This is a genomic window from Dactylosporangium sp. CS-033363, from assembly GCF_050942475.1.
Taxonomy (GTDB): Bacteria; Actinomycetota; Actinomycetes; order Mycobacteriales; family Micromonosporaceae; genus Dactylosporangium.
The window spans coordinates 510,197-565,702 of the sequence record NZ_CP192032.1; the positions used below are offsets into that span (position 1 = coordinate 510,197).

The 55,506-nt window shown below is 70.5% G+C and carries 54 protein-coding genes and 1 tRNA gene; 22 read left to right on the plus strand and 33 right to left on the minus strand.

All coding sequences use genetic code 11. The features are described from left to right. Positions 1-157: 157 nt before the first annotated feature. The gene (gene groL, locus ACQPZ4_RS02395) at positions 158-1,777 is read left to right on the plus strand and encodes a chaperonin GroEL (RefSeq protein WP_433055406.1); all 1,620 of its coding nucleotides are present in this window, start codon (positions 158-160) and stop codon (positions 1,775-1,777) included. A gap of 979 nt (positions 1,778-2,756) precedes the next feature. Continuing rightward, complete coding sequence (locus tag ACQPZ4_RS02400; protein ID WP_433055409.1) at positions 2,757-3,620, plus strand: GNAT family N-acetyltransferase; 864 nt, start codon at positions 2,757-2,759, stop codon at positions 3,618-3,620. 104 nt (positions 3,621-3,724) lie between these two features. Here the strand turns inward: ACQPZ4_RS02400 and ACQPZ4_RS02405 are convergent, their stop codons facing one another. Then, positions 3,725-3,970 carry a hypothetical protein gene (locus ACQPZ4_RS02405; protein ID WP_433055412.1) on the minus strand — a complete coding sequence of 82 codons (246 nt, stop codon included), beginning with the start codon at positions 3,968-3,970 and terminating at the stop codon, positions 3,725-3,727. A 107-nt stretch (positions 3,971-4,077) separates the two neighbouring features. On the opposite strand from ACQPZ4_RS02405, the gene ACQPZ4_RS02410 reads away from it, so the two are divergent. Then, positions 4,078-5,151, plus strand: a complete 1,074-nt coding sequence (locus ACQPZ4_RS02410; protein WP_433055415.1) for a dipeptidase — start codon at positions 4,078-4,080, stop codon at positions 5,149-5,151. Here the strand turns inward: ACQPZ4_RS02410 and ACQPZ4_RS02415 are convergent. Next, on the minus strand, positions 5,131-7,446 hold the full coding sequence (locus ACQPZ4_RS02415; RefSeq protein WP_433055418.1) for a S8 family serine peptidase: 2,316 nt from the start codon (positions 7,444-7,446) through the stop codon (positions 5,131-5,133). The genes ACQPZ4_RS02410 and ACQPZ4_RS02415 overlap by 21 nt on opposite strands. 62 nt (positions 7,447-7,508) lie before the next feature. Between ACQPZ4_RS02415 and ACQPZ4_RS02420 the strand changes: the two genes are divergently transcribed. After that, positions 7,509-9,080, plus strand: a complete 1,572-nt coding sequence (locus ACQPZ4_RS02420) for a phytoene desaturase family protein (protein WP_433055421.1) — start codon at positions 7,509-7,511, stop codon at positions 9,078-9,080. Here the strand turns inward: ACQPZ4_RS02420 and ACQPZ4_RS02425 are convergent. Next, positions 9,068-9,523 (minus strand): SRPBCC family protein, encoded by a 456-nt coding sequence (locus tag ACQPZ4_RS02425; protein ID WP_433055424.1) that lies wholly within the window; start codon positions 9,521-9,523, stop codon positions 9,068-9,070. The two genes, ACQPZ4_RS02420 and ACQPZ4_RS02425, sit on opposite strands and share 13 nt — an antisense overlap. A gap of 67 nt (positions 9,524-9,590) precedes the next feature. Here ACQPZ4_RS02425 and ACQPZ4_RS02430 point away from each other — a divergent pair, with 67 nt between their 5' ends. After that, positions 9,591-11,435 (plus strand): glycerol-3-phosphate dehydrogenase/oxidase, encoded by a 1,845-nt coding sequence (locus ACQPZ4_RS02430; RefSeq protein ID WP_433055427.1) that lies wholly within the window; start codon positions 9,591-9,593, stop codon positions 11,433-11,435. A 64-nt stretch (positions 11,436-11,499) separates the two neighbouring features. Here ACQPZ4_RS02430 and ACQPZ4_RS02435 read toward each other — a convergent pair whose 3' ends face one another. Both ACQPZ4_RS02435 and ACQPZ4_RS02440 read right to left on the minus strand, forming a co-directional pair. Then, positions 11,500-11,889 (minus strand): hypothetical protein, encoded by a 390-nt coding sequence (locus ACQPZ4_RS02435; protein ID WP_433055430.1) that lies wholly within the window; start codon positions 11,887-11,889, stop codon positions 11,500-11,502. An 88-nt stretch (positions 11,890-11,977) separates the two neighbouring features. Further along, complete coding sequence (locus tag ACQPZ4_RS02440) at positions 11,978-13,381, minus strand: FAD-binding oxidoreductase (RefSeq protein WP_433055433.1); 1,404 nt, start codon at positions 13,379-13,381, stop codon at positions 11,978-11,980. Positions 13,382-13,400: 19 nt separating this feature from the next. On the opposite strand from ACQPZ4_RS02440, the gene ACQPZ4_RS02445 reads away from it, so the two are divergent. Genes ACQPZ4_RS02445 through bfr form a run of 3 tightly spaced genes read left to right on the plus strand, consistent with a single transcriptional unit; the run spans position 13,401 to position 14,449 of the window. Continuing rightward, positions 13,401-13,712 (plus strand): DUF4031 domain-containing protein, encoded by a 312-nt coding sequence (locus tag ACQPZ4_RS02445; protein WP_433055436.1) that lies wholly within the window; start codon positions 13,401-13,403, stop codon positions 13,710-13,712. Between the two features lie 40 nt (positions 13,713-13,752). Then, entirely contained in the window at positions 13,753-13,938 is a 186-nt protein-coding gene (locus tag ACQPZ4_RS02450) for a (2Fe-2S)-binding protein (protein WP_433055439.1), read from the plus strand. 31 nt (positions 13,939-13,969) lie between these two features. After that, positions 13,970-14,449 (plus strand): bacterioferritin, encoded by a 480-nt coding sequence (bfr, locus tag ACQPZ4_RS02455; protein WP_433055443.1) that lies wholly within the window; start codon positions 13,970-13,972, stop codon positions 14,447-14,449. Here the strand turns inward: bfr and ACQPZ4_RS02460 are convergent. After that, complete coding sequence (locus ACQPZ4_RS02460) at positions 14,427-15,038, minus strand: HD domain-containing protein (RefSeq protein WP_433055446.1); 612 nt, start codon at positions 15,036-15,038, stop codon at positions 14,427-14,429. The two genes, bfr and ACQPZ4_RS02460, sit on opposite strands and share 23 nt — an antisense overlap. Beyond that, entirely contained in the window at positions 15,035-18,178 is a 3,144-nt protein-coding gene (locus ACQPZ4_RS02465) for a diguanylate cyclase (RefSeq protein ID WP_433055449.1), read from the minus strand. Before ACQPZ4_RS02465 ends, ACQPZ4_RS02460 begins: the two co-directional genes overlap by 4 nt. A gap of 366 nt (positions 18,179-18,544) precedes the next feature. On the opposite strand from ACQPZ4_RS02465, the gene ACQPZ4_RS02470 reads away from it, so the two are divergent. The 4 genes from ACQPZ4_RS02470 (at position 18,545) to ACQPZ4_RS02485 (ending at position 22,411) form a co-directional block, all read left to right on the plus strand. Next, a complete protein-coding gene (locus tag ACQPZ4_RS02470) occupies positions 18,545-20,173 on the plus strand; it encodes a GH25 family lysozyme (protein ID WP_433055453.1) in 1,629 nt (542 codons plus the stop codon). Between the two features lie 113 nt (positions 20,174-20,286). Continuing rightward, positions 20,287-20,799 carry a SigE family RNA polymerase sigma factor gene (locus ACQPZ4_RS02475; protein WP_433055456.1) on the plus strand — a complete coding sequence of 171 codons (513 nt, stop codon included), beginning with the start codon at positions 20,287-20,289 and terminating at the stop codon, positions 20,797-20,799. Continuing rightward, positions 20,796-21,923 carry a hypothetical protein gene (locus ACQPZ4_RS02480; protein WP_433055459.1) on the plus strand — a complete coding sequence of 376 codons (1,128 nt, stop codon included), beginning with the start codon at positions 20,796-20,798 and terminating at the stop codon, positions 21,921-21,923. The genes ACQPZ4_RS02475 and ACQPZ4_RS02480 overlap by 4 nt, the downstream gene beginning before the upstream one ends. 98 nt (positions 21,924-22,021) lie before the next feature. Continuing rightward, complete coding sequence (locus ACQPZ4_RS02485; RefSeq protein WP_433055462.1) at positions 22,022-22,411, plus strand: hypothetical protein; 390 nt, start codon at positions 22,022-22,024, stop codon at positions 22,409-22,411. A gap of 48 nt (positions 22,412-22,459) precedes the next feature. Here the strand turns inward: ACQPZ4_RS02485 and ACQPZ4_RS02490 are convergent, their stop codons facing one another. Both ACQPZ4_RS02490 and ACQPZ4_RS02495 read right to left on the minus strand, forming a co-directional pair. Beyond that, the gene (locus ACQPZ4_RS02490) at positions 22,460-23,317 is read right to left on the minus strand and encodes a dienelactone hydrolase family protein (RefSeq protein WP_433055465.1); all 858 of its coding nucleotides are present in this window, start codon (positions 23,315-23,317) and stop codon (positions 22,460-22,462) included. Positions 23,318-23,371: 54 nt separating this feature from the next. Further along, positions 23,372-23,581: a hypothetical protein gene (locus tag ACQPZ4_RS02495; protein ID WP_433055468.1), complete on the minus strand. Its 210-nt coding sequence runs from the start codon at positions 23,579-23,581 to the stop codon at positions 23,372-23,374. 65 nt (positions 23,582-23,646) lie between these two features. On the opposite strand from ACQPZ4_RS02495, the gene ACQPZ4_RS02500 reads away from it, so the two are divergent. Further along, complete coding sequence (locus ACQPZ4_RS02500) at positions 23,647-24,192, plus strand: DUF402 domain-containing protein (RefSeq protein WP_433055471.1); 546 nt, start codon at positions 23,647-23,649, stop codon at positions 24,190-24,192. Here ACQPZ4_RS02500 and ACQPZ4_RS02505 read toward each other — a convergent pair. From ACQPZ4_RS02505 to ACQPZ4_RS02525, 5 genes are all read right to left on the minus strand, one after another. Then, a complete protein-coding gene (locus ACQPZ4_RS02505) occupies positions 24,160-25,725 on the minus strand; it encodes a serine/threonine-protein kinase (protein ID WP_433055474.1) in 1,566 nt (521 codons plus the stop codon). The two genes, ACQPZ4_RS02500 and ACQPZ4_RS02505, sit on opposite strands and share 33 nt — an antisense overlap. A gap of 37 nt (positions 25,726-25,762) precedes the next feature. Beyond that, positions 25,763-29,299 carry an adenylate/guanylate cyclase domain-containing protein gene (locus tag ACQPZ4_RS02510; protein ID WP_433055477.1) on the minus strand — a complete coding sequence of 1,179 codons (3,537 nt, stop codon included), beginning with the start codon at positions 29,297-29,299 and terminating at the stop codon, positions 25,763-25,765. Continuing rightward, positions 29,296-30,081 (minus strand): MBL fold metallo-hydrolase, encoded by a 786-nt coding sequence (locus ACQPZ4_RS02515; protein ID WP_433055480.1) that lies wholly within the window; start codon positions 30,079-30,081, stop codon positions 29,296-29,298. The genes ACQPZ4_RS02510 and ACQPZ4_RS02515 overlap by 4 nt, the downstream gene beginning before the upstream one ends. 104 nt (positions 30,082-30,185) lie before the next feature. After that, on the minus strand, positions 30,186-30,644 hold the full coding sequence (locus ACQPZ4_RS02520) for a RidA family protein (RefSeq protein ID WP_433055483.1): 459 nt from the start codon (positions 30,642-30,644) through the stop codon (positions 30,186-30,188). A gap of 1 nt (position 30,645) precedes the next feature. Continuing rightward, on the minus strand, positions 30,646-30,804 hold the full coding sequence (locus tag ACQPZ4_RS02525) for a hypothetical protein (protein WP_433055486.1): 159 nt from the start codon (positions 30,802-30,804) through the stop codon (positions 30,646-30,648). Between the two features lie 211 nt (positions 30,805-31,015). On the opposite strand from ACQPZ4_RS02525, the gene ACQPZ4_RS02530 reads away from it, so the two are divergent. The 3 genes from ACQPZ4_RS02530 to ACQPZ4_RS02540 are packed head-to-tail and all read left to right on the plus strand — an operon-like array spanning position 31,016 to position 33,918. Beyond that, on the plus strand, positions 31,016-31,735 hold the full coding sequence (locus ACQPZ4_RS02530) for an Rv0361 family membrane protein (protein ID WP_433055489.1): 720 nt from the start codon (positions 31,016-31,018) through the stop codon (positions 31,733-31,735). Between the two features lie 31 nt (positions 31,736-31,766). Next, entirely contained in the window at positions 31,767-32,744 is a 978-nt protein-coding gene (locus ACQPZ4_RS02535) for an ArsA-related P-loop ATPase (RefSeq protein WP_433055492.1), read from the plus strand. Positions 32,745-32,772: 28 nt separating this feature from the next. Then, positions 32,773-33,918 carry an ArsA family ATPase gene (locus ACQPZ4_RS02540; protein ID WP_433055495.1) on the plus strand — a complete coding sequence of 382 codons (1,146 nt, stop codon included), beginning with the start codon at positions 32,773-32,775 and terminating at the stop codon, positions 33,916-33,918. A 15-nt stretch (positions 33,919-33,933) separates the two neighbouring features. Here the strand turns inward: ACQPZ4_RS02540 and ACQPZ4_RS02545 are convergent, their stop codons facing one another. After that, entirely contained in the window at positions 33,934-34,245 is a 312-nt protein-coding gene (locus tag ACQPZ4_RS02545; RefSeq protein ID WP_433055498.1) for a WhiB family transcriptional regulator, read from the minus strand. A 434-nt stretch (positions 34,246-34,679) separates the two neighbouring features. Here ACQPZ4_RS02545 and ACQPZ4_RS02550 point away from each other — a divergent pair, with 434 nt between their 5' ends. Next, the gene (locus tag ACQPZ4_RS02550) at positions 34,680-37,163 is read left to right on the plus strand and encodes a transglycosylase domain-containing protein (protein ID WP_433066167.1); all 2,484 of its coding nucleotides are present in this window, start codon (positions 34,680-34,682) and stop codon (positions 37,161-37,163) included. Positions 37,164-37,225: 62 nt separating this feature from the next. Here the strand turns inward: ACQPZ4_RS02550 and ACQPZ4_RS02555 are convergent, their stop codons facing one another. Next, on the minus strand, positions 37,226-37,678 hold the full coding sequence (locus ACQPZ4_RS02555; RefSeq protein ID WP_433055501.1) for a GatB/YqeY domain-containing protein: 453 nt from the start codon (positions 37,676-37,678) through the stop codon (positions 37,226-37,228). 64 nt (positions 37,679-37,742) lie between these two features. On the opposite strand from ACQPZ4_RS02555, the gene ACQPZ4_RS02560 reads away from it, so the two are divergent. From ACQPZ4_RS02560 to ACQPZ4_RS02570, 3 genes are all read left to right on the plus strand, one after another. Then, positions 37,743-38,636, plus strand: coding sequence for a metallophosphoesterase (locus tag ACQPZ4_RS02560; protein WP_433055504.1), 894 nt, complete (start codon positions 37,743-37,745; stop codon positions 38,634-38,636). Then, complete coding sequence (locus ACQPZ4_RS02565) at positions 38,633-39,793, plus strand: alpha/beta hydrolase family protein (protein ID WP_433055507.1); 1,161 nt, start codon at positions 38,633-38,635, stop codon at positions 39,791-39,793. The genes ACQPZ4_RS02560 and ACQPZ4_RS02565 overlap by 4 nt, the downstream gene beginning before the upstream one ends. Before the next feature lie 84 nt (positions 39,794-39,877). Further along, positions 39,878-39,951 (plus strand) — tRNA-Pro (locus tag ACQPZ4_RS02570). 32 nt (positions 39,952-39,983) lie between these two features. On the opposite strand, the gene ACQPZ4_RS02575 is transcribed toward ACQPZ4_RS02570, so the two are convergent. The 13 genes from ACQPZ4_RS02575 to ACQPZ4_RS02635 form a co-directional block, all read right to left on the minus strand. Continuing rightward, a complete protein-coding gene (locus ACQPZ4_RS02575; RefSeq protein WP_433055511.1) occupies positions 39,984-41,522 on the minus strand; it encodes a LacI family DNA-binding transcriptional regulator in 1,539 nt (512 codons plus the stop codon). Between the two features lie 13 nt (positions 41,523-41,535). After that, positions 41,536-41,790 carry a helix-turn-helix domain-containing protein gene (locus ACQPZ4_RS02580; protein ID WP_433055514.1) on the minus strand — a complete coding sequence of 85 codons (255 nt, stop codon included), beginning with the start codon at positions 41,788-41,790 and terminating at the stop codon, positions 41,536-41,538. Next, positions 41,771-43,411 (minus strand): replication initiator, encoded by a 1,641-nt coding sequence (locus ACQPZ4_RS02585; protein ID WP_433055517.1) that lies wholly within the window; start codon positions 43,409-43,411, stop codon positions 41,771-41,773. Before ACQPZ4_RS02585 ends, ACQPZ4_RS02580 begins: the two co-directional genes overlap by 20 nt. After that, positions 43,408-43,791 carry a hypothetical protein gene (locus tag ACQPZ4_RS02590; RefSeq protein ID WP_433055520.1) on the minus strand — a complete coding sequence of 128 codons (384 nt, stop codon included), beginning with the start codon at positions 43,789-43,791 and terminating at the stop codon, positions 43,408-43,410. Before ACQPZ4_RS02590 ends, ACQPZ4_RS02585 begins: the two co-directional genes overlap by 4 nt. Continuing rightward, the gene (locus ACQPZ4_RS02595) at positions 43,788-44,279 is read right to left on the minus strand and encodes a DUF2637 domain-containing protein (RefSeq protein ID WP_433055523.1); all 492 of its coding nucleotides are present in this window, start codon (positions 44,277-44,279) and stop codon (positions 43,788-43,790) included. The genes ACQPZ4_RS02590 and ACQPZ4_RS02595 overlap by 4 nt, the downstream gene beginning before the upstream one ends. Beyond that, positions 44,276-44,446: a hypothetical protein gene (locus ACQPZ4_RS02600; RefSeq protein ID WP_433055526.1), complete on the minus strand. Its 171-nt coding sequence runs from the start codon at positions 44,444-44,446 to the stop codon at positions 44,276-44,278. The genes ACQPZ4_RS02595 and ACQPZ4_RS02600 overlap by 4 nt, the downstream gene beginning before the upstream one ends. Positions 44,447-44,474: 28 nt before the next feature. Beyond that, positions 44,475-44,726 (minus strand): hypothetical protein, encoded by a 252-nt coding sequence (locus ACQPZ4_RS02605; protein ID WP_433055529.1) that lies wholly within the window; start codon positions 44,724-44,726, stop codon positions 44,475-44,477. Then, positions 44,723-46,288 carry an FtsK/SpoIIIE domain-containing protein gene (locus tag ACQPZ4_RS02610; RefSeq protein WP_433066170.1) on the minus strand — a complete coding sequence of 522 codons (1,566 nt, stop codon included), beginning with the start codon at positions 46,286-46,288 and terminating at the stop codon, positions 44,723-44,725. Before ACQPZ4_RS02610 ends, ACQPZ4_RS02605 begins: the two co-directional genes overlap by 4 nt. 360 nt (positions 46,289-46,648) lie before the next feature. Beyond that, entirely contained in the window at positions 46,649-46,831 is a 183-nt protein-coding gene (locus ACQPZ4_RS02615; RefSeq protein WP_433055532.1) for a hypothetical protein, read from the minus strand. A 23-nt stretch (positions 46,832-46,854) separates the two neighbouring features. Beyond that, positions 46,855-47,250, minus strand: coding sequence for a transcriptional regulator (locus tag ACQPZ4_RS02620; protein WP_433055535.1), 396 nt, complete (start codon positions 47,248-47,250; stop codon positions 46,855-46,857). Positions 47,251-47,401: 151 nt separating this feature from the next. Next, entirely contained in the window at positions 47,402-48,130 is a 729-nt protein-coding gene (locus tag ACQPZ4_RS02625; RefSeq protein ID WP_433055538.1) for a GntR family transcriptional regulator, read from the minus strand. A 102-nt stretch (positions 48,131-48,232) separates the two neighbouring features. Beyond that, complete coding sequence (locus ACQPZ4_RS02630) at positions 48,233-48,616, minus strand: hypothetical protein (RefSeq protein ID WP_433055541.1); 384 nt, start codon at positions 48,614-48,616, stop codon at positions 48,233-48,235. A gap of 100 nt (positions 48,617-48,716) precedes the next feature. After that, complete coding sequence (locus ACQPZ4_RS02635; protein ID WP_433055544.1) at positions 48,717-48,980, minus strand: hypothetical protein; 264 nt, start codon at positions 48,978-48,980, stop codon at positions 48,717-48,719. 312 nt (positions 48,981-49,292) lie between these two features. Here ACQPZ4_RS02635 and ACQPZ4_RS02640 point away from each other — a divergent pair, with 312 nt between their 5' ends. Then, the gene (locus ACQPZ4_RS02640; RefSeq protein ID WP_433055547.1) at positions 49,293-50,510 is read left to right on the plus strand and encodes a helix-turn-helix domain-containing protein; all 1,218 of its coding nucleotides are present in this window, start codon (positions 49,293-49,295) and stop codon (positions 50,508-50,510) included. 33 nt (positions 50,511-50,543) lie between these two features. Beyond that, positions 50,544-51,221, plus strand: coding sequence for a YdcF family protein (locus ACQPZ4_RS02645; protein ID WP_433055550.1), 678 nt, complete (start codon positions 50,544-50,546; stop codon positions 51,219-51,221). A 145-nt stretch (positions 51,222-51,366) separates the two neighbouring features. On the opposite strand, the gene ACQPZ4_RS02650 is transcribed toward ACQPZ4_RS02645, so the two are convergent. The 4 genes from ACQPZ4_RS02650 to ACQPZ4_RS02665 form a co-directional block, all read right to left on the minus strand. Next, positions 51,367-51,894 (minus strand): hypothetical protein, encoded by a 528-nt coding sequence (locus ACQPZ4_RS02650; protein ID WP_433055553.1) that lies wholly within the window; start codon positions 51,892-51,894, stop codon positions 51,367-51,369. Between the two features lie 179 nt (positions 51,895-52,073). Continuing rightward, positions 52,074-53,228, minus strand: coding sequence for an XRE family transcriptional regulator (locus tag ACQPZ4_RS02655; RefSeq protein ID WP_433055556.1), 1,155 nt, complete (start codon positions 53,226-53,228; stop codon positions 52,074-52,076). After that, the gene (locus ACQPZ4_RS02660; protein ID WP_433055559.1) at positions 53,225-53,839 is read right to left on the minus strand and encodes a hypothetical protein; all 615 of its coding nucleotides are present in this window, start codon (positions 53,837-53,839) and stop codon (positions 53,225-53,227) included. The genes ACQPZ4_RS02655 and ACQPZ4_RS02660 overlap by 4 nt, the downstream gene beginning before the upstream one ends. A 695-nt stretch (positions 53,840-54,534) precedes the next feature. Further along, on the minus strand, positions 54,535-55,101 hold the full coding sequence (locus tag ACQPZ4_RS02665; RefSeq protein ID WP_433055562.1) for a Uma2 family endonuclease: 567 nt from the start codon (positions 55,099-55,101) through the stop codon (positions 54,535-54,537). Positions 55,102-55,506 lie beyond the last annotated feature (405 nt).

Genomic DNA, 55,506 nt, shown 5'->3' on the forward strand with positions numbered 1-55,506 from the left:
TCCGGTGGGCAACCACCTGAGGCTGGTCGTCGCGGGCTCATCCGGCCCGACCGCCCGGAGCTGCCGACGTGGGGCTCCGAAGGTGCGAAAGCAGGCGGTGAGCCGCAGGCCCCACGGGGTCGAGGCGAATCGTGAGTGTCCAGGAGGACAACGCCGAATGGCCAAGATTATCGCGTTCGACGAAGAGGCGCGCCGCGGTCTCGAGCGGGGCATGAACCAGCTCGCCGACGCCGTCAAGGTGACGCTCGGGCCCAAGGGCCGCAACGTCGTCCTCGAGAAGAAGTGGGGCGCGCCCACCATCACCAACGATGGTGTGAGCATCGCCAAGGAGATCGAGCTCGAGGACCCGTACGAGAAGATCGGCGCCGAGCTGGTCAAGGAAGTCGCGAAGAAGACCGACGACGTCGCCGGTGACGGCACGACGACGGCCACCGTGCTCGCGCAGGCGCTGGTCCGTGAGGGCCTGCGCAACGTCGCGGCCGGCGCGAACCCGATGGCCCTCAAGCGCGGCATCGAGGCGGCTGTCGCCTCCGTCGCCGACGAGCTGGCCAACCTCGCCAAGGACGTGGAGACCAAGGAGCAGATCGCCTCCACCGCCTCCATCTCCGCCGGCGACTCCACGGTCGGCGAGATCATCGCCGAGGCGATGGACAAGGTCGGCAAGGAAGGCGTCATCACCGTCGAGGAGAGCAACACCTTCGGCCTCGAGCTCGAGCTCACCGAGGGCATGCGCTTCGACAAGGGCTACATCTCGCCGTACTTCGCGACCGACAGCGACCGGATGGAGGCCGTCCTCGACGACCCCTACATCCTCATCGTCGAGTCGAAGATCTCCGCGGTGAAGGACCTGCTCCCGGTGCTGGAGAAGGTCATGCAGGCGGGCAAGTCGCTCGCCATCATCGCCGAGGACGTCGAGGCCGAGGCCCTGGCGACCCTGGTCGTGAACAAGATCCGCGGCACGTTCAAGTCGGTCGCCGTCAAGGCCCCCGGCTTCGGCGACCGCCGCAAGGCCATGCTCGCCGACATCGCCATCCTGACGGGTGGCCAGGTCATCAGCGAGACCCTCGGCCTCAAGATCGAGAACGCTGACCTCTCCCTGCTGGGCCGCGCCCGCAAGGTCGTCGTCAGCCGGGACGAGACCACCATCGTCGACGGTTCGGGTGACGCCGAGGCGATCAACGGCCGGGTCGCCGAGATCCGCGCCGAGATCGAGAAGAGCGACTCGGACTACGACCGCGAGAAGCTGCAGGAGCGCCTGGCCAAGCTGGCCGGCGGCGTCGCGGTCATCAAGGTCGGCGCGGCCACCGAGGTCGAGCTCAAGGAGCGCAAGCACCGCATCGAGGACGCCGTGCGCAACGCGAAGGCGGCCGTCGAAGAGGGCATCGTCCCCGGCGGTGGCGTGGCCCTCGTGCAGGCCGGCAAGACCGCGTTCGACAAGATCGACCTGGTCGGCGACGAGGCGACCGGCGCGAACATCGTCAAGGTCGCGCTCGACGCCCCGCTGCGTCAGATCGCCGTGAACGCGGGCCTCGAGGGCGGCGTCGTCGTCGAGCGCGTCCGCAACCTGGAGCCGGGTCACGGCCTCAACGCCGCGACCGGCGAGTACGTCAACCTCCTGGCCGAGGGCATCATCGACCCGGCCAAGGTGACGCGCTCGGCGCTGCAGAACGCCGCTTCGATCGCGGCCCTGTTCCTCACCACGGAGGCCGTGGTGGCGGACAAGCCCGAGAAGGAGAAGGCCCCGGCCGCCCCCGGCGGCGGCGACATGGACTTCTGAGTCCAGCCTTCCGCAACACAGCTGCAAACAGAGCGGGCCGACCCTCCGGGGCCGGCCCGCTTTGCTGTGCGCCCGCGCTCTCCACGCCGGCCCGTTCTCGCCCACGCAGCGTTGGTGGTCTGCCTCGCGTCCCGGCCAACGCTCCCGCGCTCCGCCCCAACCCGACGCTCCCCGCAACCGCCGCGACCCGACCCTCCGCGGCCCGCGCGGTGGTGGTGGGTCTCGCGCGCCGGCTAACGCCCGTGCGGGTGGCGGTGGTGGTGGTTTCGCGTGGCGGTGAGTCTTGCGTCCCGGCTAACGCGCACCCGCGCGGCGGTGGCGGTGGTCTCTCGCGCGGCGGTGGGCCTCGCGTTTCCGGCCAACGCGGCCCCGCAGCGGTGGGCCTCGCGTTTCCGGCCAACGCGGCCCCGCAGCGGTGATGGCCCCGCGTGGGCGTTGCGGCGGTGCTCTCGGCGGTGGTCTCGCGCGGCGGTGGCGGTGGTCTCGCGCGGCGGTGGGCCTCGCGTTTCCGGCCAACGCGGCCCCGCAGCGGTGGGCCTCGCGTTTCCGGCCAACGCGGCCCCGCAGCGGTGATGGCCCCGCGTGGGCGTTGCGGCGGTGCTCTCGGCGGTGGTCTCGCGCGGCGGTGGCGGTGGTCTCGCGCGGCGGTGGGCCTCGCGTTTCCGGCCAACGCGGCCCCGCAGCGGTGATGGCCTCGCGTGGGCGTTGCGGCGGTGCTCTCGCGCGTGTTGGTTTCGACCTCGCGGCGGTGTCGGCGATCGCGGTGCCGACGGGAATCCGGCGGGTCGGCGAACGGGGTGCGGCCCCGAAAAGTCGGGCGCTGGCGCGCCGCGACTCTTCGGACTTATCGCCCGACAGGGTATCTGTGCCGTTAACGTGCTTTGCCTGAATCCCGCACCCGGCCGTGGCGCGATCACGCCAACCCGCCAGGGCGTGACCTGGGCGGACCCGTAGCGAAACAGTTAGGTATGTTAACCAAATGATCGTGGATCTCGACGACGTCGCCGGCGCTGGAGCGCTGCTTTCCCGCGCGCTCGATCTGCCGGAGGACGCCGTCGAGGGCGAGGTGCTCGCCGCCAGGCTCGCCACGCCGCCGGTAGGGCGGGCGGTGGTGAGGGTCGGAGCTTCAGACGGTACCGGCGCGGCGTTTGCTTCTATCAGTGACGCCGATCCGAGTCTGGGGCACGTCGAGCTGCTCGCCGTGCTGCCCGAAGCCCGCCGCCGCGGGGTTGGGTCGCGGCTGCTGCGCGCCGCTGAGGAGCGACTGCGCGCGCTGGGTGCGACGCGGGTGAGACTCGGTGGGAATCCGCCGTGTTATGCGTGGCCGGGGATCGATGTGCGGTACACGCCGGCCGTTTGTCTGGCGCGGCGGGCGGGCTACAAGGTCAGCGACACCGCCTGGAACATGACCGCCGATCTGACCCGGCGCGACGCCTTCCCGGAGCAGGCCGACGAGTCGCAGGATTTCAAGGTCGAGGCCGCGGGGCCGGACGTGCCGGAGTGGGTGCGCGGGATCTGGGGCGACGGCTGGGCCTGGGAGGTCGAGCAGTCCCTGGGCCGCGCCGGCGCCGGGTGCTACGTGGCGAGGCGGGGCGGCGAGGTGCTGGGCTTCGCGGCGTACGGCGCGAATCGGCCGAGCTGGTTCGGGCCCATGGGCACGGCTCCGGCCGCCGAGGGGCTGGGCGTCGGGCGCGTGCTGCTGCGGCGGTGCCTGGCCGACCAGCGCGCCATGGGACTGTCCGCAGCGCAGATCGGCTGGGCCGGGCCGATCGGGTTCTACTCCAAGGCCGTCGGCGCGCGGATCGAGCGGGTGTTCTGGATCTACACCAAGACGCTGGGCTGAGCGACGTATGCGGGGCAGGGCCGTGGGTTCGCCACGATCCTGCCCCGCACACGTGCCGCCGTCGCCCGTGATCCCCCGTCATGCCACGGGCGGCGGCGCGTCTGTCACATGTCAGGCTGGTTTCCGCGCTTGATCTGCAGCGAGGTCTGCTCCTGCTGCGTCTTCGTGCGGGCCCGCATGGTCGCCGTGTTCGCGTTGGTGGACTCGCCCGACATGATCGAGTCGGGCGTGATCGTCAAGTCGTCGGTGAGGTCCTGGTCCATATAGCCGAGGTCGTCTTCCGAGCGGTGCATGCCGCGCTCGATGCCCTGGCTGTCGAAGCTGCTGCTGTTCTTCTTGGACTTGCCCATGGGTCCCCCCTCATGTCGGCCAACTTCACCATATGAGGACCGTTCGTATGTCCGCGGCAAAACGCGCATTTCGCGACCTGCCCTTTGGCCGCCTTTATGGTCGGTACATGGACGTACTGGACGGCCACAACGACCTGCCGTGGCGCCTGCGCGTGCGCGACCCCGGCGAGACGCTGAACCTGCGCGACGACCTGTCCGGCCTGGGTCTGCACACCGACCTGCCAAGGCTGGCCAAGGGCGGCGTCGGAGCCCAGTTCTGGAGCGTGTACGTCCCGAACGACCGCCCCGAGCCGCAGGCCGCGATCCAGGTCGTCGAGCAGGTCGAACTCGTCCGCCGCATCGTCGACCGCTATCCGTCCGCGCTGGCCCTGGCGACCACGGCCGCGGAGGTCGAAGAAGCCCGATCGGCCGGCCGCATCGCCTGCCTGCTGGGTGCGGAGGGCGGCCACTGCCTGGACAACTCGCTGGTCGTGCTGGGCTCGCTGCACCGCCTGGGCATCCGGTACCTCACGCTGACCCACTCCCGCAACACCGACTGGGCCGACAGCGCGACCGACAAGCCCTCCAGCGGCGGCCTGTCCCCGTTCGGCCACGAGGTGGTCCGCGAGCTCAACCGCCTCGGCATGCTCTGCGACCTCGCCCACGTCGCCGACACCACCATGCACGCCGCGCTGGACACCTCGGTGCACCCGGCGTTCTTCTCGCACTCCTCGGCCCGCGCCCTGTGCGACCACCCCCGCAACGTCCCGGACGACGTCCTCCTCCGCGTCCGCGACTCCGAGGGCCTGGTGATGATCACGTTTGTACCGTTCTTCCTCACCAACGCCTGCCGCGAGTGGGGCGAGGAACTGGCCCGGGTCGAGGACGCGATCGCCGTACCGTGGGACACCCCCGACTTCCTCCGCGAGCGCCAGGCCTGGATCGACGCCAACCCCAGCCCGCCGACGACGGTCGCGGACGTGGCGGATCACGTCGAGCACGTGCGCGGGGTCGCCGGTGTCGACGCTGTCGGCCTCGGCGGCGACTTCGACGGCACCGAGATCGTCCCGACGGGCCTGCCGGACGTGTCGGCCTATCCGGCGCTGTTCGCCGAGCTCGCCGGCCGCGGCTGGTCCCAGCCCGAGCTGCGCAAACTGGCCTGGGACAACGCGATGCGCGTCCTACGCGCGACCTGCGGCTAGGGCCTCCTGCACCGCCGCGTAGGCGTTCACGAGCCCGGCGCCCTCGACGTTGGCCTGGCCGCCGCAGGTCGCGCCGCGCAGCTGGACCGGGCCGGCCGTGTCCTTCAGGATCGCGCGCGTCCGCGGGATGTCGCCGACCAGCGCCGGGTTCGCCGACCACATCAGCGCGACGACCCCAGCCACGTGGGGCGTGGCCATGGAGGTGCCGCTCAGCACGTCGTACCCGCCGCCCGGCAAAGCCGACAGGATGTCCACGCCCGGCCCCATCACGTCGGGCTTCGGCGAGCCGTCCGGCGCCGGCCCGCGGCTGGAGAACTCGGCCACGCGCGACGAGCGATCCACGGCGCCCACGGTCAGGGTGGCGGCGTAGTTCGCCGGTGGGTCGGTGATGGTGTCGCAGCGCGGCCCGGTGTTGCCCGCCGCCGCGACGAAGAAGATGCCCGCGGCCGTGAAGGCGTCAATGGCCGGGCGCATGGAGTACAGGTCGCAGCCCTCCACCGTCGGGCAGCCCCAGGAGTTCGTGAGCACCTGCGGGGCGCGCTCGGGGTGGCCGGCGTGCCAGGGGTCGGCTCCCCTGGCGTACGGCGCGAGCATGAACTGCAGGCACGTCAGGTAGTTCGTCATGCTGCCCAGGTTGCGGGGCAGGTTCTCGCACGCGATCCACTCGGCGCCCGGGGCCACGCCGACGCCCGCGCCGACCGCCGTGGCCATGGTGTGCGTGCCGTGGCCGTTGCCGTCGGTCGGGGTGGTGTCGGCGCCGTACGGGTCCAGCCAGGAGTCGGGGCCGCCCCGGAAGTTGCCGCGCAGCGCCGGGTGGGTGCCGTCGACGCCCGAGTCGGAGCTGCCCACGACGATGCCCTGGCCCGTGGTGTGCAGGTCGGACCAGACGCGGTCGGCGCCGATCAGCGTCAGGTTCCACGGCGTGGCGCTCGGCGCGGCCTGCGACCCGTGCATCGGCTCGGCCGCCGCCGGCAGCGGCCGCAGCTGCGGGTTGAGCAGCACGTGGGCGACGTCGGAGCGGCCCGCGAGCCACTGCCGGGCCAGCGGTCCGGCGTCCACCTCGATGCCGTTGACCATGTAGAACGGGGTGAATGAGACGTGCTTGTCGCGCAGTTCCTTGCGCAGCGGGGCCTGGGTGCGCTCGGCCGTCGTGACCAGCCGCTCGTACGTCTGCCGGACCCGCTCGGTCCGGTCGCGCACGGCCGGCAGCCCGGACAGGTCGGCCTGCTCGCGCATGACCACGAAGAGCCGCTCCCCGGACAGCCCGGGCCGGCCCAGCGCGATGTAGACCGTCGCCCCGGCCGCCGCGACGACCACGGCCAGGACCGCGGCGAGCCAGGCGTGCCAGCGCACCCGCCGGAACACCACCAGCAGCGCGAGCGCGGCGATCAGGGCCAGCCCGCCCGCCGCGGCCGCGCCGATCGCGCCCCAGAACAGCCCGTCGCGCAGGCCCAGGATCAGCGACGTCTCGTCCGGGTCGACCAGCCCGAGCGGCCCGAACAGCACCGGCGTCAGCAGCGCCACCACGGACGGCGTCCCGGCCTGGCGCAACGCCCCCAGCGCGAACGCCACCGGCGGCACACACAACAAAGCCAGCAGTTGTACCGCCGGTTCCCCCACCCCCGCCGCCAGCGGCACCAGCGCCACGCCCGCGAGCAGCCCGCCGAGCGCCGCACCGCCCCACCGGTGCCCGGGCGTGACCGCGCGGCTGGTCAGCGCGAGCAGCGGCCGGGTCGCCAGCCAGCCCACCGCGAGCGCGGCGACCAGCGCGAGCACGGTCTCGGTGGCCCCGCCCAGCGCGCCCACCCACAGCCACGGCAGCAGGAGCAGCAGCCCGGCGGCGAGCGACAGCCACACCATCCAGCGGTCCGGCTCCCCGCGCCGCTCGACCCGCCCGGTCCCGAGCCGGTGGACCAGGGCGGCCCCGGCGGCGAGCGCGGCCAGCAGGGCGAGGTACAGCTCGTGGTACGTCGGCGGCACCAACCGCGCGAAGCCCAGCAGCGCCCCGAATCCGGCGGCGAGGGCCCACTGCCGGCCCGCGATCCGCGCGAAGCGCACCGGTGACAGCATCGCCAGCAGCAGCGCCGGCACCCCGACCAGCAGCAGGGTCCCGACGGCGACCGCGAGCCAGAGGACCCGCGGCACCGACTCGCCCTCGATGCTCAGCGTGTCGGCGACCAGCCAGAGCCCCGCGTTGGGTACCACCACGACGAACGGAACCCACAGCCCGAGCACGATCGTCAGGGCGAGCGACCAGCCCCACGCTCGCTTCGACGGCACTGCCCCAGGTTCCATGGTCCGGATGCTACGTGGCGGGTATGACAAATCCCGGGGGCGCGAGAAGGAGACTGGGGAGCATGACGGAAACGGTCGACGCGGTCGTCGTCGGGGCTGGGCACAACGGCCTGGTCGCGGCCAACATGCTCGCCGACGCGGGGTGGGACGTGGCGGTGCTGGAGGCCACCGGCGACGTCGGCGGCGCGGTGCGCTCGGCCGAGATCACCGCGCCCGGCTTCCTCAGCGACCTGTGCAGCGCGTTCTACCCGCTCTCGGCCGCCTCCCCGCCGCTGCTCGCGCTCGACCTGGAGGCGCACGGGCTGCGGTGGACGCACGCGCCCGAGGTGGTGGCCCACCTGTTCCCCGACGGCCGCGCCGCCGTGCTCAGCCGCGAGCTCGATCTGACTGCCGAGTCGCTGGAGCGGTTCGCGCCGGGCGACGGCAAGGCCTGGCGGCAGTGGTACTCCGAGTGGCGCCGCCTCGCCCCCGACCTCATCCCGGCCCTGCTCACCCCCTTCCCCCCGGTCCGCGCGGGCGCCCGCCTCGCCGCGCACGCCGGGCTGGGCGGCGCACTCCGGCTCGGCCGCCGCTTCCTGGTCCCGGCCCGCGTCCTGGGCGAGGAACTGTTCGCCGGCGACGGCGCCCGGATGCTGCTCACCGGCCTCGCGCTGCACACCGACCTGGCGCCCGACGACGCGGCCGGCGGCGGGTTCGGCTGGCTGCTGGCGATGCTGGCGCAGCAGTACGGCTTCCCGGTCCCCGTCGGTGGCGCGCAGCAGATCACCGACGCGCTCCTGCGCCGCTTCCCCGGCGTCGTGCACCGCCATGCCGCCGTCGAGCAGGTCATCGTGGGCGGCGGCCGGGCGCTCGGCGTGCGCTGCGCGGACGGGAGGCTCTTCCGGGCGCGGCGAGCGGTGATCGCGGATGTTCCGGCGCTCCCGCTGTACCAGACGATGATCAAACCCGAACATCTGCCTGGCCGGCTGCTGGCGGACCTGGCCGGGTTCCGCTGGGACAACGCCACTCTGAAGATCGACTGGGCGCTGTCCGGCCCGGTCCCGTGGATCTCGCCGGACGTCGCCGGGGCCGGCACCGTGCACCTGGGCGCCGATCCGGTGCGCTACGCCGCGGACCTGTCGACGGGCCGGCCGCCGGAGGACCCGTTCCTGCTGGTCGGGCAGATGACCACGGCCGACCCGACGCGTTCGCCGGGCGGGACCGAGCAGCTCTGGGCGTACACCCATCTGCCTCGTGAAATGGGCCCGGAAGACGTCGCCGCGCACGTCGAGCGGGTCACCGGCACGCTGCGGCGGCACGCTCCCGGCTTCGACGACCTGGTCCTGGCCCGCTACGTGGCCGGCCCCGCGGAGCTGCAGGCCAAGAACCCGTCCCTGATCGACGGGGCCATCAACGGCGGCACGGCCGGCGCCTACCAGCAGGTCATCTGGCGGCCCACGCCCGGACTGGGGCGCGCCGACACGCCCATCGACAAGTTGTACCTCGCCAGCTCCAGCGCCCACCCCGGCGGCGGCGTGCACGGGGCGCCGGGTGCGAACGCGGCCCGCGCGGCGCTCGCCCGCAACCGGCCGGTCCTGGGCGACGCCTACAAGGCCGCGATCGACGCCGCGCTGCGCCGGATCTACCCGCGCTGAGCGGCCGCCATCCGCCGCTCGGCGTGGTCGGCCAGCCGCTGCAGCACCTCGGTGTTGCGGAAGTGCAGGAGCACGTCGCCGACCTTGTTGCGCACGCCCAGCAGCGGCCCATCGGTGAACTGCTCCTGCAGGGTGACCCTGGTCGCCTGCTCGTCGAGCGGGTCGAGGGTGAAGCGCACGTTCCCGGCCCCGAACGGCCACAGGTGCACCTTCAGCAGCAGCATCCGCCCCGGCTCCCACGCCAGCGACTCGCTGCGGTCCCGCACCGAGAGCGGCCACGGGCCGGCCTTGTGCAGCAGCCGCGACCCGGGCGCGGGCCATTCCGCGTCGACGTCGCGGATGTGCGCGGTGCCGACCACCCAGTCGGAGTACGACCAGCCATCCGACAGTACGGCATAGACGTTCGCGGCCGGCGCCCGCACGATGCGTTCGGTGATGGACACCCCCCTCTCATGCCCGGGGCAGCGCATCTCACACCATGGGCGTGACGGGCGAGGCTACCGTGTAGTAGTGCGCCGTGAACCCTCCGCGTCCCGTTTCGAGGCGTCCCGCCTGTCGCCCGCGCGCCGCGCCGCCGACGTGGCCCGTCTGCGGCGGGAGCGTTTCGACGTCCTGATCATCGGCGGCGGCGTCACGGGCGCCGGAGCCGCGCTCGACGCCGCCTCCCGCGGCCTGTCGGTCGCCCTGATCGAGGCCCGCGACCTGGCCTCCGGCACCTCCAGCCGCTCCTCGAAGCTCATCCACGGTGGCCTGCGCTACCTCGAACAGCTCGAGTTCGGCCTGGTCGCCGAGGCGCTGCAGGAGCGCGGCCTGCTCGCGTCCCGATTGGCTCCTCATCTGGTACGTCCAGTGCCCATCCTCGTCCCGCTCCCCGCCCAGCGCGGCTTGACGGGCCTGGGCCGGCGGGCCTGGCAGCGCGCGTACTACGGCGCCGGCGTGGGCCTCTACGACGCCTTCGCCGCGACCGTGCGCCTGCGCCGATCCTCCCCCAGCGGCATGCCCCTGCACCGCCACCTCTCCCGCGCGGAGGCCCACCGCCGCTTCCCGTCCCTGCGCGAGGACGCGATCAGCGGCGCCATCCAGTACTTCGACGGCCAGGTCGACGACGCGCGGCTGGTGGCCACGCTCGCCCGTACCGCCGCCAGCCTCGGAGCCGCGATCGTCCCCAGCGCCCGCGCGGTGGGTCTGCTCCGCGACGCCCGCGAGGTCACCGGCGTCCGCGTCCGCGACCTGGAGTCCCGCGAGGAGTTCGAGGTCCACGCCCGCACTGTGGTGGCCGCGACCGGCGTGTGGATGGACGACATCGCCGGCATGCTCTCGGGCGAGGGCCCCCGCGAGTCCTCCGGCCTGCAGGTGCGCGCGAGCAAGGGGGTGCATTTGGTGGTACCCCGCTCCGCCATCACGGGCGAAGCCGGACTCATCCTCCGTACCCCCACGTCTGTCCTCTTCGTGATCCCGTGGGGCGGCCACTGGATCATCGGCACCACGGACACCGACTGGAACCTGGACCGCGGCCACCCGGCGGCCTCCGCGACAGACATCTCGTACCTGCTGGGCCAGGTCAACGCGGTGCTGGACCGCCCGCTGGGCACCGACGACATCGAGGGCGTCTACGCGGGCCTGCGCCCCCTGCTCTCCCGCGAGGCCAGGCACCGCCAGCCGCACAGCCGCGACGAGCAGACCTCGGCCCTGTCCCGCACCCACGCGGTCGTCGAGCCGATGCTGGGCCTGATGCTGATCGCCGGCGGCAAGTACACGACGTACCGCGTCATGGCCGCCGACGTCATCGACCGCGTGGCGCACCGCCTCGGCGGCCTGCGCCGGCACGGCGGCCTGGTCCCCGCCTCGCGCACCGCCGACCTGCCCCTCCTCGGCGCGGACGGCTACCATCCACTGTGGACGAACCGGGCGGACCTGGCGCGCCGGCACGGCATTCAGGCCGGCGTGCTGGAGCACTTGCTGGAGCGGTACGGTTCGCTCGCCTTCGAGGTCCTGTCCCTCGACCCGTCGCTGCTCCGCCCGGTGGAGGGCGCGCCGGAGTACCTGGCGGCGGAGGTCGCGTACGCGGCGCTGGCGGAGGGGGCGCTGCACTTGGAGGACGTCCTGACCCGCCGCACGCGCATCTCGTTCGAGACCGACCACCGCGGCACGGCGAGCGCCGCGGACGCGGCCCGCGTGATGGGCGACGTGCTCGGCTGGGACGCGGCCACCCGCGCCCGCGAGGTCGACCATTACTTGGCCCGGGTGGCGGCGGAGCAGGAGTCGCAGCGCATGCCGGACGACTTGACGGCGGACGCGGCGCGGTTGGGCGCCCCGGACGTCCGCGGCTTCCAGGCCGACCGAGCCGGCGTCTGAGGCCTTCACACAACAACAGCGCGGTCTGTCCCCAGGGACGGACCGCGCTGTTCGTTGTTCGTGCTTAGTTGGCGGCTTCGAGTTCGGCGTTATTTGCGCTGAACGCGGTCCCGTTCTCAAACGCCGTCGCGAAGCGCTCCTGCAGGGCGTCGAGCTCCGAGAACTCCGCCTGGTGCACCGATTCCGACCCCTCGGCCGCGAACACGTGGTCGTCCTCGGACGCGTCGTGGCTGTAGTTCGTGAACTCCGTCGACTCGTAGTGCACCGCCCCCGGCGCGTCGTACTCCACGTGCTGCCCGGTCGAGAAGTCCGTCGACTCGGCCGCGGAGTGGTCCTGCTCGTACACGCCGAACTGGGACTGGGCGTCGTACTCCGAACCCTCCGCCTGGTGCACCTGGTCCAGCGAACCGCTCTCCTGGCCCGCCTCGTACTGCCCGTAGTCGACGTCGCTCATGCCTCTATCTCCCTCAAGAAAAGTCCCGCGAAGTGATGACAGGAACGTTAGGGAAGCGACGAGCGGCGAGAATCCCGGAAACGTGCCACTAGAAGATCTTGCCGGGGTTGAGGATGTTGTCGGGGTCCAGGGCGGCCTTGATCGAGCGGTGCGCCTTCAGCCCCGTAGGGCCGATCTCCCGGGCCAGCCAGTCCCGCTTCAGCAGCCCCACCCCATGTTCCCCGGTCGAGGTGCCGCCCAAGGACAGGCCGAGCGACATGATCGCGTCGAACACCTTCTGCCCCTGCGCCAGGTTCAGGGCGTCCGACCGGTCGATGACGATGATCGGATGGAGGTTCCCGTCGCCCGCGTGGCCCACCGTGGCCACCACCACGCCGTGCTCCTGTGCGATGCGCTCGATGCCCTCGATCAGTTCCACCAGCCGCGTCCGCGGAACCGCCACGTCGTCCACCATGATGCCCCCGCCCAGCGGAAACAGGTGCGCCGCGAAGTGTTCCAGGGCCGGATGCGCCAGCCGTCGCGCGGCCAGGAGGGCGTCGGCCTCCGCCGCGTCCGCCGCCACGTACACATCGGCGGCCTGTGCCTGGTGGCACATCGCCGAGATCAAGGCCAGATCGTCCGGCGCGCGCGAACCCGAGTCGACCGAGGCGATCAACAGCGCGGCGGCGGTGGTGGGAAGATCCATCGGCCGGTACGCCTCGATCGCGCTCATTGCCACCCGGTCGATGACCTCCAGCATGCTCGGCTGCAACCCCGAACCCACGATCGCCGAGACCGCCGCCCCCGCGGCCGCGAACGTGTCGAACACCGCCACGAGCGTCAGTGAAGGCTCCGGCGCCGGTCGCAGCCGCACGGTGATCTCGGTGATCACGCCCAGGGTGCCCTCCGAGCCAACGAAGAGGCTGGTCAGGTCGTACCCCGCGACCCCCTTCGCCGTCCGCCGCCCGCACGCCAGCACCTCGCCGCTGGCCAGCACGACCTCCAGCCCGAGCACGTGGTCGCTGGTGACCCCGTACTTGACGCAGCACATGCCGCCGGCGTCCGTGGAGACGTTGCCGCCGATCGTGGACTGTTCCCAGGAACCGGGGTCCGGCGGGTAGTACAGGCCCTTCTCCGCCACCGCGCGCCTGAGCTGGGCGTTCACCACGCCCGGCTGGACCACCGCGATGCGGTTCTCCGCGTCGATGTCGATGATCTCGTTCATCGCGACCAAGGACAGCACGATCGCGCCGTCGATCGCGTTGGCGCCGCCGGCCAGGCCCGAGCGCGCGCCCTGGGGGATGACGGGGATGCGGTGGCGGCCGGCGGCGCGCAGGACGGCCGAGACCTGCCCGGTGGTGCGCGGGCGCACGACGACCCTCGGGGTGCCGTACGGCACCAGGTCCGCCTCGTCGTGCTCGTACGAGCGCAGCAGGTCCGGATCGGTCAGCACGCCGCCCTCGTGGGGCAGCGCCGCCCGCAGCTCCTCGACCAGATCCAAGTCGCGATCCATACCTGGCACGCTAGTGCGTGTGCTCTACATCGACACGCCCCGGTGGCCCGCGCACGGGCGCCTCTGGGCGCATCTGATCAGTGACGTGTCGGCGGCCGAGCTGCACGCGTTCGCCGAGCTGGTCGGGGCGCCGCGGCGGGCGTTCGAGCGGGACCACTACGACCTGCCGGCCGAGCGTGCGCAGATCGCCGTGTGGCTGGGGGCCACCAGGGTGGACTCGCGGACGATTGTTGAGCGTCTGGTTGCCGCCGGGCTGCGTCGGCCGCGGCATTTGTCCGATTCGAAGGGAAAGAAAAAGCCTGGTCAGGGCTTGTATCCCGGGAAAAATTAGGTGACCCTTGCTTAGGTAAGGCTAAGCGAGGAGTACGGGCATGTATGTCTGCATCTGCCACCGCGTGCGCGAGTGTGAAATCCGGCGGGTCATTCAGTCGGGCGCACGTTCGGAGGACGCCGTGGGCGACGAATGCGGCGCCGGAACCGGCTGCGGCACATGTCTGGACCGCATCGCGGACCTGATCGACTCGGAAAACGCTGGCGCGGTACCCGTTTTCAACTAGAAACGGGCATAAGAGGCGTAACCTGCCAAGCATGCAAGGGGACGCACGAGTCATCGAGTTTCTGAACGAGCAGCTCACCGCCGAGCTCACGGCGATCAACCAGTACTTCCTGCACGCCAAGATGCAGGAGAACTGGGGATACACGATCCTGGCCAAGCACACCAAGCACGAGTCGATCGACGAGATGAAGCACGCCGAGGTGCTCACCGATCGAATCCTGTTCCTGGAGGGCCTGCCGAACTACCAGCGCCTGTTCGCCCTGCGCATCGGCGAATCGGTGCCGGAGCAGTTCAAATGCGACATGCAGATCGAGCTGGAGGCCGTCGACCGGCTGCGCCGCGGCATCGAGTACATGCGCTCCATCGGCGACGTCACATCGGCGAACATCTTCGAGGACATCCTCGCCGATGAAGAGAGCCACGTGGACTATCTCGAAACCCAGCTCGGGCTCATCGAGAAGTTCGGCGAGGCGCTGTACCTGCAGAACGTCACCGAGCACCCAGAAGGCTAGCGATTTCGGACTCCAGGTTCGCGCGGGCACGGGCGGTCCATTCCGCCCGTGCCGGTACAATTCGGAAAATCTCCGGAAGGTCGGCGAGCTTGCGCAGAATGGCCGCGCGGCCCGGCCGGAACACGTCGTCGGGAACCGCCGCGTATTCGGCGCGCACGGCCTCGGCGTAACGGGCGTAGTCCGCCGATTCCGAGGCCAGGATCGCCAGGTCGGCGTCGGCGAGCAGCGCGCCATTCCGGTCGCCCGGCTCGACGTTGTGGCCGGCCGTCAGGCGCACCAATCGCGCGACTTCCGCGGTGCGTTCCGGAGCAAAGCCAAGTGCGGCCAATGTGGTACCGGCCAAGCTCGCACTGCGCTCCTCGTTGTCCGGCGCGAACGTCTCGTACACCGCGTCGTGGAACCACGCCGCCAGCCGCACCGCGTCCGGGTCGGCGGCCAGTTCCGCGTGCGCGTCGATGACCTCGAGCATGCGGGCTAGGTGCGCCGTCGTGTGGTACCGGCGATGCGGTTCGGAATAGCGCGCCAGCAGGTCGCGCCCCACCGCGTCCGCGCCCGGGAAGATGCGCCGCCAAGCCTCGATCACGCTCACGAGCTTAGGGGCTCGACGCTCTCCACGATGTGATCGAGGCTGACCGCCCGTCCGGCCGCGCGGTCGCGCTGGTGCTCGGCCACGCGCGGGAGCGTCTGCGCGCGCAGCGTCTGCGCGTCCGGGGGTTCGGGCAGGCGGTGCCGGGCGCGCAGCCCGTCGGCCGCCCCGACGAGGCGCGCGGCGTGCGCGGGGTCGTCGGCGGCGAGCAGCGAGGCGACCACGTCGAGCGAGATGGCCAGGTCCAGCCGGTCGCCGACCTCGTGCCGGGTGATCAGCGCGGCCACGAGCAGCCGCAGCGCCTCCGCGCGGTCGCCCTCGGCCAGCGCGGCCAGCCCGAGCTGGTGCTGGGCCATGGCCGCGCCGAACGAGTCGCCGATCTGCCGGCTCAGGGCCAGGCTCTCGTCCAGCGCCGCGCGGGCGCCCGCCACGTCGCCCCGGCCGAGCAGGGCCTGCCCGACGCACTCGAGCGCGAGCAGGATGCCGCGGGTGTTCTCGTTGGCGCGCTCCAGGTCGAGGCACTCCCGGGCGTACCGCTCGGCCGCCGCGTAGTCGCCCCGGCTCAGCGCCACCTTGCCGAGGTTGCCCAGCGACGCGGCCACGCCCTGCGGCACGTCCAGCTCGCGCCAGACCGCGAGGCTCTCGCCGAAGTGCGCGGTCGCGGACGCGTGGTCGCCGCCCCCGATCGCCGCGATGCCCATCGCGTTGTGCGCGTGCCCGATCGTGGCGCGGTCGCCCGCCGCGGTGGCCCGGCGCAGGCTCTCCTCGCCGAAGCCGTACGCGGTCTCGTGCTCGTCCTGCCCGGCGGCCAGAATCGCGGCGGCGTGCAGCAGCCGCGCCCGGGTGCCGTCGTCGGGCACGTCAGCGGCGAGCGCACGGGTCAGCCAGTCCCGCCCCTCCCCGATGTGGGCGCCGTTTCGCCAGTACCGCCAAAGCCCGAGACAAATGCGCGTGCGCGTCGGACCGTCGCCGTGCCCGAACGCGGCCCGCACGTTCTCGTAGTCGGCCTCGATGCGGCCGGTCCACTCGACCTGATCCGCGCCGGTCAGCCCGACCGCGGAGGCCTCCGCGAACGCCGCGTAGAAGTCCGCGTGCCGGTCGGCCGGGCCGCGCTCGTCGCCGAGGCGGTTGCGCGCGTACGCCCGGATTGTCGAGAGCAGGTGGTAGCGCCCCTCGTCGTCGTCGCGGACCACCAGGTGCTTGTCCACGAGCGCGGCGAGCCGCTTCTCCAGCAGGTCCAGATCCCCGCCGGGCGCGGTCACGGCGAGCGACGCGGCCGCCGTCCAGCCGCCCACGAACACCGAGAGCTCGGTCATGAGCCGCTGCTCCTCGGTGTCGAGCAGCACGAAGCTCCAGTCGATGGCGCCGCGCAGGGTCTGCTGGCGGGCCGGCAGGTCGCGCGGGCCGCCGCCGCCGAGCGTGTCCAGCTCGCGGTCCAGGTGCTCGGTGAGGTGGTCGAGCAGCTCGTCGGGGCTCCAGCGGTCGATCCGCGCGGCGGCCAGCTCGATCGCCAGCGGCAGGCCGTCGAGGCGGCGGCACAGCTGGGCGACGGGCAGCGCGGTGTCGATGGTGATCTCGAAGTCCGCGTCGACCGCGCGGGCGCGCTGCTCGAACAGCATCACGGCGGGCGAGTCGGCGAGCGTGGGGACCTGGTAGACCTGCTCGCCGTACAACGACAGACGCTCCCGGCTGGTGACCAGGGCGCGCACCCCCGGAGCCGCCGCCAGCAGGTCGCTGACCAGCGCGGCGCCGTCGTCGACCACCTGCTCGAAGTTGTCCAGCACGAGCAGCTGCTCGGCCTCGGCCAGCTGGTCCAGGACCGTGTCGAACAGGTGCTGATCGGGCAGCTCGGTGACGTGCAGGGCGCGGGCGAGGGCGGCGGTGAGCAGCTCGGCGTCGGTGGTGTCGGCCAGCGGCACGAACACCGCCCCGTCGGCGAACTCGTCCGCGACCGCCGTGGCCGCGGCCAGCGACAGCCGCGTCTTGCCGATGCCGCCCGGCCCCACCAGCGTCACCAGCCGCCCGTCGCGCACCAGCCCGGCGACCCGCGCGGTCTCCCGGTCGCGGCCGACGAGCTTGGTCATCGGCACCGGCAGCCGCGCGCGCCGCCGCTTGGGCGCGGCCGGCTTCACGCCCCACGTGCCGTCCCCGGCCGCCACCAGCTCGCCCTGCGCGCGCAGCCGCTGCAGCTCGGCCTCGGCCCGCGCCGGCAGCCCGCCCGAGCGCTCGACGAGCCGGTCGAGCAGCGCCCGGGTCGGCTCCCCGGCCAGCGCGATCCGCAGCCAGATCCTGAGCGTCGCGGGCGACCACGGGGTCAGCTCGACCACGGTCTCGGGCAGCCCGCTGCGCCCGTCGGCCTCCCGCAGGTCGGTGGTCGCATAGACGAGCGCATGTGCCTCGCCGAGCGGGGGCACGGGCTCGCCCACGTCGGCCAGCAGGATCACCGGTTTGCCGGTTCCTTCGCCGGTACCGCCGGTGAGCTCGGTCTGGAACCCGCGCAGTCGAGCGATCTGGGCGATCTCGCGGAGGAATCGGGTGTGCCCGGCGCCCTTGGGACCGGTGATCCGCAGGGCCCCGCGCAGGCCGGCGGCGACCCTGGTCATGAACTCCTGCGTCGCGCTCAACGCGGCGTCGCGCTCCCAGAGCCGCGACGAGCCGGCCGCCGGATCGGCCTCCTGATCGTCCCCGACCGCCTGGCCCCGGCCCCGTCGCTTGGCCAGATAGTTGCGCCGGTCGGCCACGGCGATAAGCGATTCCCCGTCGGTACCGTCGGCCGGGCTCGACGCCACGCCCAGACTGATCGACAGGTGCAGCGGCGGCGTGCCCGCGAACTCGCGCGCCCGCACCTCGTCGGTGAGCCGGATCGCCAGCCGCAGCGCCTCGTCGGCCGCGGTGCCCGGCAGCAGCAGCACGAACTCGTCGCCGCCGTAGCGGAACAGCACGTCCTCGGCCCGGATCAGGCCCTGGATGCGCTCGGCGAGCTGGCGCAGCAGCATGTCGCCGCGCAGGTGCCCGAAGGCGTCGTTGACGGTCTTGAAATGGTCGACGTCGAACAGCAGCAGGCTCGCCCCGTCGACCGCGTGCAGGGCATCGTCGAGGGCGGCGCGGGGACTGGCGCCGGTGACGGGATCCTGCACGTTCATCGTCAGCTTGATCGGCCTTCACCCGGCGCCGCTGAGCAGTTCGGGCGCAATTGGCCCATCGGGGGACAGGTGTCGGGTCCCCGATGTCCGGCGAATGGGGGATTTCCGTCCCTTTGGCCCCGGGCACCACTGGCGCACCACCCCACCCATGGGTCCACGCGGGGTGCGATGTTCGGTCCGTTCCACTCGGCCGTCCGGGCACAATTCATTTGGGCCCTGACGGATCGGTCCGGCGGCCTGACCTCCAGCATCGACCGTAACCAGTCCGCGACGTGGACAAATAGTAGGTGTTCGATCGCCTAATGCGACCGATCTTCGCATTCGCCCAGGCGACAGCGATTCACATTCATGCGTACATTCTCCGGCATGTCGTTACGGTTATCCGTACTCAAGCTGGCCCGGGCAGCCGTCGTCGTCGCCTGTGGCCTGCTTCCGATCGCGGTGGCCGGGACTGCCTCGGCGCAGCCGTCGGGCGATGGTGGCGGGCACGCCCAGGGCGGCCAGGCACCCGGGGTGCGCGCGAACGCCGTCACCCTTCCTCCGGTCGGCTTCCCGATGCTCGGCATCGACGTCTCGAGCCACGACCACGCGAACTTTCCCATCGACTGGCCCGGGGTCGCCTCCTCCGGCACCCGGTTCGCCTACATCAAGGCGACCGAGGGCCAGTTCTACGTCAACAGCTACTTCCACGACGACTACGTCGCCGCGAAGGCCGCGGGCCTGCTCACCGGCGCGTACACGTACGGCCGCCCGGACCTCGGGGATCCCGTGGGCCAGGCGAACTACTTCATCGACCACGCGGAATGGGTCAACGATTCCCGGACGCTCGTGCCGTTCCTCGACATGGAATGGCCGTACGCGTCGCTCGACCTCCCGGCCTGCTACGGCATGGCCCCGCCGGACATCGTCGCGTGGATCCGCGGCTTCGTCGACACGGTGAAGGCCCGCACCGGCCGGGACATGATGATCTACACCGCGACGAGCTGGTGGAACCCGTGCACGGGCAACGACACCTCGTTCGCGAACAACCCGCTCGACCTGGCCCTGTGGGGCAGCGTTCCGCCGCTGATCCTGCCGGCCGGGTGGACCTCGTACGCGCTCTGGCAGTACGCGTCCGGCAACCCCGCGGTCGCCGGCAACTACGACAAGGACGCGTTCAACGGCGACTACATGGCGCTGACCAAGCTCGCCGGGGACGTCCCGGCCGACGGCCCGGCCTTCGAGCTGCGGGCCGCCGCCAACAACCGGTACGTCAGCGCGGCGAACGGCGGCAACTCCCCGCTGATCGCCAACCGGGACGCGATCGGGGTCTGGGAGCAGTACGACATGGTCAACGCCGGCAACGGCGACGTGGCGCTGCGCTCGCACTCCAACGGGCAGTACGTGACCGCGGACCTGGGCAACAACGGCACCCTGATCGCCAACCGGCCGTCGATCGGCGCCTGGGAGCGGTTCACGGTCATCGCCAACGCCGACGGCAGCATGGGCCTGTTCGCCAACGCCAACGGCAAGTACGTGACGGCCGACCTCAGCAACGGCGGCACCCTCGTCGCCAACCGCGCGTCCGTCGGGCCCTGGGAGAAGTTCACCAGGGTCCCGGTGCCGACCTCGCTGGCGCTCAAGGCGAGCGGCAACGGCAAGATCGTGACCGCGGCGAGCGGCGGCCTGCTGCCGCTGGTCGCCAACCGGGACGCGGTCGGCGCCTGGGAGCGCTTCGAGGTGGTCGACCTCGGCAACGGCGACGTGGCCCTGCGGGCGAACGCCAACGGGCTGTACGTCACCGCCGACCTCAACAACAACGGCACCCTGATCGCCAACCGCACCGCGGCCGGCAGCTGGGAACGGTTCCGCATCGCCACCGACGCCAACGGCGTGGTCACGGTGCTCGCCCTGGCCAACGGCAAGTACGTCACCGCCGACCTCGGCAACGGCGCCATCCTGGCCGCCAACCGCGCCTCGGTGGGCGACTGGGAGAAGTTCAGCAAGGCCGGCTGAGCACGCTTGTCTCGCGGGAAGGGGGGGCTGCGGCCCCCCTTTTTCGTACTCTTACCCAACCGTTCTGTGGTCCGGCCGCATCTGAGGGCTGGAGCAGGCGGAAAGGGGAAGCGGTGCGCGACGAGTACGAGCGGGAGTACGTGGAGTACCTCCGCGCCCGGATGCCGCACCTGCGCCGCCTCGCGCACGCGCTGACCGGCGACTTCGACCGCGCCGACGACGTGGTCCAGACGGCGGCGACGAACCTCTACCTGAAATGGCGCCAGGTGCGCGCCGCGGACAACATCGACGCGTACGTGCGCAAGATGGTCGTCCACACCTTCCTGGCCGAGCGGCGCCTCGCGTGGGCGCGCACCTGGCTCACCGACCGCATCCCCGACCGCGCGGCCGAGCCCCCTCCAACCGACGACGCCCTTCTGGTGCGCGCCGCGCTCAGGCGGTTGCCGGCGCGGCAACAGGCGGTACTAGTGCTGCGTTTTCTGTGTGATCTGCCCGTCGAGGACGTCGCGGCCGCGCTCGGCTGCGCCCCCGGCACGGTGAAGAGCCACACCTCGGTGGGCTTGGCCGCGCTGCGCAAGATTCTCGGCCCCAGTGCCACTGCGACCCTAGGCGGAGGTGCCCGATGAACCCCCTGGCCCCGCTGCGCGTTCCGGCCGACCTGCCACCGTCCAAGGTGAGCATCGACCGCGCCCTGCGCGACGGCCGCCGCCGCCGGCGCAACCGCCGCGTGCTCGCGGTGGCCACCGCCGCGATCGCCGTGGGCGCCACGCTCATCAGCGTGTCGGCGTTCGCACTGGACCGCCCCGCGGCCCCACCGGCCGACGACCCCCTGCCGACGACGCGGAACGGCTGCTCGGTGCGCCCCCTGCCGACCCCTGGCCCCGGTACCGCGGTGGGCGTCGACCCGGCGGGCGGCTTCGCGATCGGCGGCTTGGACGACACCCCCCAGGACGGCGTGCTGCTCTGGGCGGCCGGCGTGCCGCAGGCCCTGGACGGCGCCCCGCTGAACGCATATCCGGCCGCGGTGAACGCATCGGGCATCGTGGTCGGCAACGGCGGCGACGCGGCGACGTCGATCCCGTGGATGCTGAAGGACCACGCCTACACCCGCCTGGCCCTCCCACCCGACGCGAAGTCGGTCGCGGTCACCGGCATCAATGCTTCAGGCGACATCATCGGTACCGCGGCATGGGACGCGAAGGCGCGCATCGTCCGCTGGAACGCGTCCCGCCCCGGCGAGGTCACGTACGTCACGACCACCCCGGCCATCGCGCGCGCCTCGTCGATCGGCGACGACGGCACCATCGTCGGCGACGTGGGCGACGGCGGCGCGTACGTGTGGCACCCGGACGGTACCGGCGAGGCCTTGAAACTCCCGAACGGCCGCCCCGCCGCCGGCGCAACCCAGATCGCGGGCGACTGGGCGATCGGCTGGTACGACGACGGCGGCTGGACCAACCACGGCGTACGCTGGGATCTTCGGACGGGCCGGCCGACCGCTCTCGGCGCCTTCATCCCGGGCGCGATCGACACGTCGGGGCAGATGTTCGGCATCGTGCGCAACGACGACGACCACGAGTACTCCCCGCCGGCCGCGTGGCGCGACGGCAAGGTCCTGGACATGCCGGTCCTGGAACCGGGCGAGTCGGCGGTGGTGACGTCGATGACCGCGGACGGGCGCATGGCGGTGGGCTGGCTGTTCCACGCCAAGAACGACCCGATCACCCCGGTGGCTTGGACTTGCTCCTAGTCGCCGCGGTGGCACGTTTCCGGGATTTGTGTTGATCGTGCGCTCCCTAATGTTCAGGGCATCACTTCGCAGGACATTTTCTTGAGGGAGATAGAGACATGAGCGACGTCGACTACGGGCAGTACGAGGCGGGCCAGGAGAGCGGTTCGCTGGACCAGGTGCACCAGGCGGAGGGTTCGGAGTACGACGCCCAGTCCCAGTTCGGCGTGTACGAGCAGGACCACCACGCGGCCGAGTCGACGGACTTCTCGACGGGGCAGCACGTCGAATATGACGCGCCGGGGGCGGTGCACTACGAGTCGACGGAGTTCACGAACTACAGCCACGACGCGTCCGAGGACGACCACGTGTTCGCGGCCGAGGGGTCGGAATCGGTGCACCAGGCGGAGTTCTCGGAGCTCGACGCCCTGCAGGAGCACTTCGCGACCGCGTTCGCGAACGGGACCGAGTTCAGCGCCAACGACGCCGAACTCGAAGCCGCCAACTAAGCAATCAGTTCAAGCGGCCCGCCGGCTTGGCGGGCCGTTTTGCTGTTGTCAGCTGAGATGGTCGGTGAACCACTGGATGAGTCGCCGGTACGCCTCGGTTGCGGCCGGGGCGTTGTAGCGCTCGCCCGTGTCGTTGAAGAACGCGTGGTTCGCGCCCGGGAAGGTCACCAGCTCGTGGGGCAGGCCCGCGGCGGTCAGGGCCGCCTCCGCCGCGTCTCGCGTGGCGTTCACGCGGGAGTCGAGCTCGCCGTAGATGCCGAGTACCGAGGCCGCTTTCGAGCCCGTGAGCGAGGCGCCGCTCGGGAACGGGCCGTAGAAGGGCGCCGCGGCTGACAGGCGGGGCTCGCCCGAAGCCAGCAGTTGCCAGACCTCGCCGCCGCCGAAGCAGAAGCCCATGGCGGCCAGTTTCAGGGATGGCGCGCGGCGGGCCAGTTCGGTCAGGGCGGTCTTCATGTCCTTGATGAACCGGGCCGGGTCGACCGCGTTCAGGGCCGCCGTCGCCTGGGCCGGGTCGGTGAAGCGGGCCGTGCCGCCCTCCTCCGACAGCAGGTCCAGGGCCAGCGCCGAGAAGCCGCTCGCGGCCAGGCGGCCCGCGACCGAGCGGATGTGGTCGGTCAGGCCGCGGTTCTCGTGGATCACCAGCACCGCACCCCGCGGCGAGGCGGCCGGGGCCCACGCGGCCTGGAGGCCGTCGAACGTGATCGGCGAAGTCGGCAGGGCCGGTGGGCCGACGGGAGTTGAGGACGAAGGGGCCGGGGTGGCGGCCGGCGTCGAGCAGGCGGCCAGCATCGACGTTGCCACAGCGACGCCCACACCCATCAGGGACAGGCGGCGCAGGGCCTCCCGACGGCCGATCAGCCCGTCGGCGTAGTCGACCACGACCTCGGACGTCAGGTACTCGTTCATGCCCATCCACGCTAGTCCCGCACCGGCGACAATGCGGCGCGATGCGTGCGCGGGTCAGGCCTGCGGGGCCATCGCGGCTCGGCGGCGCTTTTCCAGGTTGGCGATGTGCCGGACCAGCAGGACCATGCCGGTCGAGAGCAGGGCGGTCGCCAGGCCGCGGGCGAAGGATTCATGGAACACGTCGCGGAGGATGAAGGCCAGGTTCAGGTCGAGGCTCAGCGTCAGGATGCCCGCCAGGAGCCACCGAGTCGTCCGAGATCGCATCGCAACAACCCCCGCTGTGTCGGTGCTTCAATGCTAGGGCGGGAGGGGCTGAATTGGCAGACCTGGTGAGCGACTTCGACTACCACCCCGATGAGCCGTACGTGCGGCAGTTCCGGGTGCCGCGCAACGATGTGCGGCGGCTGGACGACACCGCGTTCGTCTATGACGTGCGGTTCGGCGACGTTGTGCTGCGCCATTTCGCGTTCCGGGACGAGTGGTTCAAGGTCAATGTGACGCTGGACCAGGAAGGGCGGCTCGTTGAGACCGCGCCCGGGCCGGGGCATCCCGCGTTCGCGTTCAACTGTGACGTTGCCACGCCGATGGTGGTGCGCGGGGACTCGGTGTACGCCGTGGATCTGTTTGCGGACGTGCTTGTCCGGGCCGACGGGGTCAGCCATCAGGTGCAGGACGTCGCGGAGATGGAGCGGGAGGTCCGTGAGCAGCTGCGCGAAGCGCGCCGGGGGCTTGAGCGGCTGCTCGAAAAGATTCGACGCGGCGAGCTGATTGCCTTCCTGGAGGCGGTGTGGCCGTTCGGGCCGACCGACCCCACGCCCGCGTTGCCGATGGTGAAGGCGCCGTCAGCGGGTCTTGTGCAGCTGTTCGCCGGTTAGGGCGTCGTCGCCGCGGCCCGCCAGGCAGCGGTACGTCGTCGGCCCCGCCTTCTGCGCCGCCGCGCTGGGCAGCAGGGCCGAGATTTCCCAGTTGGCGGCGGCGATGTTCACCGTCAGCAGGGTGCCGACGCTGCACACGGCTACGACCGGCTTGTCCTTCTTGCTGGTGACGTTGCTGCCGGCGGGGAGCTCGCCGTAGGCGAAGACCTCCCACGTGTGCTTGCCCGCGCAGTCGACCTGGGCCAGCTTGGTGTCGAAGCACTCGGGGGTGGCCGAGCACCGGGCACCCTCACCCGCGAACTGGCCGCAGCTCGACGTGGCGGGAGCGGCGGCGGCCGAGGCGGAGACGACGGGGGAGGGGGTGCCGTCGCCCAGGCCGTACGCGATCGCCACGGTCACGAGCGCGGCCACGGCCAGCAAACCCGCCCCGACGCCGATCCACAAGCCGCGACGGCTGGCCGGCGGCGGAGCAGCTACGAAAGGGTCAGCCGGGGGAGCAGCAGCCGGAGAAGCAGAAGAACCCAAAGGATCAGTCGGCGGCTCCTCCGGACCCGCCTCATGGGGAACCGTCTGCTCAGGATCGTGCGGAAACCCGCCGCCCATGAAGGGGGAGTCCAGGATCCGGTCGGGCGGCGGCGGAGGGGGCAAGACAGGCGGCGAGGTGTACACCGGCTCCAGCGGCGGCGACCCCAGCGGCGGCACGATCACCGGCGGCACCGGTGCCAGCTGCAGCCCGATCAGCGCATCGCGCAACTGCAGCGCTGTCGGCCGCTTGGCGTCGTCGTTCGACATCCCCGCGCGCAGGATCGCCATCAGCTCGTCGGGGCAGCCCGGCACGTCGGGGATGTGGTCGTTGAACATGTCGACCAGCGACAGCAGGCTCGGCATCTGGTCCTCGCGCCAGCGCGGCGGGCGGCCGCGCATGAGGGCGTAGAGGGTCGCGCACAGAGCGTAGACGTCCGCGGGCGGGCCGGGCGGGGCGTGGCGGAAGGTCTCGGGCGGGGCGTACGCGGGGGTGAGCACGTCGAGCGTGATCGACACGTCGCGCCACTCGGCCAGGATGGCCAGGCCGAAGTCGGCGAGGGCGGGCTCGCCGAAGCGGCTGAAGAGGATGTTGGCCGGCTTGACGTCGCGGTGCAGGACGCCGAGGGAGTGGGCGTCGGCGAGGGCGTCGGCGATCTTGAAGCCGACCTCGCGGACCTCGGCGGGGGTGAGGGGCTTGGTGCGCATGCGCTCGGCGTAGGAGCCGTCGCAGAGCTCCATGATCAGGTAGGGGTGGCCGTCGGTGGTGACGCCGGCGTCGAAGAGGTCGACGACGTGCGGGTGGCTGGACATGCGGCCGGCCGCGCGGGCCTCGCGCAGGAAGCGGCGGCGGTCGCGCTCGGTCTCCAGCGTGCGGTTCTCGATCTTCACGGCCACGTCGCGGCCGACCGACTCCTGCTGGGCCCGGTAGACGGTGGCGTATCCGCCACGGGCCAGCACCGAGAACCCGGTCATCCCGGGCACCGAGGGCAGCGGAGCCGATGCGGTCACGCCTAAGAAGGTACGGCAGAGGTATGACAGTTCACGGTCACGTCTCGGCAACCGCCGCTACGGAGTCGGTCGCGCACGCTCGGTTGGCTTCGAGCGCGTCATGCAGTACCGCCGCCGCATAATCCCGACCGCGAACGTCCTCGCCCGGAGCGCCCTGCGCCTGCCTAGCCCAGTCCAGCGCCTCGGCGTTGCGGCCGGCCACCAGCAGCGCCGCGGCGTAGGCGGCGATGGCCTGGCGGCGGGAGAAGATCACCGACGGGCCGGGGCGCTCGGCGGCCACGCAGCCCAGCGTCTCCAGGGCCGTGGGCAGGTCGCCCTGGGCCAGCCGGGCCAGCCCGAACAGCACCCGCGGGCCGACCGTGGCCGGCTCCAGCACGTCGTGGGTCTCCACGACCTGCAGCACCGCCCGCGCGTCGGCCTCGGCGGCGACCGGATCGCCCCGATCCAGGCTGACGAAGCCGCGGATGGTGCGGGACATGCCCAGCAGCAGCGGGTGCCCGGTCTTCTCGCCCCACTCGGTGGCGTCGGAGAGCAGGTCGAACGCGTGCGGCAGCTCGCGCAGTTCGCGCGCGACCACGCCGCGGACCACGAGCGCGAGGCCGCGGCCCCAGTCGTCGCCGGCCGCGGCGAACTCGCGGTACGCCCGCCGCGCCTCCCGGTCGGCCTCGGCCAGGTCGCCGCTCTCGGCCGCCGCGAACGCCTCGACCGCGCGCAAGGTGCCCACCGCCCAGGCGTCGCCGACCCGCTCGCCGAACGGCAGGAACGCTTTGGCCAGCCGCCGCGCCTCGCCCAGCCGGCCCGCGAGGAGCCGCACGAACGCCGTGGTGCCGCGCAGCCAGGCCCGCCCGACCGGGTCGCCGAGCTCGGCGAAGCGGCGGGCGGCGCGGCCGAGCGCGGCGTCGGCCCCGGCGAAGTCGCCGCGGGTGGTGGTGACCCAGGCCAGGTGCTGCAGCGACCACGCCTGGGCGCGCCGGTCGCCGGCCGTGACCGCGATCTGGAACGACTCGGCGAAGCGGCCGCCGGCCTCGGCCAGGCGACCCTCCAGGAAGTCGGCCATGCCGAGGCGGCGCATCGCGTCCCCGCGCTCGTACGTCAGGTGGGCCGCGGTCGCCGCCTCCAGCGCGTCGGACAGCGTGGCGTAGCTGCGCCGGTGGTCGCCCATGCCGCGATAGGCCCGGCCGGCCACGAGCAGCGCGCCGACCTGGACGGCCGCGTCGTCTCCGGCGTTTGCCGTGATCTTTTCGGCGTACCCGAGCGCCTCCGCGAACCGCCCCAGCTGCAGCAGCGCCCGGGAGTGCACGAGCCGATCGGCCGCCGGCAGTATGCCGCCGCCGAGCACCGCGGCCCGGTCGGCGGCCTGCGCGGCCTGCGCCGGTTCGCCGGAGGCCAGCGCGGCCCGGGCGGCCCGGCCCAGCGCCTGCACGCCCAGCGGCGCGGCCGAGCGGGCCAGCGAGTCCGGCCGCAGCCCGACCACGTCGGCGAGCTTCCCGGCCCGCTCGGCGTGCTCGGCGATGAACGCGTCCGCGGAGCCCAGCGTCATGTTCAGCCCGGCCACGTTGCCGGTGCCGCCGGCGGCCAGGAAGGCGGTGACCGCGGCGGACGCCCAGCGCGAGAGCGCGGCGTGCCGCTCGGCCAGGTCGGCCTTGCCGATGCCCGCGTACGCCGCCTCGCGCAGCAGCGGGGTGGCGAAGGCGAAGCCGCCCCGGCCCCGGCGCAGCATGCGGCGCTGCAGCAGCTCCTCGACGGCCCGCTCCAGCTCGACCGCGGCCACGACGGCGGGCCGGGCCGGCTGGCCGGGCGGGTTGAACCGCAGCGCCTCCAGGGCGCGGGCGGGCACGGTGTCGCCGATGACCGCGGCGTCGCGCAGGACGGCGCGGGTGTCGGTGGGCAGCGCGTCGATGCGGGCCGCGAGCACGGCCGCGAGGTCGCGGGAGAGCAGCCGGCCGCCGAGCGAGCCGGGCGCGAGCCGCCAGCCGGGCGGGTCGGTGCCGGCCACGGTGGTCAGCGCGCCGCGCTCCTGCAGCAGGGTGACCAGTTCGGCGAGGTAGAACGGGTTGCCCTGGGCGGTCGCGAGGAGCCGGTCCTCGTCGGCCGGCGCGACCCGCCCGCCGCCGAGATAGGCCGACAGCAGCCGGGCCGCGTCCGCGCCGCGCAGGGGCGGGATCGGTACCACCTCGGCATCCGCGATCCGCGTCAGCACCCCGGCCGAACGCACCAGCTCCGGCCGCCCGAGCAGGACGATGAGCACCGGGCCCTCGAGCCGCTCGATGGTGGCCCCGAGCGCGTCCAGCGTCTCGGCCGTCGCGTCGTGCAGGTCGTCCACGATCACCACGAGCGGCGTCTCGGCGGCGAGGCCGGACAGCAGCTCGGCGACGGCCGCGGGCACGGCGTCCAGGTCCAGCTCGTCGGGCTTGCCGCCGGGCGCGACCCACGCGGTGTCGCCGACCGCCTCGGTGTACCCGATCAGCGTCAGCAACAGATCGCTCGCGAACCGCGGCGGCTCCGGACGCCCCCGCGCGGCCCGGGCCAGGCGCTGGGCCAGGCGGCGCAGCCGCTCCTCGACCGCCTCGCGGGTCAGCGCGGCGTCCGGGGGCAGGCCGATCGCGGCGCGGACGAGGTCGGCCAGCGGGGCCAGGCGGCGGCGCTCGCCGAACGCGGCGCAGTGCACGGACAGGACCCGGGCGCCGCCGCCAGGAGCAAAACCGGCGCTCGGCGTGTACCCCGCGCCGCCCAGATATCCGGCCGCGAAGCGCTCGATCTCGCCGGCCAGCCGCGTCTTGCCCAGGCCCGCCTCACCGGTGAAGACCAGCACCCGCGGCTCCTGCCGGTCCGCGATCTCGGCGAGCCGGCCGGAGACGCGGCCGAGCTCGGGCTCGCGGCCCACGAACGGCGCCTCGTCGCCCAGGCCGGAGCGGGTGCCGGGCGCGTCGAGCAGGCCGAGCAGCTCGTAGGCCTCGACCGGCTCGCGCTTGCCCTTGAGCCGCAGCGGGCGCAGCGCCCGCCAGGAGGCCAGCAGGCGGGTGGAGGAAGAGGTGCGGTCGCCCGCGTACACCGCGCCGATCGCGGCCGCGTCGGCCAGCCGGGCGGCGGTGTTGACGGTGTCGCCGATGACCGTGTACTCGATGCCGGCCTGCACGCCCGCCACCACCGGCCCGGTGTTGAGGCCGATGCGCAGGCCCAGCGGGGCGCCGCCGCCGCGCTCGTCGTCGAGCACCCGGCGGACCGCCCGCTGCATCGACAGCGCGGCCCGCACAGCCCGCTCGGCGTCGTCCTCGTGCGCGACCGGCGCGCCGAACACGGCCATGATCCCGTCGCCGGTGAGCTTGTCGACGTGGCCGCCGAAGGTCTTCACGGCACCCGCGAGCGCGGCCAGCACCCGGTCGGTGACCGCGCCGACCCGCTCCGGGTCCAGGTCCTCCGACCAGGCGGTGAAGTCCGAGAGGTCACCGAAGAGGACGGTGACGATCCGCCGCTCGGCCGCGGGCAGGGTGGCGGCGGCCGGCAGCGCGGAGCCACAGTGGTGGCAGAACCGCGCGCCGGGAACGGCCACAGTCCCGCACACCGAACAGGTCACGCTGAGTCCAAACCATCAGCGGGCGGGTGTGATTCCCGTCGCAGGAAATCGAGCTGCGCCCGCACGCTCATCTTGGCGGCCCACCACAGCGAGCGGTCCACGTCGGCGTACACGCGGGCCACGACCTCGGGCGCGTCGGTCGCGCCGGCCGCCACCGCCGCGCGCACCTGCTCCAGGCGGGCCTGGCGGTGCTGGCGGTAGTACCGTGCGGCGATTCCGGTGTCGGTGAGGGACGGTCCGTGCCCGGGCAGCGCGGGGCGGCCGTCGAGGGTGGCCAGCTTGTCCAGGCTGTCGAGATAGTCGCCGAGGTTCCCGTCCGGATGGGCGACCACCGTGGTGCCCCGCCCCAGGATGGTGTCGCCGGTCAGCACCAGTTCTTCGCCTTGGTACCGCACGACGAAACACACCGAGTCGCGCGTATGTCCCGGCGTCGGCAGCGGCTCGACCGTCAGACCGCCGGCGTCGAGGTGCTCGAGCACGGGCGGGTCGTACACGCGGGCGCCGGTGAGCTCGGCCAGCCGCTGTACACCCTCGGTGTGGTCGATGTGACCGTGGGTGAGAACGATCGCGGCGACGGGGGCGTGCGCGGCGACCGCGCGCAGGTGGCCCTCGTCCAGGGGGCCGGGGTCGACCACCACGCTGCCGCCGTCGCGGGCGCGCAGGAGCCACGTGTTGGTGCCGTCGAGCGTCATCGGGCCCGGATTGGGCGCGCGGACGAGCGTCACCCAGTCGGGCAACGCGGTGAGCACCTCGGCGGCGGGGGTGGTGACGTGGCTTACCACGAAAGTGATCCTACGGCGGGGTTCTTCGCCTCACACGTCACCCGACCGGCCAGTAGCCGACCCCGCCAGCGGTAAAAGGGCGGGGCCGGCTGGGCCATCCGGCGTCAGGCCACCTCGATGACGGCCTCGACCTCGACCGGGGCGTTCAGGGGCAGCGCGGAGACGCCCACGGCGCTGCGGGCGTGCTTGCCGGCCTCGCCGAAGACCTCGCCGAACAGCTCGGAGGCGCCGTTGACCACGCCCGGCTGGCCGGTGAAGCCCGGCGCGGACGCCACGAACCCGACGAGCTTGACGACCCGCACGACGCTGTCCAGGCCGACCAGGGCCTCCACGGCGGCCAGCACGTTGATCGCGCAGGTGCGGGCGAGCTCCTTGGCGCGCTCGGGCGCGACCTCGGCGCCGACCAGCCCGGTGGCGGCCAGCGCCCCGTCGGCCATCGGCAGCTGGCCGGAGACGTACACGTAGTTGCCCGTGCGCACGGCGGGAACGTACGCGGCCACCGGCGGTACCACCGGCGGAACGGTGATCCCGAGCTCGGCCAGGCGGGCGTGGACGTCGCCCATCTCAGCCGGCCTTGGGGCGCTTGAAGTAGGCCACGAGGTTCTCCGGGTTGAGGCCGGGCACGATGGCCACCAGCTCCCAGCCCTCGTCGCCGAAGTTGTCGAGGATCATCTTCGTGTTGTGGACGAGCAGCGGCGCGGTCAGGTACTCCCATTTCTGCATGTGGGGACAGTAACGCCGAGCCGTCCGGGTTTGTCGGGGCACAGCCTGATCTCAGGGACCCCCGCCGGTGGCCAGGTGACGCTACTGTGAGGGCCGCCGTCGCGTGTGTCGCACAAAGGTGGGAGAAATGACGCAACCGCCCCCGTACCCGGGCCAGCCGGAGTATCCGGGCCAACCCGGTCAACCCGGGCAGCCGGGATGGCCTCCACCGGTGCAGGACCCCTACGCGCAGCAGCCGCAGCCGGATCCGTACGCCGTGCCGCCGACCTCGGCCCCGCCGACGTCCGGGAGCCCGTACGGCCAGCCCTACGCCCCGCCGCCCACCGGCGCGTTCGGGCAGCCCACGGGGCAGTTCCCGCCGCCCACCGGGCAGTTCCCGACGGGCCCGATGGCGACCGGGCCGGTGCCGCAGCCGGGCATGGCGCCGCCGTTCTCCGGGCCGCCGGCGCCGGGCTACCCGATGTACCCCCAGCAGGCCCCGGTCAAGAAGAAGCGCGGCCTCATGATCACCATGATCATCCTGGCCGTGGTGGTCGTGCTGTGCGGCGGTGGCGGCGCCGCGGCGTACTTCGTGGTCCAGAACAACCAGGGCACCGGCGCGCCGACGGCGGTCGAGGCGGTCAACGGCTTCCTCACCGCGGTGTACAAGAACCGCAACATCGACGACGCGCTCAAGTACGTCTGCTCCGCGTCGCGCGACAAGCAGAAGCTGACCCAGCGGATCGACGACATCCGCAAGTACGACGGCGGCCTCTCCAGCCCCACCTACACCTGGCCGGCGCCGACCGTGGAGAAGTCCACCGCCGACGAGGCCACGCTCACGACCACGGTGAAGGTGACCACGAGCGACGAGAAGGTCGCGGAGACGAAGTACAAGTACGTCGCCACCCACGGCGACGGCTGGTTCGTGTGCGAGATCACTGCCGCGTGACCACGGGCCTCGACCAGGTAGCGTCGAGGGTGTGACGGCGCGCGAGACTTCGGACGGGCGGGGCGGCTACGGCTGGCCCGCCCGTCTGCATGTGGTCACCGGCAAGGGCGGCACCGGCAAGACGACGGTGGCCGCGGCGCTCGCGCTGGCCCTGGCCCGCGACGGCAAGCGGACCCTGCTGATCGAGGTCGAGGCGCGGCAGGGGATCGCCCAGCTGTTCGACCGCGACCCGCTGCCCTACCGCGAGATGCGCATCGCCTCGGCGCGGGGCGGGGGCGAGATGCGGGCGCTGGCGGTGGACGCCGAGGAGGCGCTGCTCGAGTACCTCGAGATGTTCTACCGCCTGGGCGTGGCCGGACGGGCGCTGCGCAAGGTGGGCGCGGTCGACTTCGCCACCACGGTCGCCCCGGGGCTGCGGGACGTGCTGCTGACCGGCAAGATCAAGGAGGCGGTCACGCGGACCGCCGACGGCCGCCGGGTCTACGACGCCGTCGTGCTCGACGCGCCGCCGACCGGCCGGGTGGGCCGGTTCCTCAACGTGACCGCCGAGACGGCGCGGCTGGCCAAGGTCGGCCCGATCAAGACCCAGAGCGAGGGCGTGGCGGCCATCCTGCGCTCGCCGATGACCGCCGTGCACGTGGTCACCCTCCTGGAGGAGATGCCGGTCCAGGAGACGGCCGACGCGATCGACGAGCTGACCCGGCTGGGCATCCCGATCGGCACCGTGATCGTCAACGCCACGCGGCCGCCGGTGCTCGCCGGGGTGAAGATCACCCAGGCCGACCTGCGGCGCGGGTTGGCGGCGGCCGGAGTACCGGTGGACAAGGACACGCTGGCCGGACTGGCCGGCGAGGGGCGCGCGTATCAGACCAAGGTGGCGGCCGAGGGCTCACTGCGCGCGGAGCTGCAGGGGCTGGGCCGCCCGGTGGTCGAGCTGCCGGTGTTTCCCGAGGGTGTGACCGCCGCGACCCTCGAGTCCCTCGGTGATCTGCTCCTCACGACTGCTTGAGGATGCTCGCAGCGGATACGCTCGCAGAGTGCCTCCCAATGCCGAGACGCCCGGGTCCCCCGACCTGGATCTTGACGCGATCCTCGCCGACCGCGCGATCCGGATCGTGGTCTGCTGCGGCTCGGGCGGAGTCGGGAAGACGACAACGGCCGCCGCGCTGGCGCTGCGCGCGGCGGAGGAGCACGGCCGGCGCACGGTCGTCCTGACCATCGACCCGGCCCGGCGGCTGGCCCAGGCCCTCGGCCTGACCGAGCTGGACAACACGCCCCGCCAGGTCAAGGGCCTCCAGCCGGACTCGGCCGAGCTGCAGGCCATGATGCTGGACATGAAGCGGACCTTCGACGAGGTCGTGCTGCAGCACACCGACCCGAAGAAGGCCGAGGAGATCTTCGCCAACCCCTTCTACCAGGCCATGAGCTCGACGTTCTCGGGCACGCAGGAATACATGGCGATGGAGAAGCTGGGCCAGCTGCGGGCCCGCGAGGACTGGGACCTGATCATCGTCGACACCCCGCCGTCGCGCTCGGCGCTGGACTTCCTCGACGCGCCGGCCCGGCTGTCGCGGTTCCTCGACGGCAAGATGCTGCGCCTGCTGCTCGCGCCCGCGCGGGCCGGCGGCCGCAGCGTGTTCAACCTGGTCTCGGCCTCGTTCGGGCTGTTCAGCCGCACGGTGCAGAAGATCCTGGGCGCGCAGCTGCTGACCGACCTGTCCGGCTTCGTGGGCGCGCTCGACTCCATGTTCGGCGGCTTCCGCGAGCGCGCCGAGCAGACGTACCGCGTGCTGCAGGCCCCCGAGACGGCGTTCCTGGTCGTCGCGGCGCCCGAACCCGACGCGGTCCGCGAGGCGGTCTACTTCGCCGGGCGGCTGGCCGCGGACCGGATGCCGCTGGCGGGCCTGGTGCTCAACCGGGTGGTACCGGTGGCGGCGCCGGACCTCTCGGCCGCGGACGCCCGGGCGGCCGCGGAGCGTCTCGACGAGCTCGGCGGCCACCAGGCGACGGCGGACGTGCTGCGCGTGCACGCGGAACTGGCCGACCAGCACGATAGGCAGGCGGCGGTCTCCGGCCGGTTCCTGCACGCCTACCCCGGTGTGCCGGTCGTCCGGATTCCGGCCCAGCCCGCCGACGTCCATGACCTCGACGGGCTGCGCGCGATCGGAGCGACCTTCGCTTAAGCAAAGCGGCTGCGATCAGCCGGTCGGCACCAGCTCCTTGGTGTCCTTGCTGACGCTGTTGCGGTCCATGGCCGCTTCGAACATCTTGCGCCAGCTGGGCACCTGCGGGTGGCGGCGCAGCAACGCCCGGCGCTCGCGCTCGGTCATGCCGCCCCACACTCCGAACTCGATCCGGTTGTCGAGGGCGTCCGCCAGGCACTCGTACCGCACGGGGCAGCTCCGGCAGATCCGCTTCGCCACGTTCTGCTCGGCACCCTGGACGAACAGTGCGTCCGGGTCGCCATTGCGACACGCGGCGATGCTGGGCCAGTCGACGACCATGCTCATATTTCCTCTTCCCCCCTTGGACTCCCCCCGGGTCCATCCGCCGGTCTTGCCCCGGCGAAAAGCGCCCAAACCACGTCCCCCCATGGCATTCGGGTGCACTTCGCCGGGATTCCCCGGTCAGACGGCGGGGTTCCCGGCAACGGGAACCCCGAAAGGAGCTTTCCGGAACATCATGCTCTGTAGTCGTCCAGTTACGCAACGTTGTTGCACCAGGTTAACCGGCCTTTTGTGATCCACCAAAAGGCCGATCCGTGCTACCGCTGCGCCACGACCGGGTGCGATTTGCCCAAAATGCCGACGGCCCCCGCGCGGCATGCCGCAGAATCGGATTTGGGTCAACCTCACGCTCGGTGTCACGCGTCTAGGACAACGAGGACGCGTGCATCTGGACGCGGCCTCATGACGTCGTCACGTAGTCTGAGGCGGTGACCTGGATGCGCAAACGCGAGCACGGCCTGCTGCCCAACGCGGCTTCATTGCTGCTGTGTGGGCTCTTGGCGGGACTGGTGGTCGCTGCGGCCGCGTTCCCTGCGGTCGCGATGTCGGGATTGGCCGCCAAGGCCGGTTCCGATACGTTCGAGAATCTGCCGACCGATATCGACGTGCTGCCGTCGCCGCAGATCTCCTACGTGTACGCGTCCGACGGCAAGACGCTGCTGGCGATGATGTACGACGAGAACCGCCGCGACGTGAAGATCGATGACGTGGCCCAGGTCATGCAGCAGGCCATGGTGGCGGCCGAGGACAACCGGTTCTACGAGCACCGCGGCGTCGACGTGAAGGGTGTGGCCCGCGCGTTCGTGGCCAACCAGAACGCCGGCGGCCAGACGGAGCAGGGCGCCTCGACGCTGACGATGCAGTACGTGCGGCAGGCCATCGCCTACTCCGCGCGCACGCCGCAGGAGGTCGTGGACGCCACCGACAAGACGCCCACGCGCAAGCTGCGCGAGATGAAGTACGCGATCGACCTCGAGAAGAAGCTCTCCAAGAAGGAGATCCTCGAGCGGTACCTCAACATCGCGCCCTTCGGCCACGGCGCCTACGGCGTGTATGCCGCCGCGCACGTGTACTTCGAGAAGGACCCCAAGGACCTCACGCTCTCCGAGGCCGCGCTCATCGCCGGTCTGGTGAAGGCGCCGGGCACCAACGACCCGGCCACCGCCGAGGGCCTGCCGCGCGCGCTGGACCGGCAGAAGTACGTGCTGAACCAGATGGTCACGATGGGCTACATCGACAAGGCCACCGCCGACGCCGCCGCCGGCAAGGAGAAGCTGAAGATCGTCGGCAAGCGGACGCCCGAGGGCTGCGAGTCGGTCCAGCGCCCCGAGCTCGGCGCCGGCTTCTACTGCGACTACCTGCGCCGCTGGTGGATGGACCAGAAGGTGTTCGGCGAGGACCAGTACCAGCGCGCGAACCGGCTGCGGGCGGGCGGCTACACCGTCGTGTCCTCGCTGGACATCCAGACCCAGACGGCGGCCTGGAAGTACGCGCAGGACCAGCCGCTGGTCTCCAAGGACCAGAAGATCAAGCTGGGCCAGTCCAACGCGATGATGCTCGCGGCGATCCAGCCCGGCACGGGCCGCGTGCAGGCGCTGGCCACCAACCGCAACTTCAGCAACGACCAGACGCAGAACGGCAACAACACCAACCCGGACAAGAAGGGCCAGAAGGGCAACTGGCCCAACACCACGGTGCCGATCATCACCGGTGACTCGGACATCCCCGGCTACCAGGCCGGTTCGGCGTTCAAGATCTTCACCGCGGTCGCCGCCCTGGAGTCCGGGCTCCCGCTGGCCACGACGATCCAGACCGAGAAGCAGTTCGTCTCGGACTTCATCATCAGCTCCAGCAGCCCGGCCGCCTGCAACGGCAACCACTACTGCCCGAAGAACTCCGGCGGCCAGTCCGGCCCGTACAACATGTGGACCGGCTTCGGCAGCTCGATCAACACGTTCTTCGTGCCGCTGGAGCAGCAGGTCGGCGTCGATCACGTGGTCGACGTGGCCAAGCGGATGGGCATCCAGTTCAACGCCCCCGAGGACGCCAAGCTCGCCGCCAACCCGAAGGGCTGGGGCGCCTTCACGCTGGGCGTGTCGGCGACGACCCCGCTGCAGCTGGCCAACGCCTACGGCACGCTCGCCGCCGACGGCCTGTACTGCGAGCCGACCCCGATCCTCGAGGTCAAGGACAACAGCGGCAAGAAGGTCGAGGGGCTCGACCCGAAGTGCAAGCAGACCATCGACCCCGAGGTCGCCCGCGCGGCCGTCGACATGGCCCGCTGCCCGGTCGGTGACCAGTCGGCCTCCGGCAAGTGCGCCGGTGCGACGGCCGGCTACGCCCGCGACTTCGTGAAGCGGCCGATCGCTGGCAAGACGGGCACCACGGACTCGGAGAAGAGCGCCACCTTCACCGTCATGACCAAGCAGATGGCGGTCTCCGGCTTCCTCACCGACCCGGACTGGCCCGAGACCAACAAGGACATGAAGCACCCGCCGGTCAACTACGCCGCGCTCGGCGTGCTCCGCGACGGCCTGGCCGGCCAGCCGATCGTCGGCTTCACCGCGCCGACCAAGGACCGCTCGCAGGGCAAGCTGGTCGACATCCCGTCGGTCAAGTGCCTCTCGGTCGACCAGGCCCGGGCCAAGGTCAAGAACGCCGGCTTCTCGGTCTCGGTGGCCTCGGCCCAGGTCGCCTCGCAGTGCCCGGCCGGCACCGTGGACCGCACCAACCCGGCCGGCTCGACGACCAAGGGCGGCGGCGTCCAGCTGGTCGTGAGCAAGGGCCCCGGCGCGCCGGCCCCGCCGTACCTGGGCAACAATGGCGGCAACGGCAACGGCGGAGTGCAGCAGAACGGCGACATTCCGGACACCGGCGACGGGGTGGACACGAACAACTGCCCCATCCCGTGGGTCTGCTGATCACCTGAAGGCATGAAGAAGGCGGGCGTCCCCTGATCGGGGGGCGCCCGCCTCTTTCGTGTTCAGCCCGCGGTCAGCTGGGCCTTGACGAGCGCGGCGACCCGGCCGCCCTCGGCGCGACCGGCGACGGCGGCCTGCGCGGCCTTCATCGCCGGCCCCATGCTGCCCGGACCGCTGAACCCACCGGCGGCCAGCGCGTCGCGCACGATGCCGGTGAGCTCCTCGTCGGAGAGCTGCTTCGGCAGGTACCCCGCGATGACCTCCTCCTCCGCGCGCTCCTTGGCCGCCTGGGCCTCGCGGCCCGCGTCGGCGAACGCGTCGGCGGCTTCACGGCGCTTCTTGGCCTCCTTGGTGAGCACCGACAGCACCTCGTCGTCGGAGAGCTCACGGGCGGCCTTCCCGGCGACCTCCGCGTTGCGTACCGCGGCGATCGCCATCCGCAGGGTCGACGTCACCAGCTCGTCACGAGCCTTCATGGCGTCGCGCAGGTCGGACTCCAGGCGTGCCTTCAACATGAGAAAAGTCTATCCGTCAGATCTTGCTCAAATCCTGTTGTAAAAGCGCCGGTAGGCTGAACCAATGCGCTCGAAGACCGTACTGCGACTCGCGGCCGGCACCGTCGCCGCCGGCGCCGCCACCTTTGCCTACGCCTCGCTCGTCGAGCGCAACATGTTCACCTTGCGTCGCTTCGACGTGCCGGTGCTCGCCCCGGACGCCGAGCCGCTGCGCGTGCTGCACATCAGTGACCTGCACATGATGCCCGGCCAGCACCGCAAGCAGCGCTGGGTGGCCGAGCTGGCCGGCACCGACCCGGACCTGGTCGTGGTGACCGGGGACAACATGGCCCACGTCGACGCCGTCCCCGCCGTCGTCCGCGCGCTCACCCCGCTGCTGGACCGGCCGGGCGCGTTCGTCTTCGGCTCGAACGACTACTTCGGCCCCGTGTTCAAGAACCCGCTGGGCTACTTCAACAAGAACAAGCCGTACGTCCAGGGCGCCGCCCTCCCGGCCGAGGAACTCCGCGACGTGCTGACCGGCTCCGGCTGGGCCGACCTGAACAACGCGCGCACCACGATCAAGGCGGGCGGCCGCACGGTCGAGCTCGTCGGCGTCGACGACCCGCACGTCGGCCGCGACGACTACGACGCCGTGGCCGGCCCCGCCTCGCCCGACGTGGACCTGCGCCTCGGCGTCACCCACGCCCCCGAGCCGCGCGTCCTCGACCGCATGGCCGACGACGGCTTCGACCTGCTGCTGGCCGGCCACACCCACGGCGGCCAGGTCGCCGTCCCGTTCTACGGCGCGCTCGTCACCAACTGCGGCCTCGACCGCAAGCTGGCCAAGGGCCTGCACCGCTGGCCGTACTCGGAGGCCTACCTGCACGTCTCGGCCGGCCTCGGCACGCACCCGACCGCGCCGATCCGCTTCGCCTGCCCGCCCGAGGCGACGATCCTGACCCTCATCCCGCGATGACGGCGGCGGCGCCCGGCGCGGTGGTCGTGCGCAAGTGGCCCCGCCGCGCCGCCTATGCCGGGCTGGCCGGGGCCGCCGGTCTCGCCGTGCTGCTCCCCACGGGCACGGCGGGCGCCGCCTGGTTCCTCGCCGGGCAGGTTCTCAACGTCAACAGCCCTCGCGTGTACCCCGTGCGAGTCCGCGCCTACGCCGGTCGCCGCATCACGCTGACCCGCACCCCCGACACCGCGCGGAACATCCCCTTGTCGTTCGTCTGGGCGACGGGCCACGCGATCCTCGGCGACGTCATCTCGGTCGACCGCGCCACGGTGACCCGCGAGGTCGCCGAGGTCACCCGAGGGGCGCTGGTGACGGGCGTCAGGGGGTACACCTCGGGCTATGTCTTCGAAGGCACGCCTTCCGCGCGGGGATTGGCTTTTGAAGACGTGGTGGTCGCGGGCGAGCTGGGCCCGCTGCCGGCGTGGCTGGTCCCGCCGACGACCCCGCTGGTCGACGACACCTGGATCGTCGCCGTCCACGGCCGCGGCGCCCCCCGAGGCGAGGCCCTGCGCGCCCTGCCCACCCTGGCCGCTTCGGGCCGCCGCACGCTGGTCGTGTCATATCGAAACGACGAGGACGCCCCACCGTCGTACGACCGCCGCTTCCACCTGGGCCACACGGAATGGCGCGACGTGCGGGCGGCGATCGACTACGCCCGCTCCCAGGGCGCCCGCGACGTGATCCTCATGGGCTGGTCCATGGGCGGCGCCGCGATCTTCAACCTCCTGCGCGAGTGGGATCATGGCGGCTTCCTGCGCGCCCTGATCCTGGACTGCCCGGTGGTCGACTGGAACGAGACGCTGCGCATGAACGGCCGCCAGCTGAACGTCCCCCCGATCTGGGTGTGGACGGCGATGCGGCTGATCCAGCACCGGTTGGGCGTACGGGCCACGGACCTGAACTACAGCTCGCTGGCCGCGCGGGTGGATGTGCCGACCTTGCTGTACGTGGACCACGACGACCGGACGGTGGCCTCGGCCCCGACCATCGCGTTCGCGGGTTCGCTCGGTCGCCACGTCACCTTGGTGGAAACGCGTGAGGCGGGTCACTGCCGGGGCTGGAACCGGGATCCGGCGGCGTACGAGGAGCGCTTGGCGGCGTTCTTGGCTTCGGCGTAATTGCAGCTCAGCGCGTGTTTGCCCGACACGGGGGATACCGAGTTGGAGGCGGGACGGGCGTGGGCTACGATTACTCGGCACGCTCGGGGTATAGCGCAGCTTGGTAGCGCGCTTCGTTCGGGACGAAGAGGCCGTCGGTTCAAATCCGGCTACCCCGACTTCGTGAAGTACCAGGTCAGGGCCGGTTTCCTCATTCCGAGGGGCCGGCCTTAAGTCTTCTCTTGATCTCCGTTGGGAGAAATTTGGGAGAAGATCTTGGTCTTAGTAGCTCGTCCAGGATGGTTACCGGCGAGCTGGGGCTGAGTTCGGCTCTCGCCTTTAGGGCTTCTGTCCAGAGGTCAGTCAGGCCCTCCGTGAGCTTTCGGCGCATGTCCGGGGTGGTGTGGGAGTAGCGGGCCTGCACCGAGCCGTCCAGGTGGCCGAGTTGCTCGTCCATGAGCACCGGCGGGGTGCCCAGCTCGATCATCATCGTCTTGTAGGTGTGCCGGAGGCCGTGGGGCGTCAACCCGGGCGCGATCGGCACCCAGCAGGCATCGGCCCTTTGCGCGGCGTTCCGCCCGCGCACCGGGATACCCGGCCATGGCTCGCCGAGGATCGGCACAGGCCGGGGTGCCTTCCCGGGATATCGACCCGTCGCCGCCGGCTGGAACAACCATGTGGCGAACCCGGTCCGGCGCCAATGCGCGGCCAGTGTCCCGCTGGTTGCTCCCCGCACGTAACCGAGGTCGGCGATGGCCTTGACGACTTTCTCTCGGGTGGCCGCCGCGACGCTGTCCCGCTCGTTCAGCACTGCCGAAACAGTTCCCGTCGACACTCCAGCCCGGCGCGCCACGTCCACGAGCTTCGGCAAGGTCTCCCGGACGGCCCCGTTGGCGGCGCGGTGCCCGCCGAAGACGTATGTCCGTTCGTGGCAGGTGCAGCGCTTTGCCGTCTGCGCCCGCAGCAGCCCCGTCAGCCAGGTCGGCACGGCCACCGTCCGCCGTGAGTCGTCCTTCGGCGGGCTGCGGTGCATCTCGCCCGAGTCGAGTTCGTAGAGCTGCCACTCGACCCGGACCTCTGCCGGCCGCACGTACTCCGCCTCCAGGCCGACGAGCTCGCCCCAGCGCATCCCGGTAAAGCCGAGCGTGACCAGCGCGGTGAACTCGTCATCGCGCCCGGACAGCAGCGCCGCACGCTCAGCCATCAGCAGGACACCGAGCGCGGTCGTGATCGCCTTCTCCGGCCCGCGACTCCTCGACCGCCCGACCCGCCGACCACGTCCCCGGCGCTTCGTGGCCGGATTCGCCGGGATGAAACCCTCGTCGACCGCATCCGCGAGGATCAGATGCAGCGTCGCCCGCCAGGTTTTCACGCTGGCATCCGCGTAGCCGGCGGCCCGTTCGCTCTTCGCCCACGCGTTGACGTCGACGGACGAGATCGACGCCAACTCCCGGTCCTCGAAGGTCGGCAGCAAGTGCTCCTCGATGTGGCGGCGATAGTTCTGCATCGTGGACGCCGCCAGGTCCTGCCGCTCGTACCAGACGTTGGCCCAGTTGCCGAAACGCATCCGGCTCGTCGGCCCGACGGGCCGCTGACCGCTGATCTCCGCCTCGTCGGCCGCCCGCTTCGCCTCCCGCTTCGTGCGGAACTCGACCTTCGCACCGTTCGCGTCCTGGACCGTGCCGTACTTGCCGGGCTCGATCTTGTACCGGGCCCGCCAGTAATCGCCGCGTTTCTCGGCGTATCCCACCTCTCAACTCCTTTCAGGCCGCCCGTCTCGGCTTGCGAGCCCGGAGCGGACCTACCATCGGATTGGCCGGCGCTGCACGTGGCGTGGCCGGTCGCACTTCCTGCGGCCGCACCTCGAACAGCCGGATGATCTCGGCCAGGTGCTCGTCCGTGAACCGATAGCTGCCGCCGATCCACGTGAACGGGATACGGCGCTTGCGAGCCTGCTCCTTCACCCACCACTCAGAGCAGTCGAGGATCTTCGCTACCTCAGCCGGCCTGTGCAGCACTCGACGCTCTGCCTCTCATCTCGTCTTTCGCCGCGTTGAGCGCATTGCGCCACTGAATGCGCTGCGCGAGCGCGCGGAGCAGCCGATGTCGCATTGGAGACAGGTCCGGATCGTTCGGCCGTGCCAGCTCCCACGCGACCGGGGCGGTCGACGTCTCGGGTTCGGGTGCCTCGACGCCGAGGAGCGCCCGAACCCAGGCTTTGGCGTCGTACCGGTGGTCGGCGAGGGTCTTCCCGGACCAGTCCCGGGATACGAGGATGCGCCGGCCGCCGATGCCGAGGGTCGAGCGCTGGTGGACACGGCCCTTGCAGTTGCCGGGTCGGAGCCGCGCGTGCGCGTTCTTCGGCTGGATGCCGTACAGGAGCCAGTTCGCACACCGGTCCGAGCACGGCGTGACCCGCAGCTCCCGCCAGAACCGTTCGAGGTGGTCCCGTTGGCGATCGGTGGTCACGGCGTGGCAGTCGGCCGCGGACTTGGTGATGTACTTCGTGATGTACCCGATCGCCCGCTCAGCGTTGCTATCGTTCGCGTTGACGCCCTCAGCCCGCAGCTGCACCCCGAACCGGATTACGTGCGCCGGCTCATCCTCGATCGCGTCCAAGGCCTCATCCCACGCGACGAGCGGCCGACCCGTTTCGTCGCACCACGTCTCAGCTTCTGCGTTCCACAGTGGACGGCAGTTCGGCTCACCGACCTTGGGCCACCAGACCTGGTGGTAGGTCGCCGCCGCCACTTCCTTGAGCACGGCACGCGGGATGGTGCCCCGGATCGCGAAGTGCGCGTGCGGAGCCAACCGGCGTTGCGGCTCAACACATCCGGCGTACTGCACGTTCCAGCCGACGCACCGCCGCAGGTTCTGCCAGAACCGGTCCAGCAGCCGTGGGAAGGCGATCGCATCCCAAGCCGCCCGCCGATAGTCGTATGTAAACGGATCGACCGGAGAGCCATCAGACCGTACGGGACCGTACGAGTCGAGGGTGACCGTCAACCACATCGACGGCCGGTACTCCATGCCGTCCGGCGCGGCGTATGTGCGGCCGATCGTGCGAGGGTTGACCTTCTGCCGAGGCAGCGCGGGAGCGTCCTGACGTCGCTTCGTGGATCGCTGCCGCTTGGGCTCGCTCGGCTTGCCGTGCCCGGGAGCCACGCTGCCCCGCAGACCCTCAGCGGCGATCGCCTCCTCCACCTCGCGGATTGCCTCGTCGACCTCCTCGACCTGGTTCCACAGCGACTCCCGTACCGCCTGATCCCGGCCGTGCTCCAGGTGCGCCCGCAGACTGATCAGTGCCCGCTGCCCATCCGTGGCCGGCACTGGGCCGGGCGCGGGTTCGTCGGTGCGGTGCCAGCCTTCCCGGATTTGGACCTTGCGCAGCCGACGCGCCCGTTCGGCGCAGGGCGGGCATTTGTCCTCCCGGGTCGCGCCGCACGGTACGTCGATGATCTCGGTCTTGCCGGTCTCCAGGTCGGTGCGGCGCAGCCCGACCGGGCGTAGGCAGATCCCATACTCGGCGGCCATGTCCTTGACCACGTCGGCCGCCAGCGGGATGAGCCTCCGAGCGGCACGGGAGCCGGGCCGGGGTTGCTCGTCCGGTTCGAGACCAGGTAGCGCGGTGACGGTCACCGGTGCCCACATCCCCGGCAGTGCGTGTCGCGGTTGCCGACCATCAGGGCCGCGACGACGATGACCAGGGCGATGGTGCCGCAGATGACGAGCCAGTACGTCATCAACCAGGTCACGAGCAGCCACACACCCCAGCCGATCCCACCGACGAGCGCGAGCCCGCCGAGGACGACCGCGACCTGTGCTGCGCGGCGCCAGCCTTTGCGTTCGGGGACGGGCTCGAGAAGTGTCACGTCGATGGCGTACCGGCCGTTGCCGAGCGGTTGCGGACGGCCGTAGCGCACGAGGTGTCCCCGGGCGTGCGCGGAGCGCAGGACGTTGGCGAGCTGGTCGGCCGGGCCGGTCAGGTAGTGGTCCACGGGCTGCAGTTCGCCGGTCATCGCACGACTCCGGACGGGATGGCGCCGTTGATGCGTGGCGCCGGTTCGATGACGTGGATTTCCTTGACGGCGACTGGGGACGGCGGTTTGTGGTCGCTGGACGCGAGCAGCGCGGCGGCGGCCATGACCATGAGTCCGTCGACGGCGGCCGGGCCGAACATCGAGGTGAGGCCGTCTTCGCCGTAGTGGCGGATCAGCGCGGACAGGTGCCGGTAGGACACCACCGCGGCCACAACCGCGACGATGAGGACTCCGCCGTATCGAGCCAGCCACCACCACTTCCCAGCCGGCCACTCGGTCCGGATCAGGATCTCCACAGCGACGAACAGCGCGAGGGGCCAGAACATTGCGGCGACCACGGCCCCGGCCTCGGGCCGCCAGCCCAACGGGGCACCGGCGGGTGCGACGAAGCAGTGCGCAACGTTCGCCGCGAGCGAGGCGAGTCCACCGAGGACAGTGCCGACGTAGGCCCAGGTGCGGCCGGTCATGACGACCACCCGAAGCCGTCGACGTCCTCGGCGTGGGTGCGGGCGTGGCGGCGACGGACGGCGCTGATGATGTCGGCCTGGTCGTCGCGGGCACTGGTGCAGTACGGGCAGGGCAGATCGGGATTGCGGTGGGAGGTATCGGGACAGCGCCGGTGCTGGCGTCGCATGAGAGGGGTCTCCTTCGCGAGCGGGCGGTCAGCGGGCCTTGGGGGTGATCGGGACGCGGATCCAGTCCGGTGGAGTTCCGGTGGAGGCGACCGCTTCGGACAGGCAGCGCCACAGCGCCCAGGCCTCGTCCGGGGTCAGGTACATCCGCCGGCGGCCCGCACCGACCGCCACGTAGAGGTCTTCGCCCTCGGTGACTCGGACCGTCACCGCGGACGAGCCCGCCGTGGGATGCGGTGCCCGGAGCCGGTAGAAGCGGCGGATCGCTTCGGTGACGGTCATGCGGGTTCACCGCCGTCCAGGAGCCCGGCGAGGCTGTCCGGCAGCAGCGGGCCGACCGCGGGGCGAGCGCGGTGGTTGACGTGCCCGGCCGGTTTGGTCCGGTGCCGGGCTGCGGACCGGGGCGCAGGTTCGGCCGGCGCGGCGTACTCGATCGCCATGGCCCGGATGTCGTCATCGGTGACATAGCCGAACCGCACCCGCAGCGGCTCCGGCCGGTCGTCCAGTACTACGTATCCGATGCCCCGCATGGCCGGCTCCGCCGAGAGCTGGTCGGCGAGCGCACCACGTTCCCGGGCACCGTCGCCGAGGACCAGGTCGACGTGATTGCGTTCGTTGAGCCGCAACGCGATCCGGGTCGGGAAGAAGTCACGAAGCTCGACCACTTCCTTGCGCGGGTCCTGCGTCGCGCCGACGACGAGCACTCCGAGCCCAGCACCTTGAGTCAGCAATAGCGCCAGCGCCGAGCGGGCACGGTTGCGCAGTTCGGTGTCCTGCAACAGCGCCACGAGCGCCAGCAGTTCGTCCACCATGAGCACGTACAGCGGCTCAGCCAGGGTCGGCGTGTGGACCCGGACCGCGCCCTGCATTCTGGCCTGCCGGTCCCGCATCAGGGACACGAGGTCTTCCAGCATCGCGACCATCGGCTCCGGGTCGGCGTACTCGTACCGGGCGAACAGCTCCCGCCCGATCGACAGCTCGACCCCGCCCTTGGGATCGATCGCCCACATCCGCACCAGCCCGGTCCGGATCGACCCAGCCAGCGCGCGGATCAGCGACCACTGCACCGACCCCTTGCCGGACCGGGTCGCCCCGACGATCAGGACGTGCGTCGCGAGCAGGCGCAGCACGAACGTCCGCAGATCCTCACCGAGCCCCAGCGGCAGCCGCTCGAAGTCCGGCTCCTCAGCCGGCGGGAACGCGGGCACGATCTCCCGCAACGGGTCCCGGCGCGGAAACACGAGCCACACCAGCCGAGGCCGATCCCGGAACCGCACCCGATCGACGAGGCGAAGCAGCACCGCGAACCGACCCCGACGGATCGGAGGCCCCGCGCGGCGACCGGTATAGACGCGGCACTCGCGGGCGTTGAACGAGTACGCCAGGTCCGCCGACGCCTTGTGGTAGAGGTCAGGGTTCTGCCCACGCGGCATCCGCAACAGCACCTCATCGGCCGCCGCTGTGCACCGCACCCGCAGTAGTTTCGGCATCACCCGCGTGTCGTCGAACCGCTGACTCAGCCCGCACAGCGTCATGGCCTCGCGCCAGTGCAGTTGATACAGCGACACCCGCCGCCACCACGCCGTGGCTGGCAACAGCACCAGCCGCTCCCACGAGCCCCGGGCCTGCCACCACCACACAGCCAAGAGGAGCCCGAGGACGAGCACGACCAGGACCAGAGCGCCCCAGCCGTACCGCCACCAAAGCCACCCGGCCGCGCTGACCAACCCGAGCGATCCCCAGTTGCGGCGTGCCACCGGCACCAACCGCACGACCGCGCGGACAAGCTGAAACACGAAGTAGGGAATGACCACGAGCAGGACGACCCACCACGGCGTGGGCACCTGCAACCGCCGGAAGTTGACCAGCGGAGCGTTGTTCTTCACTTCGACCCTCCCCAGGGAACCCGGGGTTCAGCCGGCGGCCGCGAGGGTGGCGAACCGGCCGCGGGCATCGCGGCGGAACGCCAGGAACTCGAACGGCATGCCGGTGAACCAGCGGGTGAACCGCCCGGACGCATCGCGCGCCACGGGCATCAGCAGCGGCACTTGGTTGGAGCAAGTGCGCAGGTCAGGCTGGAATGGGGAGCGGGATTTGGGCATGATGAAACCCGCCTTCCTCTGCCGCCCAGAAACACATGCCGGGGAAGAAGGGGGCGGTCTGTCGCCGTAGGAAGCCGGACCGCCCCATCCCTCAGAAGTTGTTCAGGCCGCCGCCGGCAGGATGTCGTCCGCCTCGTGCAGCACCGCGAACACCCGCGCCAGCGCCGGACCGTCGAGGAACACCGCCACGTCGCCGGTCGCCTCGCCGATCTGCAACCACACGCCCGCATGTTCGGTCGACCGGTGCAGCCGCAGCCGGGTCCCGCTGCCGACGTGGACGTTCACTGACACCACGGCGGCGCCCGTGCTCACTTGCCGGCCCTGCCCGCCGCCACCGGCACCCGGAACCCCGTCGCCCGCAGCGAATAGGTCAGCCGACCCGTGGTGTCCGGCACGTACGGCGTGACCGTCATGCCCTCGAACTCCACCGGCGAGAACGGCACCGACGACTCCGGAACCGGCCGCACCGGCGCCGTGATCTTCACCGCCACCTCACGCGACCGCCCGGCAAGGTCCGGGTCCATGTCCATGACCCGCACCGTCCACACCCGCTCACCGGTCAGTTTGTCCACAGCGGGCGTCCGCGAACGGGTCTTCTCGTTGAAGTCCTGCGCCTCGACGATCGAGTCCGGGACCAGCACACAGCCAGCCGGAAACACGTCCTCGAACCGCACCGAAAACCTGGTCCCACCCTTCAGAGCCACTGCTTGGTTCCTCTCAGGCTTCGATCACCCAATCAGATGACCAGTTGACTTGTTAAGTTGCTCCAAGCGTAACGCCGGGACCTAACTTGTTAAGTGGTTGGCCTTGCTCAATTCGTGAATCAAGGGAGATTGAGCAAGGTCGACGTGATGGCTAAGTAAGCGGGAACGAGTCCTCGAACTCATGCCGCGCCGGCGGAATCGCCACGTCGAGCGCGAAGGCGGGCAAGCCATCGCGCGTGTGGACCGCGAACAGCACGGTCAGCACCCAGTCGTCCGACTCGATCTCCAACAACTCCGGCTCATCGCCGGTGGCCGGCCGCGCCGAGATCCGCTCGGTGACGTGGCCGAACTGCAGTCCCTTCGCCTTGCCCAGGTGCTCAAGCAAGCCTTCTGACAGCGGATCCGGCGAACCCACCGACGTTCCGTCAGCCAAGTCGACCGGGACATAGACGGAGCCGAGCTCGATCGGCCCAAGGCCGTCAACGCTGACCAGGCGACGACGCACGACGACCGGCGACCCCTCCCGAATGTCGAGTGCGAACGCGGTCCGACTTGGGGCCGGAACCTCGCCGACATCGACAATCCGTACGCGGCCTACCGCCTCATCCAGGAGCAGCCCAGCAGCGCGCGCAGGAACGGACCGCTTTCCCAGGGGCTTCGACCGCACGAAGCGGCCCTTGCCCTGCTGGGTTTCGATCCAGCCGTCCTGGCGCAGGATCTCCAGCGACCGCACAACGGTCGGCCGCGACGTGGTGAACTCATTCATCAGCACGGTCTCGCTGGGCAACATCGCGCCCGGCGCGTAGGTCCCGTCCTCGATGCGGGCCTGCAGCGCGTTGACGATCACTATGTACTTGGGTGGCACAAACTCGATCGGCATCGAGACCACCGTTCGTGGAGACGACAACATAGCTTGTCAAGAGCTTAACTGTACGGGTGGAGGCATGTCGATTGGGCCGTCCGGCTGACTTGGCAACAGTGCTCATGCGGCTTCATCGCGCCGGCGGATCTCCTCGACATGCTTACGCCAGACGACCTCCAGCATCGCGTCGTACCCGTACGCGCTGTAGTCCTCTTCGTCAAGCCCCGACAGCTCGACCACGTCGACGTAGTCCGCCGCGAACCGTGCGATGGCCGTTGCGCGATCCTCGGGGTACCGACGAAGCTGACTCGGCCGTAGGTGGCGCCACCGGCGCGTGACCTCCCGCACGAGGACCCGCCGATCCTCGGCGTCATCGAGCCGATTGCCCCGCTGGTCCACCGCGTGATCGCCGTCGACCCGCACGCAGCGGCCGATCAACGGGAGCAGCGCCAGCGCCACCTCAAGCTGAAGCTCTGTGTCGTCACGTTCTTCCTGCACGTCCATTGCCATGCGACCCCTCACGTAGTGACTCCGCGACCAGCCGGCGCGGAATGGGAGGATGAGTCGCGGTCCCTTGGTGCTACGAACATCAAGGGGCCGCCCGTCAGGTGTTGCTCTCGTCCTTCTGCCTGGCGTCGGCCATCGCCGCACGCAGCGTCGAGGCGTACATCAGCGCCGCATCGCTGAGCCGTTCTGCGGATCGGATCGCCGAGTCCCACGCACCCTCGCCGCCAAACTCGATGATCACCGTCGAGGCGTGGTCCTTCAGAACGAGCACAGGATCATTGCTGTCGTCCGCGGCTTCCCAGATGCGCAGCGTCCCGACGTCCAGGTCGATGTCGCCTTGCGGTGCCCGCAGGACATGCATACGTACCTCCTTCAGGGATTGGGGCGGGGGATGTTGCAGTCCGCGCATGGCCGAACCGCGTAGGCACCCTCGGACTCGCCATCGCGCAAGCGTCTGATCCGGCTGACGACCTTCCAGCCACGACCATCGCAAGAACGGCACTCGGGTGTTTTCTGGCGGCTCATCGGCCACCATCCCCGCACGTCAACCGCTTGATCCGAACCAGAGCCGCCCGAAACATAGATCGAGCATCTACCCACGCGAGGCATTTACCCCGGAAAATTGTTCCGGGGTTAACACGGAGGGCGGTGCGACGCTTACGGCATGCGTGGGATGACGAGCACCTTGACTATCGGCGAGCGCGTCGCGTGGTACCGCCGCCGGCGCGGCATGTCCCAAGAAGTCTTGGCCGGACTGGTCGGCCGCACGGTCGATTGGCTGAGCAAGGCAGAGAACAACCGGATCGAGCTGGACCGGCTCTCCGTCATCAAGTCCCTCGCGGACGCGCTCGATGTCGCCCTCGGAGACCTGGTCGCGGAGCCGTCCCTGGTCGAGTGGACGAGCGACAGCGGCACCCAGACCGTGCCCGCGCTGCGAGCCGCGCTGATGAACTACCGCAACGTCACCCCGTTCGGCCCCGCCGACAACACCGTCGAGCCGCCGTCAGTGCCGGTGCTCCAGCACGAGTTGGCGACACTGTGGGAGGCGTACCAGGCTTCCCGGTTCGGCTACGTCACCGGCCGGTTGCCCAGCCTCATCGCCCACGCCGAGGCGGCCGTCAGCACCTTCACCGGCGACGACCTCAGTGCCGCCCGGCGGATACTCGGCTTGGCGAATCAGCTTGCAGCCACCCAGCTCACGAAGATCGGCGAAGCGGACCTGGCCTGGATCGCCGCTGATCGTGGCCTGACCGCCGCCCGCGCCGCTGGCGACATCGTTGTGACGGGAACGCTCCTGCGGACCGTCGCCCACGCACTCCAGGCAACCGGCCGGTACCGCGAGGCTGTGCAACTGACGAACGACGCCGCCAACTACCTGGAACCGCACCTGCGCAAGGCGACGCCCGAGCTGTTGTCGGTCTACGGCACGTTGTTCCTGGCCGGCTCAATCGCCGCCGCCCGCGCCAGCGACGCCATCACGACCCGGACGTTCCTCCAGGCCGCCGACGAGGCAGCGACCCGACTCGGCCGGGACGCGAACCATCTGTGGACCGCATTCGGCCCGACGAACGTCGCCATTCACCGCGTCGCTACCGCGGCCGAGCTGGGAGACGTCCAAGTCGCGGTCGACCTCGGTCCGCGCGTCGACACCGCCGGCCTTCCGATGGAGCGCCGCGTGCGGCATGCGCTTGAGGTGGCCCGCGCGTACAGCGCGTGGAACCGTAGCGAAGAGGCGCTGGCAACGCTGCTGGACGCGGAAAAGATGGCGCCCGAGCAGGTGCGCTACCACGTACTGAGCCGTCAGCTCGTGCTCACGTGGATCCGCCAGCAGAAGAACAAGCCATCAGCAACGTTGGTCGACCTCGCCCGCCGCCTCGACGTGATGGACTGAGCGCGTCACGCCCCCGCCGCCTATCGTGTGGACGTGACGCATGCTGACGAGAGCACCGCAGCGACCACGATCCCGGCCGAGCACCGCGCCGACGTTGAGACGTTGTGGGAGTACCACAACATGCACCACGAACTCCGCCCATGCGACGTCGGGATCGGCCTCGGCAGCCACGACCTGGGGGTGGCGATCGTCGCCACCGACCTCTACCACCGCGGCCTCTACCCCCTACTCGTCTTCACCGGCGCCAACGCGCCTACGACGATCGAGCGCTTCCCGCAGGGCGAGGCCGTCCACTACGCCGAATACGCCATCGAGCATGGTGTGCCGGCCGATGCGGTGCTGGTCGAGCCCGAGGCGACGAACACACAGCAAAACTTCGAGCTGACCCGCAAGCTCCTCGACGGGCGCGGCGTCGCCGTGCGCTCTGCGATTGTGATGTCTCGCCCGTACCAGCAACGTCGCGCCTACGCCACCGCCAAGAAGCTCTGGCTCGACGTGGACATCCTCTGCGCGTCGAACCCGCTCGACCTCGATGATTATGTGCGCAGTATCGGCGACGTCAATAAGGTCATCGGCATGCTCGTTGGTGACACCCAGCGCATCTGGGTCTACGCGGAAAACGGCTTCGCCATTCCGCAGGACGTTCCGACCCAGGTTGAAGAGGCGTATGAGCGTTTGGTTGAAAGCGGCTACGTAAGTCGACTCCTATAGCTTCCGGGTGCGCGTGACCGGGCGGCCAAGTATACCGATCGACGCGACCGTGAAACTTTCGCCGATTACGGTCAGCGGCATTGCGATCCATCGGAGTGACGGGTTTGGCAAATGGCGGATATTCGATATATCCCGCAATGATCGGTCAGTGACCAGGCTCGCTGGGAGGCTCCACACCAACAGCGCTGCGCAGATCACTTGTGACTGTCTTCAATTCTGCCAGAACTCTACCTACGCCCGGATCGTCGGGGGAAGTGTAGTAACTACCGTGGTCGTCCTGTGGACCTTCCTCGCCCAGATCGAACCAAAGTGATTCGGCGGCGGACAGCAGCTTCTGCCAGTGATGGAACAATTGCCAGTTTCCTAACAATCGAAGACGGGCAGTGATGTTGTCCGTCTCCGGGAGTGGCGACAACTTGCCGGACCGCCTGAATTCGATTGGCGTGGTCAAGTCATTGATTCGCAGCTCGACTGCGGTGACATAGGCGCTTGCCTCAACGTACACAGCCATCAGCTGCTCGCGAATGGAGGCGTTGTCGGCGAGTTGTCGCTCGTGTTCACGGCCAGCAACGGAAACCCTGGCAGCAATGCGACCCTGGATGGCTGGCACAACGATTGCGGACAAAGTAGTGGTTATCAGACCGGCAATGGCAACGACTGTGGTGGCGTTCACTCGGTAGCTGATCCTCCATGTACTTGATCTCCACAGTCCAGCACCGGCAGCTGACGTGAGTACAGGCCACCTCTATGGGGATGAGATACCGTAGCTGACCATGAGTCGGGTGAGCCCGATGCGGCTCCGTCCTGTAGGCCCTCACGGTCGCCGGTTCGGCACGCCATCCTGAGTTCGAGTTAGGCTCTACGCCGACTTAATGATATGACGCTCGAACTGTGTGGATTGGACGCTGATACACCCGACCAAACCTGACTAGCAAGGATTCGGCGGAGATAGAGCAATGGCCAGTAACCCGTGGGAGCGGACAATTCCGCAACTCTGAGTCCTTCACCGAAGACCGCTTCAATCATCCGAGAGACCAGGCGTGGACGCTCCGCCTCGCGATCCCGCGAGCCGGGCTCTTGTTCACGCCATCTAAGCCCAGTTAGGGCGTCACGCCGGTTAGATAGCTGCTTATAAAAACTAATACGGCGAGCATCATCAATCAGGCCAATTCGCCACGCGTGCTCGATGATTCCGCTCAGCGACAGTCCATACTCAGCCTTGAGATGCATGATTCCGTTAAGTGTCGGGAAATCCGGCCACTTAGATTTGAGCACTTCGCCAGGAAGCAGAAAGAAGCGCGCGAAATCATGCGCTTGCTGCTCGGCGAGAGAATCTTCCACAACTCCTCGTCGATGCATCACGATGTGGCCAAGCTCGTGCCCAATGGAGAATCGAGTGCGCTCCCAGGAGTCGATGGTCCGCAGCAGCATTAGGGGCCACTCATCGAGTATCGAATCATCCGTCCCGACCCAGCAGCTGAAAGCATCATGTCGAGCGACGTCTGATTCGAAGTCTAGCGATACCACGGGAACGCCAGCGCGCTCAACGGCACGCATGACATGCGGGATTGGGGCGTACAAATCGAGCCCGAAAGCGCGGCGAGTTGCCGATGCAGCGGACTCGGGATCGGAGAAATCGGCAGGCGAAGGAAGAGTAAGCGAAGGTATCTCGACTTTAGAAACCACAGAGGCGAAGATCTCGGCTGACAGTCGCGACCAACTGTGCAACTGCTCCTCTTCGCGTCGGGACATAGACTTTCGCGCGCGAAAAAGAGTGGTTCCGGGCTTAACATGCGCGCTTGATGAGTAAGAGAAAAACGCCAGCGGAAAGGCCAGGGCATTAGCCAGCCTCTCCGCTGTTTCCTCGTTTACATCCGTATAAGTTGCATGCTCAAGGCGAGTTAGCTGAGACGGGGCCAACCCTGCTCGTTGGGCAACGTCCTTTGAGAGCAAAGCCTGAACTACTCGCGCGTCCCGAAGCCGTTCGCCGTAAACGCGAACGTTCATGCTGAATCCGTACCGTCCCTTCGCTGCTCGTCATCCCTGGACTTAACGACCCCACCCAGGTCATCGTCGTCATTGGACGAGCCAGCGGGCGGCTGATACGCCTTTGGCGCCGGCGGCGGCAGTGGCTCCTCCTCGAAGATGACCAACACTTCTTCATCGAGCGAGTCTCGGTCGACTCGCGCAAGCACCGTCGTCTGAAGCTGGTCGTCACGCACGTCCCACAAGATCACCAGCTCACCAGGCAGTCCCACCAGCGAACCCGGCCACTCCTCTGGCGTGAGAGCGATGGTGCGAGGCTTCCGCTTCCGAATCCTAGCGATCACGGCGGGTCGGCCCTCCTCGAGGAAGCGGAGGCGCAAGCCGTCGAACTGTACTACGTCCAGAGACAGGTTCGTGCCTTCGAGGTCAGGCCCCAACTGCTTGCTGAGCCTGCGCCGAACGACCGGCGCAAGCACGTGTCCGGGATGATCGCCCGCGTCGGCCTTGTTGACCTTGCTGAGAGCCGTAGAAGCCTCCTCGGTGCAGTCGAGGAGGTCGCGATGAAGGATCGCCAAGGCGTCCGAGTACGCCGACACGATCGCTTGCACGTGCTGGTTAACGAGTGAAGTCACGGGAGCAATTTTCACATGCCGACTTCACATCGCGAGGGCCGACACGCCGGGCGGCGGCGGCCGAACCTGACGACGGCGACCATGGCCCCGTTCATTTGACGAACATACGTTCGACTGCAGCGGGAGTCAAGATCCGACGGAAAGGTCCGCTTCGTAGCAGCAAGCTGCTGCACGGGAGCTTCCGCGACGGGTGAGACTGCCGAATTTAGCTTTACTGGATCAAGGCGCCTACGGCGCAGCCTGCGCGCGGTCGGCCAGCTCGGCGGGCAAACGGCGCCCGCGCTCCGCGCTGGCGCCGGAAACCCGCCGGCCGGAAGCCCACGCGCAGGCCGGTACTTGCAGCGGCGCCAGGGATGGCCGGGATCGGCTGTACGCCGTCGATGGTTCCGCAGCTCATGACCCCGTTCCGCCGGGCCGCAGACCGTTGCTCCCGCGGACACCGGTCGCTTCGCTCCCTGCCAGCTGATCCAATGGCCGCGCTCTTTGCCTCCGGCGGGGCCTCCAGCCGGGGGCCTCAGGGTTCCGGGTGGGCGCCCCTCCGCACCCCCGTCGTCCAGGCAAAGCCAACGGGCCGGCGACGGGGGCCGCCAAGTGTGGTCGCGGACGTCGCGGTCCGTACTCACGAGGGCAGCCCCCGCCGCCGGCCCGTTCCTCACGAGGTGGACGACGGGTATACGGAGGGGCTGGAGGGGCGCTCAGGAAGTGGTGCGGCGCGCGGCCAAAGCGTCCGTATCGAGGCGGATCGCGAACGGGGCATCCGAACTCAGGATCTCCCCAGCGCCGGCTACCGCGTGCTCGACGTAGTGCTCGCCTTCCAGGCGCAGAAGTCGCAACGTGACCGCGGCCGGGTCCTCCGGCTCGATCAACATGTACCAGTCGATACGCGCGGCGGCGTACAGCTGGATTTTCACCAGCCGGTCCGTTCCGGCGTTGCTCGGGGAGACGATCTCGCCGACCAGGACGACGTCAGCCGCGTCGACCGTCGAGCCATCCTCGACATCTGAGACGACGAGATCCGGGATGACGATGCGGCCGGTTCGCAGGCGGACGTTGACCGCCTCCAGGACCCCTAGCCCGGCATCCGAGGCGCCAGCGTCCATGGCGTTCGCGATGCGGCGGGACAGGATCTGGTGCCGAACCCCCGGCGCCGGACTCACCAGCAGGCTCCCATCGATCAGCTCGACCCGGTTCGGCGTCTCGCCCAGCGCGAAGTACTCGTCCTCGCTCCACGGTCCCGCGTGCTCCAGCACGTCCACGCTCATCGGCGACTCACCCCCGCGAACAAGCGTCCCACGAGCGCCCGCCTAGCAGCGACAGGCGGGCACCCGCTTGGGAGAAATTTGGGAGACGATCTTGCGAAAACGCCACTTGCAGCCCTACGTAGACCGACACGCGCCAACGCCCTGACCAGGGCAATCGCAAGATCGCCCTGGTCGGCATCGCATACTGGCCTAATTCGGGACGAAGAGGCCGTCGGTTCAAATCCGGCTACCCCGACTTCGTAATCAGGGCCGGTTTCCTCACATGAGGGACCGGCCCTGAGTCGTTCCTCGGTCTCGGCATCGGTCAGGCGTGGCCGCAGAGCAGGACGATGAGCATCACGCCGAGGGTGCCGAGTACGAACCAGATGACCGCTGCCCACACCGCCTCCGAAAGGCGTGGCGGCG

What these genes read in the sequence shown, in the direction of transcription:
- ACQPZ4_RS02655 (WP_433055556.1), bottom strand. Translation starts at nt 53,228, where the DNA reads ATGAACGTTCGCGTTTACGGCGAACGGCTTCGGGACGCGCGAGTAGTT.
- ACQPZ4_RS02560 (WP_433055504.1), top strand. Translation starts at nt 37,743, where the DNA reads ATGCGCTCGAAGACCGTACTGCGACTCGCGGCCGGCACCGTCGCCGCC.
- ACQPZ4_RS02490 (WP_433055465.1), bottom strand. Translation starts at nt 23,317, where the DNA reads ATGAACGAGTACCTGACGTCCGAGGTCGTGGTCGACTACGCCGACGGG.
- ACQPZ4_RS02400 (WP_433055409.1), top strand. Translation starts at nt 2,757, where the DNA reads ATGATCGTGGATCTCGACGACGTCGCCGGCGCTGGAGCGCTGCTTTCC.
- ACQPZ4_RS02420 (WP_433055421.1), top strand. Translation starts at nt 7,509, where the DNA reads ATGACGGAAACGGTCGACGCGGTCGTCGTCGGGGCTGGGCACAACGGC.
- ACQPZ4_RS02440 (WP_433055433.1), bottom strand. Translation starts at nt 13,381, where the DNA reads ATGGATCGCGACTTGGATCTGGTCGAGGAGCTGCGGGCGGCGCTGCCC.
- ACQPZ4_RS02405 (WP_433055412.1), bottom strand. Translation starts at nt 3,970, where the DNA reads ATGGGCAAGTCCAAGAAGAACAGCAGCAGCTTCGACAGCCAGGGCATC.
- ACQPZ4_RS02525 (WP_433055486.1), bottom strand. Translation starts at nt 30,804, where the DNA reads ATGCAGAAATGGGAGTACCTGACCGCGCCGCTGCTCGTCCACAACACG.
- ACQPZ4_RS02435 (WP_433055430.1), bottom strand. Translation starts at nt 11,889, where the DNA reads ATGAGCGACGTCGACTACGGGCAGTACGAGGCGGGCCAGGAGAGCGGT.
- ACQPZ4_RS02450 (WP_433055439.1), top strand. Translation starts at nt 13,753, where the DNA reads ATGTATGTCTGCATCTGCCACCGCGTGCGCGAGTGTGAAATCCGGCGG.
- ACQPZ4_RS02565 (WP_433055507.1), top strand. Translation starts at nt 38,633, where the DNA reads ATGACGGCGGCGGCGCCCGGCGCGGTGGTCGTGCGCAAGTGGCCCCGC.
- ACQPZ4_RS02550 (WP_433066167.1), top strand. Translation starts at nt 34,680, where the DNA reads ATGCGCAAACGCGAGCACGGCCTGCTGCCCAACGCGGCTTCATTGCTG.
- ACQPZ4_RS02600 (WP_433055526.1), bottom strand. Translation starts at nt 44,446, where the DNA reads ATGCGACGCCAGCACCGGCGCTGTCCCGATACCTCCCACCGCAATCCC.
- ACQPZ4_RS02555 (WP_433055501.1), bottom strand. Translation starts at nt 37,678, where the DNA reads ATGTTGAAGGCACGCCTGGAGTCCGACCTGCGCGACGCCATGAAGGCT.
- ACQPZ4_RS02630 (WP_433055541.1), bottom strand. Translation starts at nt 48,616, where the DNA reads ATGGACGTGCAGGAAGAACGTGACGACACAGAGCTTCAGCTTGAGGTG.
- ACQPZ4_RS02480 (WP_433055459.1), top strand. Translation starts at nt 20,796, where the DNA reads ATGAACCCCCTGGCCCCGCTGCGCGTTCCGGCCGACCTGCCACCGTCC.
- ACQPZ4_RS02495 (WP_433055468.1), bottom strand. Translation starts at nt 23,581, where the DNA reads ATGCGATCTCGGACGACTCGGTGGCTCCTGGCGGGCATCCTGACGCTG.
- ACQPZ4_RS02605 (WP_433055529.1), bottom strand. Translation starts at nt 44,726, where the DNA reads ATGACCGTCACCGAAGCGATCCGCCGCTTCTACCGGCTCCGGGCACCG.
- ACQPZ4_RS02520 (WP_433055483.1), bottom strand. Translation starts at nt 30,644, where the DNA reads ATGGGCGACGTCCACGCCCGCCTGGCCGAGCTCGGGATCACCGTTCCG.
- ACQPZ4_RS02545 (WP_433055498.1), bottom strand. Translation starts at nt 34,245, where the DNA reads ATGAGCATGGTCGTCGACTGGCCCAGCATCGCCGCGTGTCGCAATGGC.
- ACQPZ4_RS02635 (WP_433055544.1), bottom strand. Translation starts at nt 48,980, where the DNA reads ATGCATGTCCTGCGGGCACCGCAAGGCGACATCGACCTGGACGTCGGG.
- ACQPZ4_RS02640 (WP_433055547.1), top strand. Translation starts at nt 49,293, where the DNA reads ATGACGAGCACCTTGACTATCGGCGAGCGCGTCGCGTGGTACCGCCGC.
- ACQPZ4_RS02625 (WP_433055538.1), bottom strand. Translation starts at nt 48,130, where the DNA reads ATGCCGATCGAGTTTGTGCCACCCAAGTACATAGTGATCGTCAACGCG.
- ACQPZ4_RS02485 (WP_433055462.1), top strand. Translation starts at nt 22,022, where the DNA reads ATGAGCGACGTCGACTACGGGCAGTACGAGGCGGGCCAGGAGAGCGGT.
- ACQPZ4_RS02590 (WP_433055520.1), bottom strand. Translation starts at nt 43,791, where the DNA reads ATGACCGGCGAACTGCAGCCCGTGGACCACTACCTGACCGGCCCGGCC.
- ACQPZ4_RS02595 (WP_433055523.1), bottom strand. Translation starts at nt 44,279, where the DNA reads ATGACCGGCCGCACCTGGGCCTACGTCGGCACTGTCCTCGGTGGACTC.
- groL (WP_433055406.1), top strand. Translation starts at nt 158, where the DNA reads ATGGCCAAGATTATCGCGTTCGACGAAGAGGCGCGCCGCGGTCTCGAG.
- bfr (WP_433055443.1), top strand. Translation starts at nt 13,970, where the DNA reads ATGCAAGGGGACGCACGAGTCATCGAGTTTCTGAACGAGCAGCTCACC.
- ACQPZ4_RS02665 (WP_433055562.1), bottom strand. Translation starts at nt 55,101, where the DNA reads ATGAGCGTGGACGTGCTGGAGCACGCGGGACCGTGGAGCGAGGACGAG.
- ACQPZ4_RS02465 (WP_433055449.1), bottom strand. Translation starts at nt 18,178, where the DNA reads ATGAACGTGCAGGATCCCGTCACCGGCGCCAGTCCCCGCGCCGCCCTC.
- ACQPZ4_RS02470 (WP_433055453.1), top strand. Translation starts at nt 18,545, where the DNA reads ATGTCGTTACGGTTATCCGTACTCAAGCTGGCCCGGGCAGCCGTCGTC.
- ACQPZ4_RS02415 (WP_433055418.1), bottom strand. Translation starts at nt 7,446, where the DNA reads ATGGAACCTGGGGCAGTGCCGTCGAAGCGAGCGTGGGGCTGGTCGCTC.
- ACQPZ4_RS02410 (WP_433055415.1), top strand. Translation starts at nt 4,078, where the DNA reads ATGGACGTACTGGACGGCCACAACGACCTGCCGTGGCGCCTGCGCGTG.